The 54,440-nt window shown below is 63.9% G+C and carries 56 protein-coding genes, 1 tRNA gene and 1 CRISPR repeat array (1 of these 58 running past the window's edge); of the genes, 19 read left to right on the top strand and 38 right to left on the bottom strand.

The annotated features are described in order from the left end of the window. Positions 1-1,651 carry the 3' portion of an SUMF1/EgtB/PvdO family nonheme iron enzyme gene (locus tag ACEWQ0_RS02265; protein ID WP_476481675.1) on the top strand. 182 nt of this gene lie to the left of the window's left edge, so the window shows 1,651 of its 1,833 coding nt (coding positions 183-1,833); its start codon lies off the left edge, out of view; it ends in the stop codon at positions 1,649-1,651. Between the two features lie 74 nt (positions 1,652-1,725). Here the strand turns inward: ACEWQ0_RS02265 and ACEWQ0_RS02260 are convergent. The 4 genes from ACEWQ0_RS02260 to ACEWQ0_RS02245 form a co-directional block, all read right to left on the bottom strand. Continuing rightward, a tRNA-Leu gene (locus ACEWQ0_RS02260) sits at positions 1,726-1,812 on the bottom strand. A 38-nt stretch (positions 1,813-1,850) separates the two neighbouring features. Continuing rightward, positions 1,851-2,423: a cysteine dioxygenase family protein gene (locus ACEWQ0_RS02255; protein ID WP_476481676.1), complete on the bottom strand. Its 573-nt coding sequence runs from the start codon at positions 2,421-2,423 to the stop codon at positions 1,851-1,853. Beyond that, the gene (gene metX / locus ACEWQ0_RS02250; RefSeq protein ID WP_476481677.1) at positions 2,420-3,505 is read right to left on the bottom strand and encodes a homoserine O-acetyltransferase MetX; all 1,086 of its coding nucleotides are present in this window, start codon (positions 3,503-3,505) and stop codon (positions 2,420-2,422) included. The genes ACEWQ0_RS02255 and metX overlap by 4 nt, the downstream gene beginning before the upstream one ends. A 49-nt stretch (positions 3,506-3,554) precedes the next feature. After that, on the bottom strand, positions 3,555-3,857 hold the full coding sequence (locus ACEWQ0_RS02245) for a Trm112 family protein (protein ID WP_476481678.1): 303 nt from the start codon (positions 3,855-3,857) through the stop codon (positions 3,555-3,557). Positions 3,858-3,930: 73 nt separating this feature from the next. On the opposite strand from ACEWQ0_RS02245, the gene purE reads away from it, so the two are divergent. Both purE and ACEWQ0_RS02235 read left to right on the top strand, forming a co-directional pair. Beyond that, complete coding sequence (gene purE, locus ACEWQ0_RS02240) at positions 3,931-4,428, top strand: 5-(carboxyamino)imidazole ribonucleotide mutase (RefSeq protein WP_476481679.1); 498 nt, start codon at positions 3,931-3,933, stop codon at positions 4,426-4,428. Beyond that, positions 4,425-5,564, top strand: a complete 1,140-nt coding sequence (locus ACEWQ0_RS02235; protein WP_476484357.1) for a 5-(carboxyamino)imidazole ribonucleotide synthase — start codon at positions 4,425-4,427, stop codon at positions 5,562-5,564. Before purE ends, ACEWQ0_RS02235 begins: the two co-directional genes overlap by 4 nt. Positions 5,565-5,594: 30 nt before the next feature. On the opposite strand, the gene ACEWQ0_RS02230 is transcribed toward ACEWQ0_RS02235, so the two are convergent. The 4 genes from ACEWQ0_RS02230 to rnt form a co-directional block, all read right to left on the bottom strand. After that, a complete protein-coding gene (locus ACEWQ0_RS02230) occupies positions 5,595-6,668 on the bottom strand; it encodes an ABC transporter ATP-binding protein (RefSeq protein WP_476481806.1) in 1,074 nt (357 codons plus the stop codon). Beyond that, positions 6,665-7,840, bottom strand: a complete 1,176-nt coding sequence (locus tag ACEWQ0_RS02225; protein WP_476484356.1) for an acetylornithine/succinylornithine family transaminase — start codon at positions 7,838-7,840, stop codon at positions 6,665-6,667. Before ACEWQ0_RS02225 ends, ACEWQ0_RS02230 begins: the two co-directional genes overlap by 4 nt. Positions 7,841-7,938: 98 nt before the next feature. Further along, entirely contained in the window at positions 7,939-8,520 is a 582-nt protein-coding gene (locus ACEWQ0_RS02220; protein WP_476481682.1) for a superoxide dismutase, read from the bottom strand. 95 nt (positions 8,521-8,615) lie between these two features. Then, on the bottom strand, positions 8,616-9,236 hold the full coding sequence (gene rnt / locus ACEWQ0_RS02215) for a ribonuclease T (protein ID WP_476484355.1): 621 nt from the start codon (positions 9,234-9,236) through the stop codon (positions 8,616-8,618). Positions 9,237-9,269: 33 nt separating this feature from the next. On the opposite strand from rnt, the gene ACEWQ0_RS02210 reads away from it, so the two are divergent. Beyond that, on the top strand, positions 9,270-10,139 hold the full coding sequence (locus tag ACEWQ0_RS02210) for a TraB/GumN family protein (protein ID WP_476481684.1): 870 nt from the start codon (positions 9,270-9,272) through the stop codon (positions 10,137-10,139). Between the two features lie 29 nt (positions 10,140-10,168). Here the strand turns inward: ACEWQ0_RS02210 and nth are convergent, their stop codons facing one another. From nth to ACEWQ0_RS02170, 8 genes are all read right to left on the bottom strand, one after another. Continuing rightward, entirely contained in the window at positions 10,169-10,831 is a 663-nt protein-coding gene (gene nth, locus ACEWQ0_RS02205; RefSeq protein WP_476484354.1) for an endonuclease III, read from the bottom strand. Beyond that, positions 10,828-11,523, bottom strand: a complete 696-nt coding sequence (locus tag ACEWQ0_RS02200; protein ID WP_476481686.1) for an electron transport complex subunit E — start codon at positions 11,521-11,523, stop codon at positions 10,828-10,830. Before ACEWQ0_RS02200 ends, nth begins: the two co-directional genes overlap by 4 nt. A gap of 45 nt (positions 11,524-11,568) precedes the next feature. Continuing rightward, complete coding sequence (locus tag ACEWQ0_RS02195; RefSeq protein ID WP_476481687.1) at positions 11,569-12,186, bottom strand: RnfABCDGE type electron transport complex subunit G; 618 nt, start codon at positions 12,184-12,186, stop codon at positions 11,569-11,571. A gap of 65 nt (positions 12,187-12,251) precedes the next feature. After that, a complete protein-coding gene (locus ACEWQ0_RS02190; protein ID WP_476484353.1) occupies positions 12,252-13,385 on the bottom strand; it encodes an FG-GAP repeat domain-containing protein in 1,134 nt (377 codons plus the stop codon). Positions 13,386-13,519: 134 nt separating this feature from the next. Further along, entirely contained in the window at positions 13,520-13,834 is a 315-nt protein-coding gene (locus tag ACEWQ0_RS02185; protein WP_476481689.1) for a DMT family transporter, read from the bottom strand. Then, entirely contained in the window at positions 13,834-14,175 is a 342-nt protein-coding gene (locus ACEWQ0_RS02180; RefSeq protein ID WP_476481690.1) for a DMT family transporter, read from the bottom strand. Before ACEWQ0_RS02180 ends, ACEWQ0_RS02185 begins: the two co-directional genes overlap by 1 nt. 140 nt (positions 14,176-14,315) lie before the next feature. Continuing rightward, positions 14,316-15,371, bottom strand: coding sequence for a c-type cytochrome (locus ACEWQ0_RS02175; protein WP_476481691.1), 1,056 nt, complete (start codon positions 15,369-15,371; stop codon positions 14,316-14,318). Next, entirely contained in the window at positions 15,368-16,018 is a 651-nt protein-coding gene (locus ACEWQ0_RS02170; protein WP_476481692.1) for a c-type cytochrome, read from the bottom strand. The genes ACEWQ0_RS02175 and ACEWQ0_RS02170 overlap by 4 nt, the downstream gene beginning before the upstream one ends. A 238-nt stretch (positions 16,019-16,256) precedes the next feature. On the opposite strand from ACEWQ0_RS02170, the gene ACEWQ0_RS02165 reads away from it, so the two are divergent. The 3 genes from ACEWQ0_RS02165 to ACEWQ0_RS02155 all read left to right on the top strand — a co-directional run bounded on the left by ACEWQ0_RS02165 (position 16,257) and on the right by ACEWQ0_RS02155 (position 18,933). Beyond that, entirely contained in the window at positions 16,257-17,579 is a 1,323-nt protein-coding gene (locus ACEWQ0_RS02165; RefSeq protein ID WP_476484352.1) for an OmpP1/FadL family transporter, read from the top strand. 25 nt (positions 17,580-17,604) lie between these two features. Further along, a complete protein-coding gene (locus ACEWQ0_RS02160; RefSeq protein WP_476481694.1) occupies positions 17,605-18,084 on the top strand; it encodes a nucleoside deaminase in 480 nt (159 codons plus the stop codon). 210 nt (positions 18,085-18,294) lie between these two features. Continuing rightward, positions 18,295-18,933, top strand: coding sequence for a hypothetical protein (locus tag ACEWQ0_RS02155; protein WP_476484351.1), 639 nt, complete (start codon positions 18,295-18,297; stop codon positions 18,931-18,933). A gap of 720 nt (positions 18,934-19,653) precedes the next feature. Further along, positions 19,654-22,463: a CRISPR direct-repeat array (repeat unit 36 nt; unit sequence GCTTCAATGAGGCCCCGGCTGATTGCCGGGGATAAC). A 203-nt stretch (positions 22,464-22,666) separates the two neighbouring features. Here ACEWQ0_RS02155 and cas2 read toward each other — a convergent pair. The 8 genes from cas2 to cas3g form a co-directional block, all read right to left on the bottom strand. Beyond that, positions 22,667-22,960 (bottom strand): CRISPR-associated endonuclease Cas2, encoded by a 294-nt coding sequence (gene cas2, locus ACEWQ0_RS02150; RefSeq protein ID WP_476484350.1) that lies wholly within the window; start codon positions 22,958-22,960, stop codon positions 22,667-22,669. 4 nt (positions 22,961-22,964) lie between these two features. After that, complete coding sequence (gene cas4g/cas1g, locus ACEWQ0_RS02145) at positions 22,965-24,719, bottom strand: CRISPR-associated endonuclease Cas4g/Cas1g (protein ID WP_476484349.1); 1,755 nt, start codon at positions 24,717-24,719, stop codon at positions 22,965-22,967. 261 nt (positions 24,720-24,980) lie between these two features. Next, positions 24,981-26,516 carry a type I-G CRISPR-associated protein Csb2 gene (gene csb2 / locus ACEWQ0_RS02140; RefSeq protein ID WP_476484348.1) on the bottom strand — a complete coding sequence of 512 codons (1,536 nt, stop codon included), beginning with the start codon at positions 26,514-26,516 and terminating at the stop codon, positions 24,981-24,983. Further along, a complete protein-coding gene (gene cas7g, locus ACEWQ0_RS02135) occupies positions 26,513-27,469 on the bottom strand; it encodes a type I-G CRISPR-associated RAMP protein Csb1/Cas7g (protein ID WP_476484347.1) in 957 nt (318 codons plus the stop codon). Before cas7g ends, csb2 begins: the two co-directional genes overlap by 4 nt. Before the next feature lie 19 nt (positions 27,470-27,488). Then, positions 27,489-29,732 (bottom strand): type I-G CRISPR-associated protein Cas8g1/Csx17, encoded by a 2,244-nt coding sequence (gene cas8g1, locus ACEWQ0_RS02130; RefSeq protein ID WP_476484346.1) that lies wholly within the window; start codon positions 29,730-29,732, stop codon positions 27,489-27,491. After that, positions 29,729-29,983 carry a hypothetical protein gene (locus tag ACEWQ0_RS02125; protein WP_476484345.1) on the bottom strand — a complete coding sequence of 85 codons (255 nt, stop codon included), beginning with the start codon at positions 29,981-29,983 and terminating at the stop codon, positions 29,729-29,731. Before ACEWQ0_RS02125 ends, cas8g1 begins: the two co-directional genes overlap by 4 nt. Next, on the bottom strand, positions 29,980-30,246 hold the full coding sequence (locus ACEWQ0_RS02120) for a hypothetical protein (protein WP_476484344.1): 267 nt from the start codon (positions 30,244-30,246) through the stop codon (positions 29,980-29,982). The genes ACEWQ0_RS02125 and ACEWQ0_RS02120 overlap by 4 nt, the downstream gene beginning before the upstream one ends. Continuing rightward, positions 30,243-32,666 carry a type I-G CRISPR-associated helicase/endonuclease Cas3g gene (cas3g, locus tag ACEWQ0_RS02115; protein WP_476484343.1) on the bottom strand — a complete coding sequence of 808 codons (2,424 nt, stop codon included), beginning with the start codon at positions 32,664-32,666 and terminating at the stop codon, positions 30,243-30,245. The genes ACEWQ0_RS02120 and cas3g overlap by 4 nt, the downstream gene beginning before the upstream one ends. A gap of 72 nt (positions 32,667-32,738) precedes the next feature. On the opposite strand from cas3g, the gene ACEWQ0_RS02110 reads away from it, so the two are divergent. After that, positions 32,739-33,017, top strand: coding sequence for a BrnA antitoxin family protein (locus tag ACEWQ0_RS02110; RefSeq protein WP_476484342.1), 279 nt, complete (start codon positions 32,739-32,741; stop codon positions 33,015-33,017). A gap of 349 nt (positions 33,018-33,366) precedes the next feature. Here the strand turns inward: ACEWQ0_RS02110 and ACEWQ0_RS02105 are convergent, their stop codons facing one another. The 3 genes from ACEWQ0_RS02105 to rsxB are packed head-to-tail and all read right to left on the bottom strand — an operon-like array spanning position 33,367 to position 36,471. Next, complete coding sequence (locus tag ACEWQ0_RS02105; protein ID WP_476481696.1) at positions 33,367-34,392, bottom strand: RnfABCDGE type electron transport complex subunit D; 1,026 nt, start codon at positions 34,390-34,392, stop codon at positions 33,367-33,369. After that, a complete protein-coding gene (gene rsxC / locus ACEWQ0_RS02100) occupies positions 34,389-35,921 on the bottom strand; it encodes an electron transport complex subunit RsxC (RefSeq protein ID WP_476484341.1) in 1,533 nt (510 codons plus the stop codon). Before rsxC ends, ACEWQ0_RS02105 begins: the two co-directional genes overlap by 4 nt. Continuing rightward, positions 35,914-36,471 carry an electron transport complex subunit RsxB gene (rsxB, locus tag ACEWQ0_RS02095; protein WP_476481698.1) on the bottom strand — a complete coding sequence of 186 codons (558 nt, stop codon included), beginning with the start codon at positions 36,469-36,471 and terminating at the stop codon, positions 35,914-35,916. Before rsxB ends, rsxC begins: the two co-directional genes overlap by 8 nt. A 104-nt stretch (positions 36,472-36,575) precedes the next feature. Here rsxB and ACEWQ0_RS02090 point away from each other — a divergent pair, with 104 nt between their 5' ends. Then, the gene (locus ACEWQ0_RS02090; protein ID WP_476481699.1) at positions 36,576-36,947 is read left to right on the top strand and encodes a cupin domain-containing protein; all 372 of its coding nucleotides are present in this window, start codon (positions 36,576-36,578) and stop codon (positions 36,945-36,947) included. A gap of 3 nt (positions 36,948-36,950) precedes the next feature. On the opposite strand, the gene ACEWQ0_RS02085 is transcribed toward ACEWQ0_RS02090, so the two are convergent. The 5 genes from ACEWQ0_RS02085 to metG form a co-directional block, all read right to left on the bottom strand. Continuing rightward, the gene (locus ACEWQ0_RS02085; RefSeq protein ID WP_476484340.1) at positions 36,951-37,742 is read right to left on the bottom strand and encodes a DUF2189 domain-containing protein; all 792 of its coding nucleotides are present in this window, start codon (positions 37,740-37,742) and stop codon (positions 36,951-36,953) included. Beyond that, positions 37,739-38,308 (bottom strand): PH domain-containing protein, encoded by a 570-nt coding sequence (locus ACEWQ0_RS02080; RefSeq protein ID WP_476484339.1) that lies wholly within the window; start codon positions 38,306-38,308, stop codon positions 37,739-37,741. Before ACEWQ0_RS02080 ends, ACEWQ0_RS02085 begins: the two co-directional genes overlap by 4 nt. Before the next feature lie 25 nt (positions 38,309-38,333). Continuing rightward, positions 38,334-39,638, bottom strand: a complete 1,305-nt coding sequence (locus tag ACEWQ0_RS02075; protein WP_476484338.1) for a PQQ-dependent sugar dehydrogenase — start codon at positions 39,636-39,638, stop codon at positions 38,334-38,336. Between the two features lie 82 nt (positions 39,639-39,720). Beyond that, positions 39,721-40,299, bottom strand: coding sequence for an electron transport complex subunit RsxA (gene rsxA / locus ACEWQ0_RS02070; RefSeq protein WP_476481703.1), 579 nt, complete (start codon positions 40,297-40,299; stop codon positions 39,721-39,723). 122 nt (positions 40,300-40,421) lie between these two features. After that, a complete protein-coding gene (gene metG, locus ACEWQ0_RS02065; RefSeq protein WP_476481704.1) occupies positions 40,422-42,446 on the bottom strand; it encodes a methionine--tRNA ligase in 2,025 nt (674 codons plus the stop codon). 458 nt (positions 42,447-42,904) lie between these two features. On the opposite strand from metG, the gene apbC reads away from it, so the two are divergent. Further along, positions 42,905-43,978, top strand: a complete 1,074-nt coding sequence (gene apbC / locus ACEWQ0_RS02060; RefSeq protein ID WP_476484337.1) for an iron-sulfur cluster carrier protein ApbC — start codon at positions 42,905-42,907, stop codon at positions 43,976-43,978. Positions 43,979-44,169: 191 nt separating this feature from the next. Here the strand turns inward: apbC and dcd are convergent, their stop codons facing one another. After that, the gene (dcd, locus tag ACEWQ0_RS02055; protein WP_476481707.1) at positions 44,170-44,739 is read right to left on the bottom strand and encodes a dCTP deaminase; all 570 of its coding nucleotides are present in this window, start codon (positions 44,737-44,739) and stop codon (positions 44,170-44,172) included. Positions 44,740-44,797: 58 nt separating this feature from the next. Then, on the bottom strand, positions 44,798-45,895 hold the full coding sequence (locus ACEWQ0_RS02050; protein ID WP_476484336.1) for a S1C family serine protease: 1,098 nt from the start codon (positions 45,893-45,895) through the stop codon (positions 44,798-44,800). Between the two features lie 328 nt (positions 45,896-46,223). On the opposite strand from ACEWQ0_RS02050, the gene petA reads away from it, so the two are divergent. From petA to ACEWQ0_RS02025, 5 genes are read left to right on the top strand one after another with little or no spacing between them, the layout of a single operon-like run. After that, a complete protein-coding gene (gene petA / locus ACEWQ0_RS02045; protein ID WP_476481709.1) occupies positions 46,224-46,844 on the top strand; it encodes a ubiquinol-cytochrome c reductase iron-sulfur subunit in 621 nt (206 codons plus the stop codon). Between the two features lie 2 nt (positions 46,845-46,846). Continuing rightward, a complete protein-coding gene (locus ACEWQ0_RS02040; RefSeq protein WP_476481710.1) occupies positions 46,847-48,091 on the top strand; it encodes a cytochrome b in 1,245 nt (414 codons plus the stop codon). Then, complete coding sequence (locus ACEWQ0_RS02035; protein ID WP_476481711.1) at positions 48,091-48,828, top strand: cytochrome c1; 738 nt, start codon at positions 48,091-48,093, stop codon at positions 48,826-48,828. Before ACEWQ0_RS02040 ends, ACEWQ0_RS02035 begins: the two co-directional genes overlap by 1 nt. Positions 48,829-48,886: 58 nt before the next feature. Continuing rightward, positions 48,887-49,498: a glutathione S-transferase N-terminal domain-containing protein gene (locus tag ACEWQ0_RS02030; RefSeq protein WP_476481807.1), complete on the top strand. Its 612-nt coding sequence runs from the start codon at positions 48,887-48,889 to the stop codon at positions 49,496-49,498. A 3-nt stretch (positions 49,499-49,501) separates the two neighbouring features. Continuing rightward, positions 49,502-49,909 (top strand): ClpXP protease specificity-enhancing factor, encoded by a 408-nt coding sequence (locus tag ACEWQ0_RS02025; protein ID WP_476481712.1) that lies wholly within the window; start codon positions 49,502-49,504, stop codon positions 49,907-49,909. Between the two features lie 22 nt (positions 49,910-49,931). On the opposite strand, the gene ACEWQ0_RS02020 is transcribed toward ACEWQ0_RS02025, so the two are convergent. After that, positions 49,932-50,267 (bottom strand): DUF3301 domain-containing protein, encoded by a 336-nt coding sequence (locus ACEWQ0_RS02020; protein WP_476481713.1) that lies wholly within the window; start codon positions 50,265-50,267, stop codon positions 49,932-49,934. Continuing rightward, positions 50,264-50,797, bottom strand: coding sequence for a Smr/MutS family protein (locus ACEWQ0_RS02015; RefSeq protein WP_476484335.1), 534 nt, complete (start codon positions 50,795-50,797; stop codon positions 50,264-50,266). Before ACEWQ0_RS02015 ends, ACEWQ0_RS02020 begins: the two co-directional genes overlap by 4 nt. Before the next feature lie 60 nt (positions 50,798-50,857). On the opposite strand from ACEWQ0_RS02015, the gene surE reads away from it, so the two are divergent. From surE to ACEWQ0_RS01995, 4 genes are all read left to right on the top strand, one after another. Continuing rightward, entirely contained in the window at positions 50,858-51,640 is a 783-nt protein-coding gene (gene surE / locus ACEWQ0_RS02010) for a 5'/3'-nucleotidase SurE (protein ID WP_476481715.1), read from the top strand. Next, positions 51,640-52,299 (top strand): protein-L-isoaspartate(D-aspartate) O-methyltransferase, encoded by a 660-nt coding sequence (locus ACEWQ0_RS02005; protein WP_476481716.1) that lies wholly within the window; start codon positions 51,640-51,642, stop codon positions 52,297-52,299. Before surE ends, ACEWQ0_RS02005 begins: the two co-directional genes overlap by 1 nt. A gap of 8 nt (positions 52,300-52,307) precedes the next feature. Continuing rightward, positions 52,308-52,883, top strand: a complete 576-nt coding sequence (locus ACEWQ0_RS02000; RefSeq protein ID WP_476481717.1) for a YqaA family protein — start codon at positions 52,308-52,310, stop codon at positions 52,881-52,883. Between the two features lie 110 nt (positions 52,884-52,993). After that, the gene (locus tag ACEWQ0_RS01995; RefSeq protein WP_476481718.1) at positions 52,994-53,731 is read left to right on the top strand and encodes a peptidoglycan DD-metalloendopeptidase family protein; all 738 of its coding nucleotides are present in this window, start codon (positions 52,994-52,996) and stop codon (positions 53,729-53,731) included. Here the strand turns inward: ACEWQ0_RS01995 and ACEWQ0_RS01990 are convergent. Beyond that, positions 53,700-54,092 carry an Mth938-like domain-containing protein gene (locus ACEWQ0_RS01990; protein ID WP_476481719.1) on the bottom strand — a complete coding sequence of 131 codons (393 nt, stop codon included), beginning with the start codon at positions 54,090-54,092 and terminating at the stop codon, positions 53,700-53,702. The two genes, ACEWQ0_RS01995 and ACEWQ0_RS01990, sit on opposite strands and share 32 nt — an antisense overlap. 1 nt (position 54,093) lies before the next feature. Continuing rightward, a partial coding sequence (gene yhbY, locus ACEWQ0_RS01985) for a ribosome assembly RNA-binding protein YhbY (RefSeq protein ID WP_476484334.1) occupies positions 54,094-54,440 on the bottom strand: 347 nt, incomplete at its 5' end.

The following is a 54,440-nucleotide window of genomic DNA, read 5'->3' as shown; positions in this document are numbered from 1 at the left end:
TATCGACTTCGAGAATCTCGATATTCCGAACCGCGCCGCGGAAAACGTTCCGGATGTCAGCCTGCCCAACCCGCAACAGGACCAGCAGCTGCAGGAGTTGCTGCGTGCACAGGCCTTTGCTCCCAACGACCCGGAAGTGGAACGCGCGCTCACGGCGCTGCTCGATGAGGTCGAGCGCGACATCGAGCAGGCATTGGCCCAGGGCAATATGGCGCGTGCGCGGCAACTGGCCGGCGTCATGGCCGAGGTGCAGCCCGAACGGGGCATCATCAATGAGGTTCAGGCTGAGCTCCAGCGCCGCAGCAGCGTCAGCGCGCTGGTCGAACAGGCCGATGCGGCCCTGCAGGCCGGCCGACTGACCGAGCCGGCCGACGGTAACGCGGCTGACCTGTTCGCCCAGGTTCTGGAGCTCGATCCCGGCAACCAGGCCGCCGTGGCCGGCCTGGCCGACGTGCATCAGGCGGTGGTCGACGAAGCGCTTTATCTGGCCCGCGAGGAGCTTGATTTCGAAGGCGCCGGCGCACGCTTGACCGAAGCCGAGACAATCCACGAGGCACCGGAGGTGGTGGCCGAGGCTCGGCAAGCCATCAGCGACTTCCGGCAGGGCCATATAGAAGATCTTTATGTCCAGGCGCGGGAGCATATCGACGAAGGCCGCTACGACGAAGCTGACGATGCGATAACGGAACTCGTTTCTCTGGGCGAGGATCGTGCCAGCGTCGAAGCACTGCAAGCCTCGCTGGCTGACGCCCGCACCTACGGCAGTTTCGAGCCGGGCCAGGTGTTTTCAGATCGGATTGCAGCGCTGGCGCGACCCGGCCCGCAGATGGTCGTCATGCCGGCCGGCAGTTTCATGATGGGCTCGCCGGAAAGTGAAGATGAGCGTCTGAGCAACGAGGGGCCGCAACATCGGGTGACTTTCGAGCGCGGCTTCGCGATGGCACGCACCGAAGTCACCGTGGGCCAGTTCGCCGATTTCGTGCGCTCGACCGGTTATCGCACCGACGCCGAGATCGAAAGGTCGTCGCGCGTCTATGATCTGGACAGCGGGCGCATGGTCGATCGCAACGGCACCGACTGGCGGGCGGACTTTTCCGGCCGCAGGGCCGACGATGATCTGCCTGTTCTGCATGTCTCCTGGCGAGATGCCAACGCTTATGTCGATTGGCTTTCAGAGCAGACTGAACGCAACTATCGACTGCCCACCGAAGCGGAGTTCGAGTACGCCCTGCGCGGCGGCACGCTCACGCCCTACTGGTGGGGCAACGGCGCACCCGATGAAAACGAGGTCGAGAACGTGACCGGCGACCGTGACGTGTCGCCTTCAGGGGCCCGCTGGAACGTTGCTTTTCGTCGCTATACCGACGGCTACTGGGGGCCGGCCCCAGTGGGTAGCCTGGCCAGTAACCCATTCGGCCTCTACGACATGGGCGGCAACGTCATGGAGTGGGTCGAGGACTGCTGGCACGACAGCTACGTGCGCGCCCCGGAAGATGGCTCGGCATGGGTCAACCCCGGCTGCAACCGTCGTGTCATCCGCGGCGGCTCCTGGTCGAGCACGCCCGCCATGTCGCGTTCGGCATTTCGCATTTCCAGCACCAGCGACAGCACTGACATGCGCGTTGGCTTCCGGATCGCGCGCGATCTTTGAGCCGGCGACAAAGCGGTAGCAAAAAGGCCGTCGCGGCATTGACCGCGACGGCCTTTTTGCTTACAGGTGATATCTGGTGCCGAGGGAGGGAATCGAACCCTCACTGCCTTTCGGCAAACGGATTTTGAATCCGTCGCGTCTACCAGTTCCGCCACCCCGGCTCGGGGACGCATATTGTCTGCCTCGGACGCGTGTTTGTCTAGTCCGAATCCAGGCTCAGGCTGGTTGGCTGCGGTTGGTACCAGTCGTCCTCGACGGGCTTGAAGACACAGCATTCGTCCATCACGCCGGAATAGATGTGGATGGTGACCGCCGGCTGATCGGGGCTGGGGTTGGCGATGGTGTGGTGTTCGTGCGGTGGGATCAGGCTGCCGGCGCTTCCGACTCCGGTTCGCATGGTGGTGCGCGGTTCGAACCGGAACTGATTGCTGCCGCGTTCGACCAGCTCGTACTGGACCACCTCGATTTCGCCGTGCCAGACAGCCTCGACGCACCACATGCCGGCGTGATCATGCAGCGGCGTGCCCTGACCCGGGCCCCAGGTCATGGCCAGCACGGTGTAGCCCAGCGCCTTGTCCTGGTGCAGCAGCCGGCGGCGGTAGTGCTCGTTGCTGTATTCGTATACGCAGTCGGGCAGCTGGATGTCCTCGTCGGCCACCAGCTCACACAGGCACTGGCGCAGGTTTTCGGTGATGTCTTCGGCGCAGTCGGCTGATACCGCACGGTGAATCCGGTCGATCATCCGCGACTTGCCGGGAAAGTCTAGACTCATTGCAACCACTTCCTTATCGGTTCGCCAAACGTGGGCACGTCGGCCAGAAACGCATCGTGGCCCTGTATCGAGGGTAGCGCCTGGAAGGTCACATCGTTGCCGCTGGCTTCCAGGGCCGAGGCCAGGTCCTTTTGCTGAAACAACGGAAAGAGGATATCAGTCTTGACCCCGAGCACCAGGGCTTCACCGGCAAAGCAGCGGTCAAACATGCGCTTGAGCGTGTCGTCACTGTCGCAGAAATCGAAGGTGTCCATCGCGCGCGACAAGTACAGATAGCTGCAAGGATCGAACTGGCCGACGAACTTGCGCGCATGGGTCTCGAGATAGGATTCAACGGCAAAGCGCATGCCAAACAGCGTCGGCGGGAAATAGTCCTGGCTCTGACGGCCGAAACGCTGCCGCCACTCGGTTGCCGAGCGGTAGGAAATCATGCCCAGCTTGCGCGCCAGGCGCATGCCGACCTCGGGCCAGTCGTCTTCGGTATAAAGCCCGTCGCGAAAGTTGCGGTCGGTGACAATCGCTTCTCGCTGCAGCGAACGAATGGCAATGGCCATGGGCGTCGCCGAGCAGGCGGTTGAAATCAGGCCGAGCTTGCGCGCGCTCTGCGGAAACTGCTTGAGCCAGGCCAGCGCCGTGAGCCCGCCCATCGATGGGCCGATGATCGCGTGCAGGGTCTCGATGCCCAGATGCCGGACCACCAGGCGCGCAGCCCGCGCGATGTCTTCGATGGCAAGCTCCGGAAAGTCCAGCCGCCACGGCCTGCCGGTGTCCGGATTGATGCTGGCCGGTCCGGTCGATCCCATGCACGAGCCCAGGGAGTTGATGCAGAGCACGAAAAAGCGGTCGGTGTCGATGTAGCGACCGGGCCCGATCATGTCTTCCCACCATCCCGGCTCCGGATCCTGGGTCGAGGAGGTCGCGTGCGAGCCGGGCGAAAGGCCGGTGCAGATCAGTATGGCGTTGGATTTGTCGGCGTCGAGTTCGCCCCATGACTCCCAGGCCAGGCGCACGTGAGGCAGTCGCCCGCCGCGGTAGAGTTCAAAGGGCTGCTCAAGATCGAAATAGCGGGTGGCCGGACCCATGGATTTCCTCTATGGTCAAAAAAGCCATTCTACAGCGCCTGCCCGAGACTCAGATCGGGTCGGTGAACTGCGCGCTGCCGATGCCGCGGTCGGGCAGCAGAACGGGGATGCCGTCGACGACCAGATAGATGACTTTATCATCGCGGGTGATCAGGGCTTCGCGCGCCTTGTCCTCGACTGCGCTGTGGTCGACATATTGCACCTGACCGGCGGCAATCAGCGCGTTGAGTTTCTTCAGGCGGCTTTTCTCCAGCGGGCGCAGCGGCTGATGGCTGACCGGGCAGCAGAGGATGTCGAGAAGAGGATCGATGGTGGCCATGCCGATGATTGTATCCTTTCGGAGGGTGCGCATGGAAGCGCGTTTACTCGTCACGGCGGCCCTGATAAGATTCATTGTTTTCCTTATCCAACGCGGAGGGTTCGCGATGGCCGCATCGCCTCTGATCGGCATCATCATGGGTTCGAAAAGCGACTGGGAAACGATGTCGCATGCCGCCGGGCTGCTCGAACAGCTCGGTGTGCCCCACGAAGTGAAGGTGGTGTCGGCTCACCGAACGCCCGAAGCCATGTTCGAATACGCGCAAGCCGCCGAGGAGCGCGGTATCGAGGTGATCATCGCCGGGGCCGGTGGCGCCGCCCATCTGCCGGGCATGGTTGCGGCCCGAACCGTGCTGCCGGTTCTGGGCGTGCCGGTTCAGTCGCGCGCACTCAACGGGCTGGACTCGCTGCTTTCAATTGCACAGATGCCGGGCGGGGTGCCGGTGGGCACCCTGGCCATCGGCAAGGCGGGGGCCGTGAATGCCGGCCTGCTGGCGGCTTCCATGCTGGGCGCCGCGCATCCTGATATTCGCGAGCGCTATCGGAGCTGGCGGCAGGAGCAGACCGATGCCGTGCTGGCGGCGACCGACCCGCGCGCCTCATGAAGGTTGGTATTCTGGGTGGCGGCCAGCTGGCACGCATGATGGCTCAGGCGGGGCTGCCGCTGGGCGCGGAGTTCGTGTTTCTTGATCCCAAGGCGGATGCCTGTGCCGGCCAGCTGGGACGGCTGGTCACCGCTGACTGGAGCGATCCGGCGGGGCTGGATCAGCTGTCCGGCTGTGACCGGATCACCTGCGACTTTGAAAATGTTCCCGCGGCGGTACTCGAGGGTCTGGCCGAGTCCGGCCATCCGGTGCGGCCGGCAGCCAATGCCTTTGCCGCCGCCCAGGATCGGCTCAATGAAAAACAGCTGTTCGAGTCGCTTGGCATCGAGGTGGCGCCTTTTGCCGCCGTTTCCGGGCGCGCCGATCTGCTTGCCGCCCTGGATGACATCGGTTACCCGGCGCTGCTGAAGACCCGCCGCATGGGTTATGACGGCAAGGGGCAGTATCTGCTGCACGGGCCCGAGGATCTCGAGCCCGCCTGGGCGCAGCTGGGCGACCATGCGTTGATCCTCGAAGGCTGGGTCGATTTTGATTTCGAGTGCGCCATGACCGTGGTGCGCAACGCCGCAGGCGAGCTGCGCTGCTATCCGCTCTCGCGCACGCTGCACGCCGATGGCATGCTGCGGCTGGCCGCTGCGCCCGCCGCGGTGGATGCCGGCCTGCGCGAGCGTGCCGAGGCCTGTGGCCGGCTTCTCGCCGAGCATCTGGACTACGTCGGCTGTCTGACCCTGGAGCTGTTCGTCTCCGGCGATCGGATCATCGGCAACGAGTTTGCTCCGCGGGTGCACAACTCGGCCCACTGGACCATCGAGGGCGCGGTGTGCTCGCAATTTGAAAATCACCTGCGCGCGGTGTGTGATCTGCCGCTGGGCAGCACGGCTCTGCGCGCCCCGTCGCTGATGTTCAACTGGATTGGCGGCATGCCTTCGGCATCCGGGCTGCTGAAACTGCCGGATCTTCACTGGCACGACTACGGCAAGTCATTCCGGCCGGGGCGCAAGGTAGGTCACGCCACGCTGCTGGCCGAGACCTGGGCCGAGCTGGCACACCAGGCGCTCCAGGCGCGCCCGGAGCTGCCCCGGCCGCTGGGCGATCTGCTCGGCGGGCTGGTTGCGTCTCGGAAAGGCAGGGAATAGGGCGGTATTGGCCGCAAGCCGGCCCCGTTTTCAGCGCCCGTTGTGGTGCGAAGGGTTGATGAACGGTTCGGTCTGAGCGGTCGGGAAAAGAACCAGATGGTGGGCGTCCAGCGTCACGCCGATGGTCTGGTCGACTGCATAGTCGTCGTGGCTGGGAAACAGCGCTGCGATCTCCTCGCCGGTGTCCAGTTCCAGGCGATACAGGATCTGTGCTCCCTGAAACTGACGGCCGACCACGCGGGCTCTGGAGCCATCGGTGTCCGGGCGGATGTCATCGGGCCGGATCAGCAGCGCCAGCTCGTCGCCATCGGGGCGGTCGTCGGGCGCCGGTGAACGGCCCAGCCCGTGCACCAGGGTCTGGTCTTCCACCACGCGCGCTTTCAGATAACTGCCGCGGCCGGTAAAGGCGGCGACATAGTGATTGGTCGGCTCATGGTAGAGCTGGTAGGGCGAGTCCCACTGCAGCATGCGCCCGTCCTTGAGCAGCCCCACCCGGTCGGCGAGGGCGAAAGCCTCCTGCTGGTCGTGGGTGACCATCAGCGTTGCCGTGCCGCGCTGCTTGAGAATACTGCGAACTTCCTCGCCGACGTGCCGTCGCAGGCGGGCATCGAGATTGGAAAAAGGCTCGTCCATCAGCAGCACGTCGGGCTCGGTTGCCAGCGCACGCGCCAGGGCGACGCGCTGCTGCTGCCCGCCGGAGAGTTCGTGTGGATAACGATGCGACAAACCCTCCAGCCCCGTCAGCTCGAGGAGCTCGTCGATACGGTGGTCGCGTTCGCGCCGTGACAGCCGGCGCAGGCCGAAGCCGACGTTGCCGGTCACGTTCAGATGCGGGAACAGCGCGTGATCCTGAAACACCATGCCGACGCTGCGCTTTTCCGGTGCCAGACGAAAGTCCGGGGTCGAGGCCACCCGATCGTCGATGCGGATTTCGCCGGAGCGCAGGGGCTCGAAGCCGGCAACCGCGCGCAGGGCCGTGGTTTTTCCGCAGCCCGAGGCGCCCAGAAGACAGCCGATTTCGCCGACGTCAAGCCCGAAGCTCAGACCGCGTATGACGCAGGCTTCTTCGTAACCGAGCCAGATGTCGTCGACCTCGAGAATCACGGGCAATAACGCTTGCGGATTACGCCGATCACGACTTCGGCAATGCGGTCGACTTCTTCGTCGCTGACGATCAGCGGCGGCAGCAGACGAACGGTTCGGCCACGGGTGACGTTGATGATCACGCCATCGGCCAAGGCATCGTCCTTGAGCTCGCCGCAGTCGCGGTCGAGCTCGATTCCCACCATCAGGCCGCGCCCGCGCACGGCCTTTACCGGGGCCAGGCCCTCGAGCCCGGCCCGCAGCCGGTCGATGAGCCGCTGTCCGGCTTGGGCAGCGCGCTCGCCGATGCGATCTTCACGCATGATGTCGATCACCGTCAGTGCCGCGCGGCAGGCCAGCGGGTTGCCGCCAAAGGTGGTGCCGTGAGTGCCGGGCGTCATCATCGCGGCCACGTCCTCGCGCGCCAGGCAGGCAGCCACGGGCATGCCATTGCCTAGCGCCTTGGCGAGCGTGACCACGTCGGGCCTGAGGCCGGCATGGTGCTGAAAAGCGAGCCACTTGCCGGTGCGATTCATGCCCGTCTGGATCTCGTCGAGCATCAGCAGGGCGTCGTGCTGGTCGCACAGGCGGCGCAGGGTCGGCAGGTAATCGTCGGGCGGGACGTGCACGCCGCCTTCGCCCTGAATCGGCTCGACCAGCACGGCAACGATCTCCGGATGCTCGGCCAGAGCGGCCGCGGCCGTTTCGGCGTCGCCGAAGGGCACGCGTACAAAGCCGTCAACCAGGGGCCCATAGCCGGCCTGTATCGCCGGGTTGCCCGAGGCGCTGATGCCGGCAAGCGTGCGTCCGTGAAAGCTGTGATCGGCGACCAGAACAGCCGGGCGAGCGATGTTTTTTTCGTGGGCGTGGCGGCGCGCCAGCTTGAGTGCGCATTCGTTGGCCTCGGCTCCGGAGTTGGCAATGAATGCCCGCTCCAGGCCGCTGATCTCTGCCAGGGCCTGCGCCAGTTCTTCCTGCAGCGGTACTTCGACGATATTGGCGGTATGGATGAGCCGGTGAGCCTGATCGGCAATGGCTTTGGCCAGCCGGGGCTCGGCATGCCCCAGGCTGCACACGCCAATACCGGAAATGGCGTCGAGGTAGCGACGCCCCTGATCATCAGTCAGCCAGGCCCCTTCGCCACGGACCATGCGCACGGGCATGCGCGCATAGGTATTGAACAGGTGCGTCATTGACTCGTTGGCAAGTTTGGAAAGCGGTCATTCTACCGCTGATTGGCAACCGGCGGCGCCTGGCGCCGCCGGTGACGGGTTGAAGAGGTGAAAACGCTTCAGTCGCGCAGACGCGAGGCGACGTGATCCCAGTTGACGATTTCGAAGAAAGCGTCGACGTATTTCGGACGCGCGTTGCGATAGTCGATGTAGTAGGCGTGCTCCCACACATCACAGACCAGCAGCGGCGTGTCGTCGCCGGTCAACGGGCTTTCGGCATTCGATGTCGAGGTCACGGCGAGCTTGCCGTCGGGCTTTTGCACCAGCCAGCCCCAGCCGGAGCCGAACTGGCTGACCGAAGCCTTGGTGAACTCGTCGACGAAACGATTGAAATCGCCGAAGTCGCGCTCGATCAGCTCGCCGAGCCGGCCTTCGGGCTGCCCGCCGCCGTTGGGCGTCATGCAGTTGAAGTACATGGTGTGGTTCCAGACCTGGCCGGCCTGGTTGAACATCTTGCCGGAGGACTTGCGAATGATGTCCTCGAGTTCCATGTTGGCGAACTCGGTGCCCTCGATCATGTCGTTGAGGGTGTTGACGTAGGTCTGGTGATGCTTGCCGTGATGGTATTCCAGCGTCTCTCGCGAGATGTTGGGTGCCAGGGCATCCAGTGAATAGGGCAGATCGGGAAGCTCAAAAGCCATGGTTTGGTCCTCCATTATTATTGCGGGTGCATCTCCATAGATGGTAGCGAGACCCGCAGGGTTTCAAGGGCACGCGGTATTTTGCGCCGCGTGGATCAACCGCGGTCGTCCTCGAGTTCTTCGAGATGACGCCAGCGATTGACGATATTGCAAAACAGTGCGGCCGTGCGTTCGGTATCGTAGGCGGCCGAGTGGGCGCGGCTCTTGTCCCAGTCCAGCCCGGCGGCGTCAACCGCCCGGGCCAGAACCGTCTGCCCGTAGGCCAGGCCGCCCAGCGTGGCGGTGTCGAAGCAGCTGAAAGGGTGAAACGGGTTGCGCTTGTAGCTGGTGCGCTCGACTGCTGCATTAAGAAAGCCCAAATCGAAGTGCGCATTGTGGCCGACCAGCACAGCGCGTTTGCAGCCGGTGGCACGCAGGCTCTGGCGAATCGGCTGGAACAGGTGCCTGAGCGCGTCGCGCTCGTCCACCGCCGGGCGCAGCGGGTGGTGCGGACGGATGCCGTTGAACTCCAGCGCAGCTTCTTCGATATTGGCGCCCTCGAACGGCTTGATATGCTGCATCATCACCTCACCGGGGGACAGCCAGCCATCGGCGTCCATTTCGATGATGCAAGTGGCCAGCTCCAGCAGGGCATCGGTAGCGGCATTGAAACCACCGGTTTCAACATCGACGACCACGGGCTGGAAACCTCGAAATCGATTGACGATTGAAGACATGGAAAGCGTGATTGGGTAACAGAGACCAGCATAATGCACCCTCACCGGTTTGACCACCGCAACGCCGCCGTCGTGCTGCTGGTGCTGTGGTTGCTGCCGAGCCTGGCCACCGCCGAGGTGTTCTGGTCGGTAAGCGATGCGCAGGGCCGCCAGAACTGGTTGCTGGGCACCATGCACAGCGAAGACGCCCGCCTGCTCGAGTGGCCCGCGCCATTGGTAGAGGCTCTGACCCGAGCGGATCGCATGGCGCTGGAGCTGATTCCGGATGCCGGCATGCTCGAGCGCTTGCAGCAGGCCATGGTGGCGCCCGAAAAACGTCTCGATGAAGTGCTGGAGCCTGCGCTCTATCAGCGGGTTTGCACCTTGCTGACCGGCGAATACGGCCTCACCGAGGCGGCCGTCAGCCAGCTGAAACCCTGGGCCGTGGCGCTGACGTTGGCCACCCCGCCGGCCGAAACCGGGATGTACATGGATCTGATGCTGTCCTGGCGCGCCCAGGGCGCCGGTCTGGACGTGGTGGCGCTGGAAAGCGTTGACGCCCAGGTCGACTTTCTTTCCGGCCTGCCGCTGGAAGACCAGATCAGCCTGATCCGTGAAACGGTCAATGATCATGCGGCCCACCAGGCGGTGTTCGAGCAGCTGGTGTCGGCCTATCTCGACGGGGACCTGGAGCGTCTTGCCGCCGTGGCCGAAGCGCAGATGGCCGGCCATGACGAGCATATCGTTCGCTATTTTCAACAGCAGGGCCTGGCGGCACGCAATCGGCAAATGCTCGAGCGGGCCGACGCGTGGCTGGCCGAAGGCGGCTTGATCATTGCTGTCGGCGCGCTGCACCTGCACGGAGATGATGGCCTGATCGAACTGCTCAGGGCGCGTGGCTGGCAGGTCGACGGCATTTATTGACCCGGGCCGGGTTGGTACTGAGTGCGCCCTCAGGTGACTGTGGGCTGCGTCGCCTCGAAGTGCCGGCGCTTCTGCCGCCAGCGGCACAGATCGTAGACCGGGCATTGCCCGCACAGCGGTGCGCGCGCCCGGCAGGTATAGCGGCCGTGGAGAATCAGCCAGTGGTGCGCGTCCTTCAGGTAGGCTTCGGGCACGCGTTTGAGCAGGGCCTTTTCGACTGCCAGCGGCGTCTTGCCCGGCGCCAGGCCGGTGCGGTTGGATACCCGGAAGATGTGCGTGTCGACCGCCATGGCCGGCTGGCCGAAAGCGGTGTTGAGCACCACGTTGGCGGTCTTGCGGCCGACCCCGGCCAGGGCTTCCAGCTCGGCGCGCGTATCGGGTACGGCGCCGTCGTGCTTGTCGATCAGATCCCGGCAGGTCTTGATGATGTTTTTGGCCTTGGAATTGAACAGGCCGATGGTCTTGATGTAGTCCTTCAGGCCGTCTTCGCCCAGCGCCAGGATGGTTGCCGGCGTGTTGGCCACCGGAAACAGCCGGCGGGTGGCCTTGTTGACGCCAACGTCGGTGGCCTGGGCCGACAGGATCACGGCCACCAGCAGCTCGAACGTCGAGTCGTACTCCAGCTCCGTGGTGGGTTCGGGATCGAGTTCCTTCAGACGCCGGAAGAATTCCTCGCGATCGGCCTTGTTCATGATGCTGAGGGTTCGGCGGGTGAAGGGGCAGCGCCCGATTCTGCGCCAGTTCGCGCCGGACGCCGGATCAGCCATTGTCTGAGCGCAACCAGCAGGCCCAGGCCGATGAACGCGCCGGGCGGCAGCACGGCCAGCAGCAGGCCTTGATCGAAGGGCAGGATCTGCATCGTCCAGTCCGCTGCGGCGGTGCCGAACAGCATGTCCGCGCCGTCGAGCAGCGTGCCCTGGCCGATGATTTCGCGCCCGGCCCCGAGCACGATCAGCACCGCGGCAAAGCCCGTGCCCTGGGCCAGTGCATCGGCCAGGCTGGCACCGACCGGCTGTTTCGAGGCAAAGGCCTCGGCCCGCGCAAGGATTGTGCAGTTGGTCACGATCAGCGGCACGAAGATGCCCAGCGTGCGGCTGAGCTCGTGCAGCCAGGCCTGCATTGAAAGGTCAATGGCGGTCACCGTCGAGGCGATGATCAGCACGAAGGCGGGAATGCGGATTTCCGGGCGCCAGGTCTGGCGCAGAGCCGAGACCAGGCCGCTGCTGACAACCAGAACCAGCAGGGTGGCCACGCCCAGCCCGAAGCCGTTGACCGCGGTATTGGACACCGCCAGCAGCGGGCACAGGCCCAGCAGCTGCACCAGGCCGGGATTGTTGTCCCACAGGCCGTCGCGCCAGATGCGTTTCGTTTCGCTGGGCGTCATGTCGAGCCGCCTGAAGTCAGGAAATGTACGGAAGTCACGAGCAAGTCAATTATCGGTGGTTGCAAACAGGTTGTCCCGCTTGGTCTCGAAGGCCTGCAAGGCGCGTTCGAGCGCGGCGATGACGGCGGCCGATGTGATCGTGGCGCTGGAGACCGTGTCGAATGCTCCGCCTCTGCGGTCCGGGGCCCAGTTGCCAGCATCGGGGTGTTCCAGCGATGTGCCGCGGAACTGCTCGATCCAGTCGCTCTTGCCGCGTTCGATCCGGTCGCCCAGACCGGGGGTTTCGCGATGCTCGAGAATCCGGACCCCCAGCACCGTGCCCGCCAGATCGACCGCCACCAGCATGCGGATTTCGCCGCTGTAGCCCTCGGGCGTGGCCAGGTCGATCACCGCCGCGCGCGGCTGACCGTCCAGCCGGGCCCGATAGACGGTGGCCGCCTGGGGCAGGCCGTCGATCGTCATGCGCGCGGCGTCTTCGAGCAGCGCGTTGTCGTAGCTGCCCGGCTCGAGCATCGAGGCCACCGCGGCCAGGGCGTGCTCGCGGCGCTGCTCGCCAATGCGCTCGTCCGTCACCCGGTCAAGCACGGCAAGCAGCAGGGCCGCGGCCAGCCCGATCAGACCCAGGCCAACAGCCGGGCGCCAGATCGAGGCGCGCTCAGTCATTCAAGCGGCCACCTGAAGGTCGGCAGGTATTCCGGGACTGCCGGGCCGCACGTGCCCGGTGCCGTTCAGTCGCTCTCGAAACGGTCGTGAAAGAAGCGCCATGCATCGGTCAGGTTCTCATGCTGGTAGACGTAGTCGTTGCCCGCTGTGCCGAAGATCAGGTCCGGGTCGCTGTCGCCGTCAAAGTCTCCGAACGCGACTGAAAGGGCCCAGTTTGCCGGTCCCAGCTGCAGGCCTGAATTCGAGAACGAGGCATTGCCGTCGTTGATCCAGAGTTCGTTCGGCGCTTCGCTGAAAGTAGGGCCCTGCAGTGCCAGCGCCACATCCATGTCGCCATCCTGATCCACATCTGCCGTGATGGCTTGGCTGACCTCACCGCTCCAGGTATGTACTCTGGAAAAATCGCCGTTGCCGTCGTTGATATAGACACCTGCGTTGGTGAGCGCGTCCAGACTGCCGTCACCGTCGAGATCGACAAGCTCAACGCTGCGGCTGCCGATGACCGGCTCTTGCCTTGGCGAGCCAAAGTCAGGGGTCGAGCCGCCGTCGTTGAAGTAGGCCGCGCTAGACACTCCGCCCACGACGAGAATGTCGGCGTGGCCATCGCCGTCTAGGTCACCGATATCGACCGCTCCGTTCTGCCCGGTGAGGCTTGTGACCTCGCTTAGCTGACCGGCGCCGTCGTTGAGATAGACTTCTCCGGTTCCGAACACGACATCGATGTTGCCGTCGCCGTCCAGATCGCCGGCGGCAGCGTACGTGCCTGTCGGCAGGGTCTGCGACGACAGCGCATGCCCGCCGCTGCCGTCGCTGAGCCACAGCGTTGACGGTTTGTGGGCGCCGCGTACGGCCAGGATGTCGAGATAGCCATCGTTATCGAAGTCTTCGATCAATAGCTGATTGACGCGGTTTGCATTTTGGTCATCCCTGAATCCACTGTCGGAGTAGCTGCCGGAGCCGTTGTTGAGCCAGATGCGCATCGATGTGCCGAAAGAGCCGACAATCACGTCAAGGCTGCCGTCGTTGTTCATGTCGGCATAGAGAATTGCGCGCGCGTCGAAAAACGCGCCGGCGAGGGTCAGTTGTTCACCCGTTTCTTCGAAAGCGACCTGCGCCATTGCCGTGGTGGCCAAGCCAATGGCCGCCGCTGCAGCAGCAGCCCGCCTCGTCGCGGTGTTCTTCTTGTGGTGCCTTGACATTGATTTCTCCCGGAGCTTGGTCTGTGGCAATTTGCCGACCCTTAGAGTACGGGATGTATGCCCTCGCTGTGCCATGAGCGGCGCGCCATCATCGTGCCGCGGTGGGGCGGGTGCCCGGCAGACCCCAGAGCGCGTCAGCTGATCAGCTTCAGGCCCACGGCGCCGCTGATGATACAGGCCAGAAACAGCAGGCGCAGCCAGGTCATTGATTCCTTGAAGAAGGTCACGCCCATCAGCACCGCGCCGGTCGCGCCCAGGCCGGTCCAGATGGCGTAGGCGGTGGCCAGCGGAATGTCGCGCATCGCCAGGGCCAGGAACCAGAACCCGAATGAAAAGATCACCACCACGGCCAGCAGCCACTGCCATGATTTCTTTTGCAGATACATGTTGATGGCGGCCACGCCGAAGATCTCGCCGAAGCTGGCGATGAACAGATACAACCAGGCCATCAGGGCGTGCCCTCGCCGGCGCCGGCCGACTCTGCCGGCGTGGTGAGCTGAACACCGACCACGCCGACGATGATCAGCGCCAGAAACAGGCCATTGGCCGGCGTGAACGGTTCGCCCAGCAGAGTGAAATCGATGATTGCGATGGCCGCCGCCCCGGAGCCGGTGAACGTGGCATACACCGAGCCCGACGGCAGTACCGCGCAGGCCTTGATGATGAAGTAAAAGCTGAAGATCAGGGCCACGACGGTGCCCGCCCACATCCAGAAATTGGATGAATATTTCAGCCCAAGTACCCAGAAGATTTCGACAAATGCGGCCCAGAAGACGTACATCCAGCCCATGAGGTGTGCTGCTCCAGATTCAATGAGTGTGCAGAATCGAGGTGAGGCGCGCAGGCAGTCCGGCCGGGCAGGGCCGCGGCCGGACAATGCGCCGTGAAAGTATAAACGGTTACCGCTGCATTCGAGGGTGGACGCTCGGCTCAGTCTTCGCTGTCCTCGAAGCGGCCGACGCCGATGTTCCACGGCACCCGGTCTTCCTTTTCGCCGTAGTTTTCGTGCTCGCCGAGACGGTGGCCGTCGTGCTCGCGGATTTCACCGTAGCGGGTATGGCGATGGAAGGTGTCGCCGAAGCGCTCCAGCAGATCATCGACCGAACCGCGGTAGCGCGGGTCCTGCGGGCGTTCCTGGCTGTTGATGTACCAGGCAATGTCCCAGGCCTGCTGATTGCTCAGCGAGTTGGGCTGGCCCAGCGGCATGTCGTGCTTGATCATGCCCGCGGCCGTGTTGATGCGCACGATACCCGCGCCCCAGTTGTACGAGCCATCACCCCACAGCGCCGGGAAGACGTATTCGCCGTTCTCGTAATGGCCCGCACCATCCGTGCCGTGACAGACGGCACAGTGGGTCTGGTATTCCTGCTCGCCGCGCTCGTAGCTCAGGTTTTCGGGGCGCTCGGGCGAGGCGTAGCCGCGGCCGTAAATGGGCTTGTCCGGAAACATCGGTACGCCCCGGGCCAGCCACTGGTGATAGGCGCTGAGCGCGAGCATGTCGTCGCTGCCGTATTCGGGCGGAATGCCGTTCATCGAATAGGCAAAGCAGCCGGCAATGCGTTCTTCCAGGCTGTTGACGTGCTGGTTCTTGCCGCGAAAGTCCGGCAGGGTGACCGCCGCCGGCCACACCGGCGCGCTGAAGGGCAGGCGGCCCTCATCGAGGTGACAGCTCGAGCAGTTCATGTCGTTGAATACGTTTTTTCCGCGCAGCTGCTGGGTGTCGATGAACAGCTCGCGCCCGCGGCGGATCACCTGCTTGAGCTGCGGATGCAGATCGGCCTGTTCGAGGTCTTCGAGGGTCGGCGGCACGTGTACCAGCTGGTCTTCCGTGGGCGGTGGAAAGCCCAGTTCGACGAGTTGTTCGTGCTGCGCCCGCGCGGGCAGGCTGATGCCGGCAATCAGCGCGACAAGGCCGGTTGCGGTGATTGCCATCAAGGCGGCCAGCGTCGTTGCCGGTCGGCACGGATTGATCATTGCAGGCTTCATGGTTGTGTCTCCACGGTCCGGTGCGCCAGCCAGGCGGCCACGGCACGGATGTCTTCGTCGCTCATGCGTCGGGCAATCGCGCCCATCAGGTCTTGCGGGTCATTGCTGCGCTTGCCCTCCTGCCAGGCGCGCAGCTGTGATTCGATCACGCCGGCGTGCTGGCTGGCGATGCCGGGAAAGATGCTGCCGCCGCCTTCGTTGCGCGGTCCGTGGCAGCTCTGGCAGGCGACGATGTAGTCATCCCAGTCGCCGCGCCGCGCCAGCTTTTCACCGCGGGCAAGCAGTTCTTCGTCGGCCTGTTCACCGCCGCCGGCTGCGGTTACCGGCATCTGGCTGTAGTAGGCGGCCACATCGGCAATCTGCTGGTCGTCGAGCATGTTGGCAAAGGGCGCCATGCTGGGGCTTTCGCGACGGCCTTGCTTGAAGTCATGCAGCTGCTGCGCCAGATACGCGGCATTCTGCCCGGCCAGGCGCGGCCACGATTCGCCGCCGGGAATGTTCATGCCGCTGCCGTCGGTCTGGTGACAGGCCACGCAGGCGGCAGCCGCCTGTTCGCCGCGGGTGGCATCGCCTTCCAGGCCTTTGGGGCCGGCAAGGGTGAGCCCCGGCACAAGGCCGAGCAGGAGAAGGGTCGAGGTGCGGATCATCGGCATAATCGCTGGCTGGGGTGACGGGTCATGGGCCCATATTAGCGCGGCTGGATGTGCTGCAATCATGTACTTGTTGTACCTGATTGGCGGCGCACGGATCGGGCTCGGTCCGGAACGGTGCGGCGGGTTCTCAGGTCAAAGCGGTCGACGTTTGCCACAGCGCGATGAGCACTTGTGGGGGGCGAAGCATGTGGCTTGCGCCAGAGTCCATGTATTCAACCCGCAGGAGCTGATCATGAATGACAAACGCTACGCGAGCCTGATTGCGGCCACGGCCCTGTGCGCTGCCGGCGCCCACGGATCCGGCTTTGAAATTCGCGAAAACAGTGCCGCGGCACTGGGTCGGGCCTTTTCCGGCTCGGCTGCCACTCCCGGCGAGGCCGCCCTGATCTACAACAACCCGGCCGGCATGACGCTGCTCGACGACCCCCTGGTGCAGGTGGACCTGTCAGCCCTCGACCTTTCATTCGAGTTCGACGGCAGCGGCCGGGATGCCATTGGCAATCCGCTGGCCGGCGGTAACGGCGGCGACGCCGGTGACCTCGAACCGGTTCCGGCCGCCTATTTCGCCACTCCGCTGAGCGAAAACTGGACGGCCGGGATGTCGCTGACGGCGCCCTTTGGCCTGAGCACCGAGTACAACGACGGCTGGGTCGGCCGCTACCACGCCCTGCGATCGGATCTGGAAACCGTCAACCTCGGCCTGTCGCTGGCCTACGATCTGACCGACCGGTTTTCGCTGGGCGGCAGCGCGATTCTTCAGTACGCCGACGCCACCCTTTCGCGCGCGGTCGATTTTGGCGCCATCCTCGCCCAGTCGCCCGCCGTGCCCCAGGGCGCGTTCGTGCCGCAGTCGGCCGACGGCAAGGCCACCCTCAGCGGCGATGATTATGCCCCCGGCTGGTCGCTGGGCGCGCTCTGGCGCGTTGGCGACCACACCCATATCGGGCTGAGCTACCGCTCGAAAATCGAACACGAGCTCAGCGGCAATGCCCGCTTTCAGGTGCCAGCCGAAGCCGCGGCCGTATTCGATCAGCTCCCCGGCAAGCTGTTTACCGACACCGGCGGCCGCGCCGATCTGGACACCCCGGCGGTGGCCACGCTCAGCCTGCACACCGAGCTGACCGATCGCCTCGACCTGACCGCCGATGTGGCTCGCACCTACTGGCATTCGTTCGACGAGCTGAAAATCCGCTTCGACAACCCCGCCCAGGAAGCGCTGGTCGAACCACAGAACTGGAGCGATACCTGGTTTGCTTCGCTGGGCGGCGAATACCGCCTTGGCTACCACTGGAAGCTGCGTGCCGGCGTGGCCTACGACGAAACGCCAACCAGCGATGCCTACCGCTCGCCGCGCGTACCCGACTCCGATCGCCGCTGGCTGACCATCGGCGCGAGCTGGCAGCCGGTGTCGAACTGGACGCTCGATGCCGGCTATGCCCGCCTCTTCAGCGACGACGCCGATATCAACAAGGTAGCCGACACCGGCAGCACGCTCGGTGGTACCGTCGATGCCGAGACCCATCTGTTTTCCGCCGCGGCCACCTACCGGTTCTGAGCGGCGCTTGCACGGGAGACGACAAGTGAGCCACTCTGCAGACGAAAAGCATCTTCGCCGCTGCGTGGAACTGGCGACCGAAGCACTCGAGGCCGGCGATCAACCCTTCGGCTCGGTGCTGGTCGCCGCCGACGGCGAAGTGCTTTTCGAAGACCGCAACCGCACCGTCTCGGGCGACATGACGCGCCACCCGGAATTCGAGATCGCCCGCTGGGCCGCCAAGCATCTGGATGCCGAACAGCGCGCCGCAGCCACCGTCTATACCTCCGGCGAGCACTGTCCGATGTGCGCCGCCGCCCATGGTCTGGCGGGGCTGGGCCGCATTGTCTACATCAGCTCGTCTGAACAGCTCGCCCAGTGGCGCGCCGAGCTCGGCGCGCCCCGGCCCCGGGTTCGCCCGCTGCCGATCGGCGAGATCGTTCCCGACCTGACCGTGGAAGGCCCCATCCCCGAACTGGCCGACGAGATCCACGCCCTGCATCGTCGCGCACACGACAGGAGCTGATGCCGAGCGAGGCAATGGCGAGAGCCTGTCCCCTCGCTCAGTCCCGTCACTTCTGGCCTGGCCGGGCCGGCTTTCTGCGCAGTAATGGCAGGTTTCACGCAGCAGTCTCGTAATGGCAGGCTGAACCCATCGATATCAGGAGGCCACGACGTGGCTGTTCGGCATGGATCTTGTCGTTATGCTGCGCTGCTTGCTCCCAGCGTTCTTTCATTGAATTTCCTGGCGCTGCTGGCAGCGACACTGCTGGCCCTGACGGCCTGCGGCGGTGACACCGGCGACGCCGATGTTGCAGGGCAACAGGCCAGCGACGAGTCAGAAGCGCCACAGCGCCCGGTTGTCCCGGAAATGACCGCGGAAGACGGCTGGGTCGAGCTCCACGACATGGAGATTCCCGCCGCTGGCACCGCCGTGATGACCATCGACGGCACTCGCTATGACGTTGCCATCCAGTGCAGCGGACCGGGCGTTGTCAACGACGGCCACGACACGCTGTTTTCGATCGCGATCAGAGGCGATTTCGAAGCCGGAGATGGCCGCTCGGGCTACTTCAATCTTCGCCGTGCGGTCAACCGCGAGCGCGAGAGTTTTTACGCCTACTCGGGCCAGGACGCGGCCACCCTGCAGGTGGTCGTCGATGCCAGCAAGGAAGGCCAGCGGCACAGCTCCATGCAGGGCGGCCCCAACGATGATGACCCCGAGGGCAAATCACTGCCGCTGCTGCACGCCCAGCCTGACGGCACCTTCACCGTCGACTCCACCGTGGAAAAGGCGCACCCGTATTATCACGATGAAGCCCTGGGCGGCAGCTTCACCCTGGCCGGCCAATGCCCCGAACCCTGGGGAGCCTGAAGGCAGGAAAGCCCCCGACACCGCTGCGCCCCACCGCTGCCCGGTTGACCACCTGCCAGGCAAACCCTCCTGCCAACCGACCACCTTCAGCGTGGTCGTCCCGGACAGCCGCCGGCTGATCCGGGATCCCCATTGGGTGGCACCGCGCTGAAATCCGGGCGTTCGGGCTGCATCCGGAAGGTCCCCGCTTTCGCGGGGATGGGCTGTCGCCCACTTCAATGAGGCCCCGGCTGATTGCCGGGGATAACCGACCACTGCCAAGTGGTCGTCCCGGACAGCCTTAGGCTGATCCGGGATCCCCATTGGGTGGCACCGCGCTGAAATCCGGGCGTGCGGGCTGCATCCGGAAGGTCCCCGCTTTCGCGGGGATGGGCTGTCGCCCACTTCAATGAGGCCCCGGCTGATTGCCGGGGATAACCGGCCACTGCCAAGTGGTCGTCCCGGACAGCCTTGGGCTGATCCGGGATCCCCATTGGGTGGCACCGCGCTGAAATCCGGGCGTTCGGGCTGCATCCAGAAGGTCCCCGCTTTCGCGGGGATGGGCTTCGCCCACTTCAATGAGGCCCCGGCTGATTGCCGGGGATAACCGACCACTGCCAAGTGGTCGTCCCGGACAGCCTTGGGCTGATCCGGGATCTCCATTGGGTGGCACCGCGCTGAAATCCGGGCGTGCGGGCTGCATCCGGAAGGTCCCCGCTTTCGCGGGGATGGGCTTCGCCCACTTCAATGAGGCCCCGGCTGATTGCCGGGGATAACGCACCGTATAACGGCCACCCTTCATACGATCATTGGCTTCAATGAGGCCCCGGCTGATTGCCGGGGATAACGGTTATGGAAAAGAATTAAAAATGGAGGCGTCAGTTTAGCTTCAATGAGGCCCCGGCTGATTGCCGGGGATAACGCCAACAGAGGCAAAGAAATGATGGTATTCGATTGGGAGCTTCAATGAGGCCCCGGCTGATTGCCGGGGATAACGTCTTTCCGACGTACCGCACCTGTCCGGCTTCGTCGCGCTTCAATGAGGCCCCGGCTGATTGCCGGGGATAACTGCGCGTCTACCAGAACCGCCACGGCGGGCCGACTGAGCTTCAATGAGGCCCCGGCTGATTGCCGGGGATAACGACGGTCAGCCGCATCGCCAGAAGCCCGACTGGGAGCTTCAATGAGGCCCCGGCTGATTGCCGGGGATAACCCGCGCGAACCGATGAAAATCTTTCCCGGACTCCCTCCGCTTCAATGAGGCCCCGGCTGATTGCCGGGGATAACCTTTGTATTAGGAGCAACCAATGAAACAGGAACACGAAGCTTCAATGAGGCCCCGGCTGATTGCCGGGGATAACTGACCAGCCAAGGCCCATCGGCAGGGGCTAGGGCTGGCTTCAATGAGGCCCCGGCTGATTGCCGGGGATAACGGGGATGACATGGGATGCAAAGTCATCGAAGATTGCGGAGCTTCAATGAGGCCCCGGCTGATTGCCGGGGATAACCCGGCTGTTCTTCCGTACGCCCGCCGCGCCCATCGCGGCTTCAATGAGGCCCCGGCTGATTGCCGGGGATAACCTCGCAGCGGCCCAACAATGCACTGATTCCATTCCGCGCTTCAATGAGGCCCCGGCTGATTGCCGGGGATAACCTCGCAGCGGCCCAACAATGCACTGATTCCATTCCGCGCTTCAATGAGGCCCCGGCTGATTGCCGGGGATAACACCGAAGAAAGTTAATGATAAGATGGCCTATGAATTGCTTCAATGAGGCCCCGGCTGATTGCCGGGGATAACGCGGAATACTTGCGGGCAGCCGATCTGGCGGACGAAGCTTCAATGAGGCCCCGGCTGATTGCCGGGGATAACGGCCGGAGCGCATGGCCCAGGTATCCGTCGGCCTGATCGCTTCAATGAGGCCCCGGCTGATTGCCGGGGATAACCCGGTAAAGTGCAGTGTGGTCCGGTCAGACGGGGCGGTGCTTCAATGAGGCCCCGGCTGATTGCCGGGGATAACGACCTGGACGGCGGTGCGCTGAAAATCCGCTGCTACAAGCTTCAATGAGGCCCCGGCTGATTGCCGGGGATAACTGGTCGATGAAGGGGATGACGGCATTGGCAAGATCGTCGCTTCAATGAGGCCCCGGCTGATTGCCGGGGATAACATCGGGCTCACAAGCCCACTCCTTAACCTCATCTGCGTGCTTCAATGAGGCCCCGGCTGATTGCCGGGGATAACCATAGAGCAACCCCAACACCTACGACCGCCGCCAGAATGCTTCAATGAGGCCCCGGCTGATTGCCGGGGATAACGAGATGGGCATCACTGACGGCCCTGACCGCATCGTGCTTCAATGAGGCCCCGGCTGATTGCCGGGGATAACTGTGTACGCCCTCGAATACGCGTCCGTCAATCGCCTCGCTTCAATGAGGCCCCGGCTGATTGCCGGGGATAACATGTCGAACTTTGTCCCAATCGGTCATGGCTGTCCCTGCTTCAATGAGGCCCCGGCTGATTGCCGGGGATAACACATGACTATGGACACAACCGCCGTCACCAATCAGATGCTTCAATGAGGCCCCGGCTGATTGCCGGGGATAACGACTTCGGTGCCTTCATGCCTGACAGTAATCCCGCCCGGCTTCAATGAGGCCCCGGCTGATTGCCGGGGATAACGCCGATCAGGTTCAGTCTGAGCTTGTGGCCAGGATTGGCTTCAATGAGGCCCCGGCTGATTGCCGGGGATAACGATGGCTGGAGCACGTCAACGCCAAGGGCCAGCCCGGCTTCAATGAGGCCCCGGCTGATTGCCGGGGATAACCGCCAGCGACCTGGGTATGACGAGGATTCCGGTATGAGCTTCAATGAGGCCCCGGCTGATTGCCGGGGATAACAAGTGACGGAGACAGCCGAATGACTTTCGCCGCTAATGCTTCAATGAGGCCCCGGCTGATTGCCGGGGATAACCAAGGTAGTGCCGAAGGACGCGCCCGACGCCAAGCGTGGCTTCAATGAGGCCCCGGCTGATTGCCGGGGATAACGCAATGGCTAGGCGACAGATTCCCGGAGGCAATGCGGCTTCAATGAGGCCCCGGCTGATTGCCGGGGATAACATCGACGAAATGAGCGATGATGAGCGGGAATTTATGCTTCAATGAGGCCCCGGCTGATTGCCGGGGATAACCAACGGGTGGCCGTCTCCGCGCTCTGCAAGCCTGTTCGCTTCAATGAGGCCCCGGCTGATTGCCGGGGATAACGTTGCTGTTGTATACCTCATCGCGGTACAGCGTCAGCAGCTTCAATGAGGCCCCGGCTGATTGCCGGGGATAACCAGCTTTGAATGTGGCAGCCTCTCGCCCTTTGCGGCGCTTCAATGAGGCCCCGGCTGATTGCCGGGGATAACGTGACGGTGCCCGGATGACCTGTGTTGATCGCATGCAAGCTTCAATGAGGCCCCGGCTGATTGCCGGGGATAACGATGTGCTGGCCGCGATGAAAGGTGCTGACGTGTAGCTTCAATGAGGCCCCGGCTGATTGCCGGGGATAACAGCCCCTTCTGGAGCCCTTGTGCGGCGCTGCTTTCAGGGTTCATTTTCGAGCGCTGGCCGCACGGATGCAAGTTTTACCTTGATGGCGCAGCGGGCGTCGTGTGTTGCGCCATCCAAATCCATGTTTTCAAAGAGCTTTTCGGCTTTTCGAGCGGTGGCCGGGTTTTCCCCGTCACTGACGTGCTCGAAACGCCGCGGCAGCTTCAGACGATGATCGGTTCTTTTTTCACTGCCTTGAAACTTTGACCCAGGCTGATGACTTTCGGTTCGACCTTTTCGGCCCGACCCATGTCCATGATGACGACGTGGTCGTGGTCATGGTGAATGATTTCGTCGAGCATCTGCACCATTTCAGCATGATGCACGCGAGTGAGTCGACACTGGAAGACCGATAGCTGCAGCCATTCGCCGTAGCCCTTCATGATCTTGAACACCCGGCGCCAGCGTTTCTGGTCGGAGATGTCGTAGATGACGATGTAGAGGTGCTCGGTTTCCATGGCATCAGCGGGTCAGGAAGTTCGGATACTCTTGCAGCTCGCCCATCAAAAAACGCGCCAGCAGACGGGCCTGAACTTCGAGCAGGCGGCGGTAGGTGATGCGGTAGCCGAACAGCGGGTGCGTAATCTTCTGGCCGAGCCGACGTTCGAACACGCCGATGAAGCGCTTGCGCCCGGAGGCTGACAGGTTGACACTGCCGGCGGCCGAGACGAAGTCGCTGGGGCGCACTTCGCCGTTGTTGATGGCCAGCAGAACGGTCGAGTCCGCCAGCAGCGGGCGGAAGGGTTCCATCATGTCCAGCGCCAGGGCCGGGCGCCCGTAGCGCGGCTGGTGATAGAAGCCGCGATAGGCGTCGAAACCCACGGCAGTGAGCGCGGCGGTCCACTGGCGCGTGAGCATGGCATAACTGAACGACAGCAGGGCGTTGACTTCGTCGGTGGGCGGGCGCCGGTTGCGGCCGCTGAAGTCGAAGCGGAACTGTGGCTCTTCTTCCTGGCGAATCATTGCGGAGAAATGCCGAAAGTATTCGGAGGCCGCCGCACCTTCGTATCCGAGCAGGGTGTTGAGGTCCTCGGCCCGCCTGGCCTTTTCGGCAAACTGTTTCATGCGCTTGAGTGTGGCGGCAGGCTTGTCGTCACGACGCCAGTTGCGCCGCATCAGCGTGCGGCCGTTGAGAATCTTGGCGCGCACCCAGCCGCGCGCGAGCAGATGGCAGACCTGATCGTCGAAGCTGCCGCGATATTGTGCGGTGCGCAGTTCCACGTTCTTGTGGCCGGTGCCGATGGTATGACCGAAAAACCAGCCGCCGTATGAATACCAGCTGATCGGAATCTGGCGGCGCATCAGCTCCTGAAGGGTGGGCGTGGTGACGTAGACATTGCCCATGAGCACCAGTTGCGACACGTCGATCAGGCGGGCGGTGGCTGCCTTTGCGTCATCGACGGTGACCACAAGCGTTTCGCCCTTTTTGGCCACCTTGGCGCGGTGGGCCTGTACATAAAGGGGAAGCGCATGATCGGCGCCCGCTGCCAGCGGCCGGGGCGTGGTGTCGGCACCGCGCAGCAGGTTGATTTCATCGGGTAGGCAGATGGAAACCAGCGAGCAGCGCGGGCACTTGGGGCTGTCTTGCAGCGGCGGCGGAATGTGGCCGTTGGCCGCTACCAGCCGCAACCCGTTGATCGCTGAAAGGGTCTGCTGGCGCAGTTCCTCGTCGAAGACGACGCGCACGCGCTCGCGCGATTCGGCAAAGTAGATGACGCCTTCGTCGCAGGCATAGCCTTGTTCTTCGAGAATCAGGCCCTGGGCGCAAACCTGGATACGCTCGGGTTGGTAGGCGCCCTTGCTGACATGCGGCCGCTTGCCGCGCTTGTATTCGACCGGCGTGACTTGGTTGCCCTTGCCTTCGATCAAGTCGATCTTTGCGATGATGCCCAGCTTGTTGGACGACAGCGTGACCGAGCGGGCGTGCAGCGGCGTTTCACCCTCGCCGGCTTCGTTGTCGGCTTGGTCACCCTCGCCGGTTGGCCGGGGCAGCTTGCCGCCGGGTTTGTCGACGCGGCGATGCTGGCGGCGACCGTCAACGGTGTGATACGAATCTGCCCATTCACCCTGCACCCACTCCAGGTAGGCCAGCCTGGGGCAGTACTCGAACTCGTTGACCATGCGCACCGGCAGCAGGGGCAGGTCGCCGGAAAGCTCCGGAAAAGGCAGCGGCAGCTCGCTTTGCACGCCGGTGATCGCGCGTTGGCCCTCACTCATTGCCCAGCCCCTTGCCCGCAGCAGTTTGCGAGGGCCGTGAAGGCGCAGTACGTTGCGAGCACGCATTGTGCAACGTCTCGTGGCTGACCAAAACCGGCAGCCACACCGTTCTGGCATTGCCGCTGACCGTGGCCACGGAGCAGGAAATGGCCGATCTGGAGCAGAAACTGAGAGGGGTTCTGGGTATGTTTCAGGCGAACCGGTCGCCGCAGGCAGCATGCTCGCCCCCCGTGAGTCTGACAGGACGCGCGAGTCAACCTTTCAGTCTTCATCTCTAGCCGAAAACATCCCCAGCCCGTAGTGACACGCAAATCCCAGTGCCAGCGGCCCGCTGATGGCTTCCGGAAAGGTAAGTCGCCAGAAGCTGCCGTGGGTGTCGGGCTGGGTCAGGCCGCGCTTGCGACGAAAGCGGTGGAAATGCACCGGGCGTCTGTGTCTGCCGCGGATCAGAACATGGGGCAGGGCGGTGATTTCGGGTTCCGGCAGGCCGCGCATGCGGCACTCTCTGCGCAACTGATCTTCGGTGCTGAAGCGCTTTTTCGCATGCCAGGGATGCAGGTAGGGGGTTGTGCTTTCCCAGATCCGGCCGCAGCCAATATGCGGGCTGCCGGCAACCTGGCCGGATGAGCCGTATTGTTCCAGCATGGTTTGCCACTCCCCGCGGCCCCGGTCCCACAGCCTGGTCAGACGATCGAGAACATGCAGGGCGGTGCCCGAAAGGCCGGCGTTGGCGTGAATCACGATGTGATCAATATGACCGTCGCCGTCGGCATCCTCTGGCAGGTAAAAGGCGTGGGCATGACGGTTGTTGTCCGGCAGGTCATGGCCTGAAAGCATCTGCGGGATATTGTCATCGCCGACCACTCTTTTTGCCTGGGACATCACCGCACTGCGGACAAGCTCACCAAGGCGCACGGCGTCCTCGATTCTCGGCAGGGGCTTGCCGGACAGTCGCAGGCGGGCTGTCGTGATCCGGCGTGCGGAATGGTCACGTTGCGGCCGCTGCCGCCGGGGCTGTGTCGCAAAGCATCGATACGGGCGCTGATAGGTCACGAACCGTCCGGCGGGCGGGCAGCTCCAGCCTGCGCTCTGGATCTCATTGGTGTCCAGACGCATGCCGTCGACCAGATTTTCCGGCAGGGTGTGGAGAATCTGTTTTTGTTTTATCTTGAGCTTTTTGTCATCGAGGCTGTGGGCCTGAATGATTTCACGCCGCAGGTTCTCGTATTCGTCGAGGGTTGCCGGCGCCATGAGGCGGGTGGGCTCCAGCGCTTCGCCGGTTTCCGGGTCCATGCCGAGTTCGGATGGGCGGCAGTTGATCGTGCCGCTGAAGCCCGGCAACAGGCGCGCCTCGACCCAGCTTTCGGCCCGGCCGAGATAGCCCGTTTTTTCCAGCAGCTCGCTCAGCAGCTCCCGGTGCTTGTCACCCAGTGTCACTTCGGGCCATACGGCAACCAGCGGGGCGTCGGGCCGCAGCCGGAGGAAGGCATCGAAAATCAATACCGACTTGTCGGCCCGGCCCGAGCGAACCGGCATGTAGTGGCGGCTGTGCGACCGGACGGCAGCGGGCAGGTGATAGACCGGCAAGGACTCACCCAGGGCTTTGACGAGCTCGGACAACAGTTTCTCCGGGAACTGCTGCGGGTCCGTTTTTCTGTGCCAGGTGGCGATCAGCGCTCGCAGTATGCGCCATGGCGATGGCGGCCATTCGACATCGGCTTCGTTGACGTGGCGGCCCCACGGGTTCGCGTGGTAGAGGCCGGCCGGAAAGCGGAACTCCATTGCGACCATGGTCATGCGCTGTAGGTGACTTCGGTGACTCGCGGCTCATTGAAGCACCCATCGTTTGCGACAGCCTCGATCAGGGCGGGCATCTGGCGCTCCAGCGCTTCCAGCGTCGGGACTTCGAAGGCTTGAGGACGGGTGACGCGCAGCTCGACGCATTCGAGATCACAGGCGGTACGCAGACGCAGCCCGGTTTCGAGCAGCCGCCGGATCTTGAACAGCGCCAGGCCGATCAGCAGTTTCTCGACATTTTCCCCGAGCCCGAACGCGCGAATCTGCGCCAGGTCGAGATTGAAGTAGGCGGAAATGTGTGGCGAGACATATTCGTCTCTGGCAAACGGAACGTTGCCATAGCCCTTCGATGTGTCGCCCTGGGGGTTGACGGAGTCGAGCTTGACACCACCGCTGGCGGCAACCTTGACGTCTTTTGCCTCGATGAACGAAGACAGCGCCCTGGGCAGGCGCAGACGACCGCCGGCCAGATCCTTCTTGGCCAGGAATACGCCGTGCAGAGCGGCGTTTGCGTCCACGCGCAGCAGCGTTGCCGCGAGCTTGCGCAAGTCTACACGGCCTTCTTCCATGTCGGCCAGTTCGGCTTTAAGCATGTCGAAGACCGTCTTGTCCTTGCCTTCCAGAATGTAGGGGGAATTGAGCCGATGGGATTCGAGGACCGAATTGCTCAGCGAGTTGCCGCTGTCGTCCTTGATCTTGACCAGCGGCAGCCCCTTGAGTGGTTCGACCCAATCATCGTTTACTTCATCCCAGCAAACCGCTTCCAGGCGATTGGCCATGCTCTGGGCTGACTCGACGAGCAGCATTCGGCCTTGCCCGTCTGGTGCGGGATACTCAGCGGCGCCCAGATCGGGAAAGCCGGTGGGTTGAAAACGGGTGCCCTGAAGCGGCTCGAGCCTTGCTTCCAGCAGCAGCCGTGGGGTGTTTTTCAGTTGGTCGATATCAAGTGTCATGGCGTCCTTCCTTAAGGTTTCATGAAGTGGTTGCGGTCTCTTCCAGCGTCGAATGTCTGGGGAGAATGCGTTTGAGCTCTGAGCCGGCGACGGGAATCAGCAGTGCCGAGAGCAGGCGCAGGCCATCGATTTCGGGCGCGACGATGCGCGGGCCGTCGAAACTGATGCCGGCCGTGCGCAAGCGCCTTTCGGCGATCCGGACAGCGCCGGCGAGATCATCGGTGGTGATCCGGCGCAGCAGCTCGCCGGGCAGCGGCAGGGCGGTTTCGGTCGGTAGTACTCCGGCATCTGTCAGCTGGGCATCGGTGCAAAAAAAGGGCTTGAGTAGGCGATAGATCGCGGGCAGTGGGAGTTCAATATCGTCGCGGACCATTCCGCCGCGGGGGAGCCGGATCAGCGCCAGCCCCGGAATCAGCGCGGCGATGCGCGCGGTATCCAGGTCGCCGGCCAGCCATCGCGCCACGGCCGCCAGATTGCAGGTGCGCGAAAAACGCAGCGGTTTGTCATCGAGCTCGAGCTGGCCGGCGGCCAGCAGGCGCCGCCGGAGAGTGGCCGCCAGATTGGCTTCCAGGCGCCCGGCTCCCCAGACGTGCAGGTGGCTGCCGCTTTCCAGCCACGCCGGGTGCCGGGTTCCGTCTTCGGGGGCCAGATGGATGCGCATGGGCAATGGATAGCGCATGCGGCCGTTGATTGACTTGCGCGCGTGCAGTCCCGCCAGGGCGGCCGCAATGGCGAGCTCGTCGCTGCCGTCGTCGATGAACCAGTCGGACGAAAGCCAGGGCACGGGCGGGCAATTGCCGTCGGTGGCATCGCGGGCGGTGCGGCTGCGGGCCAGGTAGAGCTGAATTTCTCCAAGAACCGCCAACACGCGCTGTGTGCTCTGGCTGCGGTCGTCGCGCGACAAGGTCAGCTCGAAGATGGCGTCTTCGAGTCGCTGCAGGAGTGAGCGCAGGCCAGCGCTGGCTTTGCTGCTTCGGCCAAGGCTGCGAAAGTGGGCGAGCCAGCGGTTATGGCTTTCCAGATTCGAAATGAGGTCGGCCGCCGGATTACGGCGAACCTCGATGCGGTTCAGCGGGGTGGCCAAGTAGGCCTTGCCCGACCGCATCGCGAAGGTGTAGCGCTGGAACCCTTCGAGCCCCCGGTCGACGCCCAGCTTCGAAATGGCGCGTACAAAATCCAGCCCGTCGCGGGCAGGCTGACGTGCCAGCGTGGCGCGACCCTCTGAAAGCAGTGCCTCAAGCTCGCGCAGTTTGCAAGGCGCGGACCAGAGGGGCAGCCAGATTTCGGCGCGCGAGTTGGTTTCATCGACCAGCGCTGCCGCACCGGAACCGGCGCCCGTGGAGCGTACGGTGAACGGAAAGCTCAAGCTGCCAGGCTGCGCACTTTCCAGGCGGCGCGTGGCCGTGGCCGCAAACATCAATGCACCCTCGATCATGAGGATGAAATCCCAGGGATTGATCAGGGCGCCGCCTTCGAACCCGGCCGCCGAGTTGGGGCCGCCTGCATTGCCTGGCGCGAACTGACCGATGGCAGCTGAAGTCAGCTGCGGTATTGCATGCCCAAACAATGCGCCGTCGAGCCAGGAGTCTGCAAGCGCCGTTGGTTCTCCGCTGTCAGGGTCGATGATGTCGACGAGTCGCTGCATAAAGTTGTTGGTGAAGTCCAGTCGCCCATCATTGCCGCCGGTTCCAAGCAGCGGAGGGTATTTGGGGTTTTCGCCACTGAGCAGTATTGCGGCATCGAGCCAGGCCAGTGCGGGATCGGGCAGTTCGTTTCGCAACGCGTTGATCAGGGCCGTCTTGTCATCCTTGTCGGGGCGTTTATCGAGCCTCATGGCAGTCAGGAGTTTTCTGATGACGCCGATGCTGTTGCGTATCCTGTCCAGGCGCACGGTCGCGCCATCTTCAATGGGCTTTATTCCGGCCTGATTGTCTTTTGGATAGAAACCGCTGCCGCCATTCCAAGGCGCAAGCACCGGGGTGGGCCTGTAGCTTCGAAGCAGAAAGTGGCGCAGCTCGGATGCGCTCAGCTGTGAGATGAGGATGAAGCGGTCTTTGCGCCACGAGCCGGTTGCTTCTGCATCGACCTGTTCAGCAACAAGTCTCAGTATCCCCAGGGCTTTGAGATAGGCAGACAGCGGCAGCGGGTTGCAGCCCTCAAGGGTGACTTCGTTGCGGTCAGACAGGGCGTCATGCGGAGTCGGGTTCTGGGTGAAGCGGTTGCCTTCGCGGGTGGCGGCTTCCCAGCTTCGTTCATTGTTCATGGCTTGTCTCCCGATCCCTGTTCGTGAAGTATCCAGCGCTGGTCGATCAGCTCGCCGCGGTCGCGATCGCGGCGAGCCTGCTCCTTCATGGCAATCAAGGTCTCGATTCGGACGAGCGGTGCCTCGACACCATTGCCGATGGCATGAATCCCGGTTGATCCGTGCTTTGTCGTGAAGTTGAACGGTTTGTCGGCAAATGCATCCGCGCCGGTTTGGGGCCGGGTCTCGCTGAAAATCGAAGAGATCGTCATGGTCTTGTCCTCGAGCCAGTGCGTTGCGTGCCGACATCGTCGAAGCCGCTGGCCGGCACCGGCAGGCACGGCTTGCAGCCGAGCCCGGCCAGGGTGTGCATGGCAGTGCGAGCGTTGCCTTCATCCAGCGCGCTGACCAGATCCGGATTCCGGGTTGCGCGCGGATAGCCATGGCTGTTGACGGCAATGCCGCCGACGATCAGGTGCTCAGTGCCGGCCTGATTGAGTGCTTGGCGGATGGCCTGGATGCTTGTTGGCTTCATGACGGGCTGTCCTCGGGCGGAGCTTGCCGACTTGCGCGCCAGTCAGCAATGCGAACCAATGCCTCGAGCCAGGCGAGTTCGAATGGACCGTGGCGTTCGAGCAAGCCCCGGGCGCGTTCGGTCCAGGAAGGCCCGTCCGGCCCGTGGCCCAGCCGCATCAGATCCAGCTTCAGTTCTGTTTCGGGTACGCTGACGCCGTTCAAGATCACTGCTGGAAGCCGGTCGCCATGCCAGACGCCGCGGGCAAAAAGCCGATCCGGCTCGGGCGGCTCCGGTTCGCCTGGCAAGGCGCGCAGACGCATGCGAATGCGGCCGTGGTGAGCGCAGATCAGAAAGGCGATCAGATCCTGGCGATCGTCCGCACCGCCGTGCTGTAGCCAGGCCAGCATTGAAGCGAGCTCATGACGGAACCCCTTGCGCAATACACGGCTCCCGTCTTGGTCGACGACGTGGTAGTCGGGTCTTGCCCTGCCGCCGGACTTGGCCAGAATAGGACTTTCTTCAGGCCGGTAGTCAGGTTGAATACCGCGCTGGAAAGCCTCGTGTGCCTTGCCCACGTCGTGCCACAGGTCGGCGAGCGTGCCTGCCTCGCGCTGCCAGTCGGCAAGGCCGAGGCTTTCGGCGAGTAACTTGAATTCGGCTTCGGCATCACGGCAGTGCTGGCCAAGCTCGATCGGCTGGCCGGTGAAGGTGAGAATATCAGCGTCGTTGGTTTCGGGCGGGGGTATCGTTTGGTCGTCGGCCCGGTCGACCGGATCGACCTTGCGCCTGGAGGCCGGCTCGAAGCCCAGCTCGTGATCGTAGCCGCCGTCGGCGGCGCGCAGAAGCAGAATCTGCCCGGGCCGCGGGCGGGTGGTGGTCTGCCAGCGCTCGCCCAGCGGATCCCAGATCCAGGCCTGCCGGCCCTTCCGGTTCAGAAACTGTTTGCTGAACTGGGCAAGCCCGACCGGACACAGCTCGTCTCGGTCATACGCTGTGTCTTCGTCCGGCCGATCGTCGAACTCTCGCCAGAAGACCTGCAGCTGTGGGCTGCCCGGGTCGCGAATATAGGGGGAGATGTCGACATCGAAGCCGGACAGATCAGGGTCGGTGTCGAACAGTTGCAGTAGATCCTTGTGGCGAAGGACAGCGTGCAGTGGCGCGGCTTGCTTGAAAGCGGGCAGGTCGGCGGGGGCTGCCGAGTCAAGTCTTTCAACGCGTTTGCGGGCCGCTTGCAGTGCCTCGACGGTGTAGGGAAGTGCCTCGCCGGCCTCGCCGTCGATATCGATCCAGTGGATTTCGGCCTGATCGTGCTCGCCACCGCGGTTGCAGCGACCAAAGCGCTGCACCAGCGACGACCACGGCGCCAGTTCCGTGAACATGACAGCGCTGGAGATGTCCACACCGGCTTCCACAGCCTGGGTGGCAATGATGATCCGGCCGCTTTCGGCGAGCTCGGTTTCGTGCAGCCGGCGTTCGATGGCCGTGCGTTCCCGGGGGCGGAAGCGAGCGTGCAGCAGCAACGCATCGGCTTCGGGCATCGATTTGCGCAGCGCCTTGTACAGTGCTTGAGCGCGCTCGACCTGGTTGACGATCACCAGGGTCTGCTGGCCTGGCCGATGCGCTGCGACCACCTCGGCCGCCACCGCCTTGATATAGGCCGAAGCCTTGCTCTTTGCCGTCTCGGCGGTCAGCCTGGCCGTTGCGGGCAGCAGTGACTTGCCGGCGTCCAGACGTTTGGTGATTTCTGGCCGGGACCTGTCGTCATGGTTCAGACCGACGCTGCCGAGGCCGCCAATCTGATCGCGAAAGTCGACCGTTGCCAGCCAGTCGGTATCCAGGGTGGCCGAAACCCACAGGCTTCGCGCCGGCGCCGCCACGCCGTGACGGCGGCGAAATGCCTCGAGCTGCGACGTGGTGGGCAGTGCCGGGCCCATCAGCTGCACCTCGTCGTAAACCCACAGCGCATCGTTGTGCAGCAACGCATAGTGAATCGGCCACTGATAGCGGCTCATGCCGTAGCCGCGCATCAGTGCGCGCGAGAGCAGCATGTCCTGCGTGCCAATCAGGATGGCTTCTTCTTCAGGGTGAGAAGCCCATTCAGCACGCCGGAGCGTCGGTTCGCCGCCCATCAGGGCATGGACGGAGACCTTGCCCTCGCCCGGCTGACCAAGAATTTCGAGCCTGTCGAGCCAGTTGCGCGCATTCTCGAGCGTCTGCTCGACCAGCACACGCATGGGCAGGCACCAGACCAGGCGTCGGGGCAGCTCCGTTTCTTTCAGTTGGTGGCGTCGGTACAGCCACGCCAGCGTGACGGCGGCTGTCTTGCCAAGTCCCGTGGGGATGTTGACCACATCCGGCCAATCGTCACTGACCAGTCGGGCCTGGTAGGGGTAGGGAGGGTGCCCGGTTGCTTTCTTGAAGTAGGCGCTGTAGGTCATGTTCTTGCGGATCCGGTGATATGAAAATTCATTACATGACTGGAACCATCTCGATTCGCAAAGCAACTCGCAATGAGCAGAAAACGTACTTCGAGTGGTTCGCAAACTGACTGGGACAGGGTTGATGCCATCAAGGATGAAGACATCGATCTTTCGGGCAGCCCCGAGATCACGGCCGGGATGTTTGCCCGGGCAGTGGCCCGGCGTGACCTGAAGCCGGTTGAGCCAGAAAAGCAGGTCACGTTGTGGCTGGATGCCGACGTGCTGGCCTGGTTAAAGGCGCAGGGGGCGGGATACCACACGCGCATCAACGAGCTGTTGCGCGAGTATACGAAGGTGCACCGGCGATAGTCGTTGCCCGAACGACCGGGCCGGGTTTTTGTCGATCGCCTTGCGTTCATGGCGCACAGTCTGCCCGCCCACTTTCTCAAAACCTGAGAATGGCAGTCCGCCAATCCTGGCGGCGTGCCGTCGTGATGGGTATCAAGCCTCCAGCGGCGGCTCATGGTTGCCCTCTTTGATCGTGTCTGTACGCCCATCTTGCGGGCGTTGATCGGCAGGCTCGCGTCAGGCGCGGGCTTGCCCCGGTGCTGGTTTGGACGGGGTGTTGTTGTTCTTGAGTGCCCCCTTGCCCTCCAAAGTTACTTGAACGCTTGCGCGATTTCAAATGCGCAGGGCGCAGGTTGGCGCTGGAGTTGTCTCAGTGTCCGTAGGTTCTTGGCCGGGTCAGTCGGTCGATGAGCGGGGCGGCCATGTTCATCAGCAGTATGGCGAAGGCGGCGCCATCGGGGTAGCCGCCCCAGCGGCGGATGACGAGGGTGAGGATGGCCACGCCGGCGCCGAAGACCAGCTGGCCTCGCAGCGTGGCGCAGCCCGAGACCGGATCGGTGGCGATGAAGAAGGCAGTCAGTACCAGGGCGCCGGAGAAGATGTGCTGCAGGGGCGAGGGATTGGTGTCGGGTCCAAGCAGCCACAGCGGCGTGGAGACGATGATGGTGGTCGCGATCACGGCGACGGGCACCCGCCAGGAGATGCCCCCGCGCCACAGCAGGTAGATTCCGCCGATGGCGTAGAAGTTGGCGATCCATTCCCAGCCGCGGCCGCCGAAGTCGCCGAAGATCGGTGCGCCGCGGATTTCGCTCAGGGGCAGATTTGCGCTCACGCCGGTGCGCAGTCGGTCAAGCGGCGTGGCGCCGGATACCGTGTCCCAGTTCAGCGTTTCAGGCAGCTGGCCGGTAAGGATGGCCTGCGCCGTCTCGGCCAGGCCTGGCAGGCCCGGCGAGAGCGGGCGCGGCAGGAGCCACTGGCTGAGCTCGAGCGGAAAAGCGATGATGACGGCGGCAAAGCCGACCATCGCCGGGTTGAACAGGTTGTAGCCCAGCCCACCGTAGAGGTGCTTGGCAATGACGATGGCAAACAGCATGCCGATTGCCGCGATCCACCACGGCGCCAGCGGCGGCATGCACAGGGCGAACAGCACGCCGGTGACCACGGCGCTGTAGTCGGACAGGAACAGGCCGACCGGGCGATCGCGCAGGCGGAGCATGGCCGCCTCGAAGCCGACCGCAAAGGCGACCGCCAGTACGATCTGGAAGAGGATGCCGTAGCCGAAGAACCACACGTGGGCGGCCACCGCCGGCACCAGGGCATAGAGCACCTGGCGCATGACGCCGCCCACCGTTGTGGCGGGCGGCTGGTGTGGCGCGCCGGCGAGCTCGAATTTCATGGTTTTTTCTTCTGCCTGGCCCGCTCGATGGCGGCCTGAATTTCGCTCTGGGCTTCGGTCTCCGAGCGCTTGAGTTTCTTCTCGCGCTCCTTTCGCCGGGCCTGGCGCGCTTCCCGCTCGCGGGCCAAGCGTTGTTCGCGCGCCTCATGGCGCCGCTTTGCCAGGGCCGCGCGGCGCTGGTCGAGGTTGCGCTGCGCCAGCTCGTCCTTGCCGTGTTTGTAGAAGTCGACCAGCGGGATGTGGCTGGGGCACACGGCCGCGCAGCAGCCGCATTCGATGCAGTCGGCCAGGTCGTATTCGGCGGCAGCCTCGTATTTTCCCGCCTCGACGAGCTTGAACAGGGTCTGCGGGAGCAGCTTCGCCGGGCAGGCGCGCACGCAGGCTGTGCAGTTGATGCACGGCAGGGTCGGCTGGCGCGGCGCGGTTTCCTCGCGAGTCAGGGCCAGCAGGCAGTTGCTGCCTCGGGTGACGGCAATGTCGTCACCGGCCAGGGCCGTGCCCGACATCGGCCCGCCCAGAATCAGGCGGGTGACGTGCCCGCGGTAGCCGCCGGCGGCCTGGACAAGGTGGCTGAATGGCGTGCCGATCAGCGCCAGCAGGTTACGCGGGTGGACGATGCCCGGGCCGGTGACGGTGACGATGCGCTCGATCAGCGGCTGGCCTTCGACAACCGCGTCGCGCGCTGCGGCGGCGGTGCCGACGTTGTGCACGACCACGCCGAGATCCTGCGGCAGGCCGTCGTGGGGCACTTCGCGGCCGGTCAGGGCCTGGATGATCTGGCGCTCGCCGCCTTCGGGGTAGACCGTGAACACCTTGCGGATGCGAACGTCTTGTTCGGCACCCAGTGCCCGGCGGGCGTCGCGCAGTTTTTCCTCCACCCGGCCCATGCGGTCTTCGATGGCGATGACCACGTGCCCGGCGCTGGCGGCGCGGGCCAGAATCAGCCCGCCCTCGATCACGTCGCGGGCGCGCTCGCGCATCAGCATCTCGTCGCAGGCGATCCAGGGTTCGCACTCGGCGCCGTTGAGAATGATGGTGTGCAGGTCCGACCAGCCGCCGCGCAGTTTGGCGGCGGTGGGAAACATGGCGCCGCCCAGGCCGGCAAGGCCTGCGCGATGGAGATGGTCGACGATCTCGTCGGCCGCGCGCTCGCGCCAGTTCTCGAGAGGACGCGGGGGTGCCCGGCGCTCTTCGCCGTCGGGGCGCAGCACGATGGCCGGCCGGGTGCCGCCCGGCGGCAGGGCGGCGGGGTGGTTGATCACGCCCTCGATGGTGCCCGAGGTCGGCGCGTGTTCGGGCACGATGAAGTCATCGCCCGATGCGCTCAGCGCCTGGCCCTTGAGCACGCGCTCGCCGGCTTCGACCAACAGCCGGCCGGCCTCGCCCTGGTGCTGGCGCATGGGAATGAACAGGCGCTCGGGAAGCGGCGGGCGCTCGACCGGGTCGCGGCAGGCGATCTGCTTGTGATGCTCGAGCTTCAGGCCGCCGGGAAAGCCGTGGATGCGCTCGCCGGGCAGGGCTTCATCCATGCGCCGTCTCCCGGACCCTGAGCGCGATGGGCTCGGGCCTTGGCCAGCGCCAGGTTTGCGCCAGCGCCACCATGTCGATACAGTCGACCGGGCAGGGTGCCACGCACAGTTCGCAGCCGGTGCATTCGGCCTCGATCACGGTATGCATCTGGCGCTGGGCGCCCAGGATGGCGTCGACCGGGCAGGCCTGGATGCATAATGTGCAGCCGATGCAGCGATCCTCGTCGATGACGGCCACCATTGCCGGCTTGTGCTCGCCGCGCGACTCATCCAGGGGCTTTGCTTCGATATCAAGCAGTTCCGCGAGCTTTCTGACGCCTTCTTCACCGCCGGGCGGGCACTGGTTGATGTCGGCTTCGCCATTGGCAACGGCCTGCGCGTAAGGCCGGCAGCCCGGATAGCCGCACTGCGCGCACTGGGTCTGCGGCAGGGTCTCGTTGATGCGCTCGACCAGGCTGTCCTCGTCGGGCGCCAGGCGGCGGCCGAGCCACAGCAGCACGGCGCCGATGAGGAGCACCATGGCGGTCAATGTCAGGATCGCGCTGATCATGGCCCCATGATAATGCGCAGCGCGGCTATTGATCTGGCGAAAATATCCCCCAGTTTAATTGAAGGGGTGAGTTTTCAAACTTTCGGCGATACAAGGAGCAGGCAATGAAGGAAACGGACAAGACCACGCTGCCCATCGAGCAGATGGCCAGGGAAAACGACGAGTTCCGCAAGGTGATCTGGACTGGCGAGCACAGCCAGCTTGTGCTCATGGCGGTTCCCGAAGGCGGCGAGATCGGCGGCGAGGTGCACGAAGGCCACGATCAGCTGCTGTGGTTTGTCGACGGCGAAGGCCAGGCGAAGATCGGTGAACGTGAGCAGCCGGTCACGGCCGGCGATGTCGCCATCGTGCCCTCGGGCGCCTGGCACAATTTCACCAATACCGGATCGGGCATGCTCAGGCTCTACACCACCTATTCCCCGCCCGAGCACGAGCCGGGTACCGAGCACGAAACGAAGGCCGACGCCGAGGGCTGATACTCAGCCTTTGTCACCGTTCAATGCCGGCCACTGGCCGGCATCGATGGTGTCGCGATAGGCGTGCCAGGTCGCATGGCCCAGCAGCGGCATGAGCACGATGAAGGCCAGCCAGGCGGTCAGGGCGCCGATCAGCACGCAGGCGATGATCACCGCGGCCCAGACGGCCATGGCCGGCTTGTTGCGCAGCACTGCGTTGACCGAGGTGACGATGGCCGTGACCGTGTCGGTCCGGCGGTCGATCATCATCGGCAGCGAGAACGCGCTGGCGGCAAAGATGAGGGCGCAGAAGAGCGCGCCCACGGCGCTGCCAACGCCCAGAAAGGGCAGCAGTTCAGCCAGTTCCGGGTCGCTGTCGGGCGGAAAGAAGACGTGCACCATGCTCGCGGCCCGCGCCCAGACGAGAAAGACCACGATCATGATCACGGCAAACACCAGTTCGTTGCCCAGGGTGCGACCGGCGTCGGCCAGGCAGCCGCGCAGGCTCACGCTCCGGCCCTGTTCGAGCCGGCGACTGATGGCGTAGACGATCAGCGCAAGCCAGGGGCCGACAAAGACGAAGCCGCTGGCCACGCCCAGATAGATGCCGAGGTTGCCGAAGCGCCAGGCTGCGGCGGTGATCGCCAGGCTGGCGAGCAGAGTCAACAAGCCGAAGCTCAGGCTTTGACGCGGCGCTGCCCGCAGATCGGCCCAGCCGCGCCGAAGCCAGCTCAGCGGGCGGCTGGCAGGGAGCCTTGTGCACGGCGCAACGAAGGGCAGCTGTGCCGACGGCGCCTGCCTCTCAGGCCGGTTCACTCGCTGCCCTTGTCGCGCCCGGCCAGATGCGACTCGATGCGAACCAGGCTGTCGCGGATCTCGCCGAGCAGCGCGCGCGAATCATCCGCCTGACCTTCAAGGCCGCCCGGCCGAGCTGCATCGGGCGCGTCGTCCTGCCAGTCGCTGACGCGATCGCGCTGATCGAGCACCGCATCGCGAAAGGCGTCGACCTCGTCAATGCCGGTGATGTTCACCAGCGCACCCTGCGAGGACTGGCCGGCGGTTTCCACGCGCATGCCCTTGATGTCGAACAGACGCATCAGCGGCCCCTGTTTGAGCGCCAGGTCGGTGATTTTCTCCAGCGGCACCGATTTTTCCTCGACGTTCCAGATACCACGGCGCACCTTCAGATGGCGCCGGGTCAGGACCACTTCCAGGCGCGCGTAATAGCGCTTCATCAGCCACCAGGCCAGCGGCAGGACGATCGGCAAGAGGGCAATGCCCACTACAGTCAGGACGCAGGTGATCGCCACACCCCACAGGTGGTAGCGGATGACCTGCGGTCGGATGGCTGCCTGTCGAAGCGTTTCGGTTCGGTTTTTCATGGTGGGCTCCGCGCCGGGATGGTCTTCAGGGCTGTCCGGGCACGATGCGCAGCACCTGGCCGTTGCCGGCGTCGGTGACCAGGTAGATGAAGCCATCCGGCCCGGTCTTGACGTCGCGCACGCGCTGGCCGACGGGCAGCCACTCCTCGCCCGTGACGCGGCTGTCCTGGCCATTGCTGTCGATCACCAGGCGCGAGACGCGCTGCTCGCGCAGGCCGCCGACGAACAGGTCGCCCTGCCAGGCCTCGAAAGCATCGCTGTCATAAAAGTCCATGCCTGATGGAGCAATGACCGGGTCCCAGAAATAGACCGGCTGCTGCATGCCTTCGGCCTGTGTGCGGCCCTCGTAGACCTTGCCGCCGCGGTATTCGATGCCGTAGGAGATGACCGGCCAGCCGTAGTTCTTGCCGGCCTCGGTGAAGTTGAGTTCATCGCCGCCTCTGGGGCCGTGCTCGACGGTCCAGAAGTTGCCGTCGGCATCGACCGCCGCGGCCTGGATGTTGCGGTGGCCGAAGGAGAAGATTTCCGCTCTCTTGTCCTCGTCATCGACAAAGGGATTGTCGGCCGGAACCGAGCCGTCGAAGTGCAGCCGCACCACGCTGCCGATGTGGTTGCCCGGATCCTGGGCGTTGCGGCGCACGGGGTGGCCCTGGCGATCGCCCATGGTCAGCCACAGGGTGTTGTCGCCTTCGAACACGATGCGCGAGCCGAAGTGACCGGTCGATTCCACCGCCGGCTGCTGGCTGAAGATGACCTCGACGTCTTCGAGCGCCGAGCGATCCTCGCTCAGCCGGGCGCGCGCCAGGGCGGTGTTGTTCGTGCCGTCGTCGTGCGGCTCGGCAAAGCTGAGGAAAATCACGCGGCTGGACTCGAAGTCGGGCGCGATGGCCACGTCCAGCAGGCCGCCCTGGTTGCGGTTGTCGACCTCGGGCACACCCGCGATCGGATCGGACAGGCTGCCATCGGGGCTCACCAGGCGCAGCCGCCCGGGACGTTCGCTGACCAGCATGGCACCGTCGGGCAGAAACTCGATTGCCCAGGGGTGCTCGAGACCTTCGGCCACCGTCTCCAGGGTCCATTCTTCGGTTGTCTCGGGAATCGGCGCGCGGGTCTGGCCGGCGAAGGCCGGTTCGAGCTGAGGCGCCTCGCGCGCTCGCGTCTCGGCCGTGGTGGTTTCTTTCTTCGGGTCGGTCGAAGCCGCTGCCGCCGCCGCGGCAGCGCGAGTGTCATTGGCGTCATCCGCCGCCTCGGCCCGTGCCGGTTCGCCCCCGTCGCCGGCGCCACAGGCGGCAAGGATGAAGATACTGAAAACAAGGGTCATGCTTTTCATCGCGGCTCTCAGGGCAGGAACTGAAGGTTCATCCTACCAGCACCCGGTTTCCGGTCTTGCGGGGCCGCCCAGGACGTCAGGCTCAGAGTTTGGCAAATCCGGCGAATCCCATGAAGGCCAGGGCCATCAGGCCGGCGGTGATCAGACCGATGGGCGCGCCGCGGAAGCTTTCCGGCACGTCGGCCATGGCGATACGCTCGCGCGCGGCGGCGAGCATGACCAGCACCAGGCCGAAACCCAGCGCGGCGCCGAAGCCGTAGAAGGCGGATTCGACCAGGCTGTGCTGCTCGCGCACGTTGAGCAGGGCAACGCCGAGCACGGCGCAGTTGGAGGTAATCAGCGGCAGGTAGACGCCGAGCACGCGGTGGAGAATCGGCGCACTGTGGCGCATGTACAGTTCGGTGAGCTGAACCAGCGCGGCGATGATGAGAATGAAGGCGACGATGCGCAGGTAATCCAGCCCCAGCGGGATGAGCAGCCATTCGGTGACCATGAAGCTGGCCACCGAGGCCAGCGTGAGCACGAAGGCGGTGGCCACCGACATGCCGAAGGCCGATGAGACGCTGTTGGACACGCCCATGAACGGGCACAGGCCCAGAAACTGTACCAGCACGAAGTTGTTGACCAGCGCGGCCGAAATGACGATCAGCGCCAAGTCCATCGTTCAGAAAACCCTTGAAACCACGGAAGTCACCGAAGACACGGATTCAATGAAAGAAGAACTGTTTCAAGAGAAACGCCATTCCGTGATTTCCGTGTCTTCCGTGGTTCCAGATCTTTCGGCTACTTGATCCGCATGCCGGGCTCGGCGTCGCTGTCTGGCGCAAGTAGGAAGGGGCGGCCGTCTTCGTCGCTGGCGGCCAGCACCATGCCTTCGGAGGTGCCGAAGCGCATCTTGCGCGGCTCCAGGTTGGCCACCACTGCGGTCAGGCGGCCGTTGAGTTCGTCCGGGTCGTAATGGCCGCGGATGCCGGCCAGAACTTCGCGCTTGCCCATCTCACCCAGATCGAGCTGCAGCCTGAGCAGCTTGTCAGCGCCCTCGACCTCTTCGGCCTTGACGATGCGCGCCACGCGCAGGTCCACCTTGAGAAAATCGTCGAACTTGATCATGTCGTGGTCTTCTTTTTCCGGAGTCGTGTCGGGTTTGCTGTCCGCTTCTTCCAGCGATGCCTTGCTTGCCTCGATGAGGGCATCGGTCTGCTTTTCGTCCACGCGCTGGAGCAGCGGCTTGAACTTGTTGATCTCGTGGTCGAGCAGCGGCTCGCCGATCCGGCTGAAGTCGTCCAGCGGAGCATCGAGAAATACGGCCGCTTTCTCCGCGGTCAGCGGAATTACCGGAGAGAGCCAGGTCATGAGCAGGCGGAACAGGTTGATCGCCTGCGTGCAGATGGCGACGACCTCGTCTTCCCGGCCCTCCTGTTTGGCCAGCTTCCAGGGCTCGTGTTCGTTGATGTAGACGTTGGCCTCGTCGGCCAGGGCCATGATTCGGCGGATGGCGCGATGATAGCTGCGGTTTTCGAACAGCTCGGCGATTGCCAGGTGTTCGCCCACGAAGCGCTGGTGCAGCTCCGGGTCGGGCAGCTCGGCTGCCAGCCTGCCGCCGCCGAGCTTGTGAATGAAGCCCGCCGAGCGGCTGGCGATGTTGACCAGCTTGCCGACCAGATCGGAGTTGACCCGGTAGCGGAAGTCCTCGAAGTTGAGGTCGATGTCGGCCAGGCCCGAGCCCAGCTTGGCGGCAAAGTAGTAGCGCAGATAATCCGGATGCAGGTGATCCAGCCAGGTGCGCGCCATGATGAAAGTGCCGCGCGATTTCGACATCTTGGTGCCGTTGACGGTCAGAAAGCCGTGGGCGTAGACGCCGGTGGGGCGTTTGAAGCCCGCGCCTTCGAGCATGGCCGGCCAGAACAGACAGTGAAAGTAGATGATGTCCTTGCCGATGAAGTGGTGCATTTCGGCGTCGGAGTGCGGGCGCAGCCAGTCCTCGAAGTCCCAGCCGTGTTGCTCGCACAGCTCCATGAAGCTGGCCAGATAGCCGACCGGGGCGTCCATCCAGACGTAGAAGAATTTGTCTTCGGTATCGGGAATGCGAAAGCCGAAATAGGGCTTGTCGCGGGTCACGTCCCAGTCGCGCAGGCCCTCGGCGAACCACTCTTCGAGCTTGTTGGCCACCTCGTCCTGCAGGGCACCGGAGCGCATCCACTCCTTCAGGCTGTCGCTGAACTGCGACAGCGTGACGAAATAGTGCTCGGTCTTTCTCATCACCGGCGTGCTGCCCGAGACCACCGAACGCGGCTCGATCAGCTCGGTCGGGTCGTAGGTGGCGCTGCAGGCCTCACAGGAGTCGCCGTACTGCTCTTCGGCGCCGCAGCTCGGACAGGTACCCCGGATGAAACGATCGGGCAGAAACATCTCGCGCTCGGTGTCGTAGTACTGCTCGATGGTTTCGGTGCGCACCGCGCCACGCTCCTTGAGCGCCGACCAGATGCGCTCGACCAGGGCGCGGTTGGTTTCGGTGTGGGTCGAGGAGAAATTGTCGAACGACAGCGCGAAATCCTCGAAATCCTCCAGATGCTCGGCGTGCATCCGCTCGATCAGCTCTTCGGGTGAGATGTTTTCCTTTTCTGCGCGCAGCATGATCGGTGTGCCGTGCGCATCGTCGGCCCAGGCGAAGACCACCTGATGGCCCATGGCGCGTTGAAATCGCGCCCAGATATCGGTCTGGATGTATTCGAGCATGTGCCCCATGTGGATGGAGCCGTTGGCATAGGGCAGGGCGGCGGTAACCAGGATGCGGCGCGGGCTGGGCATGGTTTTCGGGGTTCGGCTGGGTTGGAGTGGCTTGGAACGTGGGCGAAATTATCGCATGCGCCGAGATGGTTTGCTGGTTGGCTGGTTCGGCGCGGCTGGGTTTGCGGGGCGGCTGCGCCGCGAAACGAATGGTGGTGATTGACCCTTGGTGTGCCATTTGACAACCGCAGGATGCGTGGAGTGCAAGCGCAACGCATTGCTTTCAGACCCAATCTTTCGTGCATTTCGCGTTTTCCGTGGTTCCATCACTCTTGACCTTCTTTGCGCCTTCGCGTCTTTGCGTTTCAAGGATTTTGATTTTTACCAGCCCCACCCATCGCCCGCGGCGCAGCCGCCCCCCAGGCCTCGCGGCTGCCGAACCAGCCAACCAGCTCACCAGCTAACAAGCAAACTACCCAGCCAACCAATCAATCAAACCGGTACAATATCGGTCCAGATTCAAACGGGCACCTTTCCGCATGAAAAACGACGAAGGCAAGTCACTGGTTTCCGCCATCGAGGATCCCAATACCGGGCGGCCGCTGGGCGATACCGTGCGCGCGGTAGCCATCCGCAAGCGCCGGGCCGCGGTCGATATCCGCCTGGCCTATCCGGCTGCCGGCTGGCGCCAGGAGCTGGCGGGAATCATCTCCGAGCGGCTGCGCGCCAGCGGTGAGATCGACGAGGTGACGGTCGACGTCGACTGGCAGATTCCGCAGCACGCCGTTCAGGGCGGGCTCGAGCCGGTCGAGGGCGTGCGCAACATCATTGCCGTGGCCTCGGGCAAGGGCGGCGTCGGCAAGTCCACCGTCAGCGCCAATCTGGCCCTGGCGCTGGCGGCCGAAGGGGCGAGCGTGGGCGTGCTCGATGCCGATATCTACGGCCCCAGCCAGCCGCGCATGCTGGGGCTGGAAGGCGGCCCGCAGACCACCGACAACCGCCGCATTCTGCCGCTGCGCGCGCACGGGCTGCAGGTGATGAGCATCGGCGTGCTGGTCGACACCGACCAGGCCATGATCTGGCGCGGGCCGATGGCCACCCAGGCACTGCAGCAGATGCTTTCCGACACCATCTGGGAAGGGCTCGACTATCTGGTGATCGACCTGCCGCCGGGCACCGGCGATATCCAGCTCACCCTGGCGCAGCGCATTCCGGTGGCCGGGGCGGTGACCGTGACCACGCCGCAGGAGGTTGCGGTCGACGACGTGCGCCGTGCCGTGACGATGTTCGGCAAGGTCAAGGTGCCGGTGCTGGGCGTGATCGAGAACATGAGCACGCACGTGTGCACCAACTGCGGCCACGAGGATGCCATCTTCGGCGCCGGCGGTGGCGAGCGCGTGGCCCGCGAGGCCGGGGTGCCCGCGCTCGGGCAGCTACCGCTGGAGTCGACCATCGGGCGCAGCACCGATGAGGGCACGCCGATCGTTGCCGCCGAGCCCGATCATCCCGCCGCCCGCCGCTTCCGCGAGATCGCCCGCCGCGTTGCCGGCCGGCTGTCGACCCAGTCGCGCGAGGCGAAGGTGCGGATGCCCAAGATCAAGATTACGGATTGAAAGAAAGTGTGAAGTGTGAAGTGTGAAGTGTGAAGTGTGAAGTGTGAAGAAAAGTTGCGAATTGGTGGGGTCAGGGTGTTGAACGTGGGCTGGAGCCGACAATTCGCACCGCCACGCTGAATTTGCCCCCAAAATCCTTCACACTTCACACTTCACACTTCACACTGAACATTTCACACTGCGAAGCCTGTTCAAGTCCTCGGCAGCGTGACGCCGCGCTGGCCCATGTATTTGCCGGCGCGGTCGGCATACGAGACTTCGCAGACTTCGTCCGATTCGAGGAACAGGAACTGGGCCACGCCTTCGTTGGCGTACACCTTGGCCGGCAGGGGCGTGGTGTTGGAAAACTCCAGGGTGACGTGACCTTCCCATTCCGGCTCCAGCGGGGTGACGTTGACGATGATGCCGCAGCGCGCGTAGGTGGATTTACCCAGGCAGATGGTGAGCACGTTGCGCGGAATGCGGAAATACTCGACCGTGCGCGCCAGGGCAAACGAGTTGGGCGGGATGATGCAGACATCGCCGGTGAAGTCGACAAAGCTCTTGTCGTCGAAGGCCTTGGGGTCGACGATGGCGGTGTTGATGTTGGTGAAGATCTTGAATTCATTGGCGCAGCGCCCGTCGTAGCCGTAGCTCGAGGTCCCGTAAGAGACCAGCCTGCGGCCCTCGGCGTTGTGCCGGATCTGACCCGGCTCGAAGGGCTCGATCATGCCGTGTTCTTCGGCCATGCGGCGAATCCAGCGATCGGACTTGATGCTCATCTTCTGCTCGGCTCCGGGGTTTAACAGCGCGCGGGCGCTGGATTATCGCATGCCACGCCTAACCCTGCGGCGGTGGCTGCTGGATCAGCTCGACGCTGGTGGTGAAAAGCTGGTTGCCGCGGATGACTTCCAGCTCCATTTCCAAACCCGGCTCCGAGCCGGAGATACGCTGCATCAGATCGCGGGCGCTGTTGACGCGCTCGCCGTCGGCAAGCACCAGAACGTCGCCGCGCTGCAGGCCGGCTTGCCAGGCGGGGCTGTCGCGGTGGACCTGGCTGATGCGGGCGCCCGGCTGAAGGGCCTCGGCGTTGGACAGGCGCAGGCTGACATCGGCCAGCTCGACGCCCATCCAGCCGCGTTTGACCCGGCCGTATTCGATGATCTGCTCGGTGACCCGCCGCACCACGGAAGCCGGAATGGCGAAGGAAATGCCTTGAGCGCCGGTTTCCTGGCCCATGGAGGCACTGTTGATGCCGACCACCTCGCCGGCCGGATTGATCAGTGCGCCGCCGGAGTTGCCGGCATTGATGGCGGCATCGGTCTGGATGAAGTCTTCGTAGGAGGCGAGACTGAGATGGCTTCGGCCAGTCGCGCTGACAATCCCCATGGTGACGGTATGGCTCAGGCCGAAGGCGTTGCCGATGGCGAGCACCACATCTCCGGTGCGCAGCCGGTCGTCGCCGTCCAGGGCGGCGGCGGGCAGATCATCCAGCTTGACGCGCAGCAGCGCCAGATCGGTCGCCGGGTCGGAGCCGACGACGCTGGCTTCGGCCACTCTGCCGTCCCACAGCGCGACCAGGATATCGTCGACGCCGGAGATGACGTGGCGGGTGGTGAGTACCAGGCCGTCGCTGGAGATGATCACGCCCGAGCCAAGGCCGCGCCGCGGGCGGGTAATCATGCGGTCGCGGTAGAGCTGGTTGAACAGCGGGTCGGAAAACTCTCGCCCCAGAGGCTCGGTGACCAGGGTGCGCGTGTAGACGCTGACCACCGACGGGGCCGTGCGGTTGACGGCGTCGGCGTAGCTGGTGACCGGCTCGGCGGCCGGCTGCTGCTGCCAGGCCGGCAGCAGCTGCGGCCACAGCCAGACCAGCACGAAGGCAGCGGCCAGCCCGATAACGACGAACTGAACGGCGAAATGGATGATGCGCGTCATGGACTCGGCCGGAAGAAGTCTGTCAGGCTGTTGGGTTGGGTTGTTGTAAGCTGCCTGCTGGCGCAAAAATGGCGCCCACGCCAGCGATGAACGGGTTTACCCTCTTGATATGTGGGAGGATAACAGCCTGGAATTGAGTATTTGCTTAATTTTTCGCTAAAATAGGCGGCTGATTGTCTTCTATGTCGCCAGAAACTGGCAGCCTTGGCCGCGGAGCGTCTGTGCCGCTGCCTTTGGAGTCGACCGTCGCCGGGCAGCACCAGGATCTCCAGGGGTGGGCCGGTAATGGCAAACGATCTTCACTGATCTTGTTTATCGGGAGTGTTTCATGTCGGAAACTGATCTTGCGTCCCTGCAGCCGCCGGAAAATCCTGGCCGGCGTCGCTTGCTGACCTGGACGACAGGCGTGGTGGGCGCCGTTGGCGCCGGGTTTGCCCTGTGGCCATTCGCCGCCTCCTGGAAGCCCAGCACCAAGGCGCGTCTTGTCGGTGCGCCGGTCGAAGTCAATATCGGCAACCTGGAGCCGGGGCAGATGATGCGCGTGGTCTGGCGTGGCCAGACCATCGGTATCCTGCGGCGCAACCAGCGCATGCTCGACGACCTGCCCAAGCTCAATGAAAAACTGGCAGATCCGGAGTCCGAGGTGGCCACACAGCAGCCGTCCTACGCGCAGAACACGGCGCGTGCGATCAAGCCGGAGTATTGGGTGGCCAACATTCACTGCACCCATCTGGGCTGCATTCCGCAGCTTTTGCCGGAGGCCGGCTCGGAGCCTTTCGATGCCGACTGGCTGGGCGGTTTCTTCTGCCCCTGCCACCGCTCGAAGTTCGACCTGTCCGGACGCGTCTACCGCGGCGTGCCGGCGCAGCTCAATCTCGTCATTCCGCCCTATCACTATGTTGACGACCAGACCGTCATGATCGGCGTCGGTCCCGAAGGAGCAGTTTGATCATGACCAAGCCCGCGAGCAATCTCAGCAAGAACGTCAAGGCCGCTGGCGACTGGGTCGATCAGCGACTGCCGGTCAGCAAGACCTGGCGCGAACACCTGACCGAGTATTACGCGCCCAAGAACTTCAACTTCTGGTATTTCTTCGGCTCACTGGCTCTGCTGGTGCTGGTCAACCAGCTGCTGACCGGAATCTGGCTGACGATGTTCTACACCCCGCAGGCCGAGCTGGCCTTCGGTTCGGTGGAATACATCATGCGCGACGTCGAGTGGGGGTGGCTGATTCGCTACATGCACTCCACCGGCGCTTCGTTCTTCTTCATCGTCGTCTATCTGCACATGTTCCGCGCGCTGCTGTACGGCTCGTATCGCAAGCCGCGCGAACTGATCTGGATTCTGGGCGTGTTCATCCTGCTGGTGCTGATGGCCGAAGCCTTCATGGGCTATGTCCTGCCCTGGGGCCAGATGTCCTACTGGGGTGCGCAGGTGATCATTTCCCTGTTCGGTGCCGTGCCCTACATCGGTGATGGCCTGGTCGAGTGGATCCGTGGTGACTACATGATTTCCAACGCCACGCTCAATCGCTTCTTCGCGCTGCACGTCGTGGCAATGCCGCTGGCGCTGCTGGCTCTGGTCGTGCTGCACCTGGTGGCGCTGCACGAGGTCGGCTCGAACAACCCCGACGGCGTGGAAATCAAGAAGCACAAGGACGCCAAGGGGCGCCCACTCGACGGGATTCCGTTCCACCCCTATTACACCGTCAAGGATCTGTTCGGCGTCGGGGTGTTTCTGACTCTTTTCGCCTTCATTCTGTTCTATGCCCCGGAGATGGGCGGCATGTTCCTCGAGGCCGACAACTTCGTGCCGGCCGACCCACTGGTCACGCCGGAGCATATCGTGCCGGTCTGGTACTTCACGCCCTTCTACGCCATGCTCAGGGCGGTGCCTGACAAGTTCTTTGGCGTCATGGTCATGGGTGCGGCCATTTTCGTGCTGTTTTTCCTGCCCTGGCTCGACCACTCGAAGGTGAAGTCGATTCGCTACAAGGGCCTGCCCAGCAAGATCATGCTGGCCTTGTTCGTGGTCGGCTTCATCCGGCTGGGCATGCTGGCCCTGGGCGACGGTTCGCCGATACAAACGTTCGAGTCGCGAGTCTGGACGGTGTACTACTTCGCCTTCTTCGCGTTGATGCCGTTTGTTACCAGACTTGAAAAAACCAAACCGGAACCGGAGCGGGTGACCAAGTGATGAGACTCAAATACATTCTTGCAGCCACCGTGATGCTGGCCTCCGGCCTTGCTCTTGCCGCCGGCGGTGAAGGCGGTCTGGAAAGCGCCAACGTCAACGTGCACGACAAGGCCTCGCTGCAGCGCGGTGCGGCAATGTACGTCAACTACTGTCAGGGTTGCCATTCCCTGAAGTATCTGCGCTACAACCGTCTGACCAAGGATCTCGGACTGAGCGAAGAGCAGATCAGCGAGTTCTTGCTGTACGGCGATCAGGAAGTGGCCGACCCGATGGACAGCGTCATGACCGCCGACATGGGCGAAGAGTGGTTCGGCATTGCGCCGCCCGATCTGAGCCTGACCGCGCGCTCGCGCGGTGCGGACTGGATTTACAGTTATCTGAAGTCTTTCTATCTCACCGAGGACGGCTGGAACAACACCGTGTTGCCCAATGCCTCCATGCCGCACGTGATGTGGGAGCTTCAGGGTATTCAGCGGCCGATAACCGAGTCGTGGACCGACGATGAGGGGATCGAGCACGTCAAGGTGACCGAACTGGAGCTGGACGAGCAAGGCAAGCTCTCGCCGCAGGAATACAGCGAGCATGTCCAGGATCTGGTGGCTTTCATGCGTTACGCCTCGGAACCTTCGATGCTGCAGCGTGAAAAGATCGGCATCTGGGTGCTGCTTGTTCTGGTCGCATTCACCTTCCTGGCCTGGCTGCTTTATCAGGAGTTCTGGAAGGATGTGAAAAAGTGATCGCGTGTGGGCGGGGGCGATCCGACAGTGCACTATTTGATGGAGTAACCGGCTTATGATGGCCCTGTATTCTTCCGAGAACTGCGTCGATTGTCATCGAGTGCGGTTTGTCCTTGCCGAAAAGGGGATCAACGTGGAGATCATCCACGTCGAGCAGGATCGTGCCGCTTCGGCCGATCTTGCCGAGCTCAACCCTTATGGCGAAACCCCCACCCTGGTCGACAAGGATCTCAAGCTTTACGGCACCTGGGTGGTCACCGAGTATCTCGACGAGCGCTACCCGCATCCGCCGCTGATGCCGATTGATCCGCTGTCGCGTGCCTACCTGCGCCAGGCGATGTATCGCATCAGTCGTGACTGGATCGAGGCGGCAAAGATCATCGAAACCTCCACCGGCAAGAAGAGGGTGGCCACGGCCAAGAAGCTGCTGCGCGAAGAGATCGTCGCTTCCGACGATCTCTTCGGCCTCAACACCTATCTGCTCAGCGAAGAGCTGTCGCTGGTCGACTGTGCGCTCACGCCGCTGCTCTGGCGGCTGCCGGCCTATGATGTGGAAATCGACCCCCGCAAGGCGCCGCACATCAATCAGTACATGGAGCACATGTTTGCCCGCGATTCGTTCAAGCGCAGCCTGACCGAAGCCGAACGCGTTCTGCGGGAGGGTGAATAACGCATGCTTTCGAGTCGACCTTATCTTGTTCGGGCTGTCAACGAATGGATCATCGACAGCGGCCTGACGCCGCATTTGATGGTCAACGCCGACGCGCCCGGGCTGGATGTGCCCGAATCCAGCATCCAGGACGGGCGGGTGGTGCTCAATGTCTCGCCGAGCGCGGTTCGCGACCTGTTGATCGACGCCGAGATGGTCACCTTTGTGGCCCGCTTTGGCGGCGTTTCACGGGCGGTGACCGTGCCGATGGGCGCAGTCGAAGCCGTGTACGCGCGCGAAAACGGTCGCGGCATGATGTTTCCGGTCGACGAGGACGACGACACCGGCGCTTCGGAGCAGGGCGCGGCCGAGGCCGAAGAGGGTCAACCAAAAGATCGCAAGTCCCGGCCCAACCTGAAGGTGGTCAAGTAGCCTTCCGCCCCGGTGTCGGGGTTCAATCCGGCTCGATCAGCCGTCCGCCGTCTTCCAGTTCGCCCCAGACGCGGATCATTTGCCGGCCCTGCAGGGTCAGCTCGCCCTTGCGCCGGCCCGTGCCCTCCGGGCTGAAGTCAAAGCGATAGCGGCGCTGCCAGCGCAGGCCCTGGTTCGTTCTGATCGGCCGCATCGAGCTCAGCGCCACGGTCTGGTCGAGCAGCTGCCAGCCCTGGCGCTGGCAGAATCCGCGCGCGATTGCCTTGGCGCGATCGCGGGCGTTGACCGCCGAGATCCAGAACAGCACGGCTGCCGCCAGCGCCAGCAGCGCTCCGAAGCTGCCTTCCAGTCCGCTCACCGCCGGGCCCTGAGCAGCACATACACCGCCCCGGTGCCGCCATCATGCGGTGGCGCCGATGCAAACGCGGCCACCCGGTTGTGGCGGCTGAGCAGCCGGGCGGTCAGGTACTTCAGTTGCGGGCCGGCCGGGCCGGAGCGCAGCCCCTTGCCGTGAATGATGCGCACGCAGCTCATGTGCTCACGCTCGGCCTCCAGCAGAAACCAGCGTATCGATGCGCCGGCGGCTTCCAGGTTCATCTGGTGGAGATCGAGTTCGTCTTCCACTCGCCAGTGGCCGCGTTTCAGGCGCGTGAGCACCCGCTTTTGCAGCCCGGGCCGCAGATAGCTGAGTTCCTCGCCCGTTTCGATGCTTGAAAAATCGATTGGCCCGTGCGCCAGGTCGTCCATGACGCGGGCTTCGTCGCGTTCGCGCTGGCTGGGCTGGGGCTTGGGCGGCGCCGGGCGCGAGTGGTCACGATCGCTGCGAACCCGGCGGATATCGCCGACCGCGGCGCGGAACAGGTCGGTATCGTCGTCGGATTCAGTCATCGTGCCTTTCCCGTTGCGGTGTTGGTTTATAGTTACGGCTTTCACCTTCCGATTCAAGCAATGCATATTCTGATTTCCAATGATGACGGGCTCGACTCGCCCGGTATCCGGCTGTTGGCCGAAAGGCTGATCGAGCATTCCGACCAGGTCACCGTGGTGGCTCCGGATCGCGACCGCTCGGGCGCCAGCAATTCGCTGACGCTCGACCGCCCGATTCGTGTCGAAGAGCGACGCGAGCGGGTATTCAAGGTGTATGGCACGCCCACTGATTGTGTTCATATCGCCATTACCGGCCTGCTGGGCGATGAGCCCGACATGGTGGTTTCCGGCATCAACGCCGGCGCCAATCTGGGCGACGACGTGCTCTATTCGGGCACCGTGGCGGCTGCCATGGAGGGCCGCTTTCTGGGGCTGCCGGCCATGGCGGTTTCGCTGGTCTTTTCCGCGGAGGGCCCGCATCATTACGAATCGGCTGCCGAGGCAGCCTGCCGGTTGATGGCTCAGCTCAAGGCAAAGCCCTTGCCGGCCGACACCATTCTAAGCGTGAACGTACCGGATCTGCCCTGGGAAGAGATCCGGGGCTTTGAAACCACGCGGCTGGGTCATCGGCACCGTTCCGATGATGTCATTCCGATTCAGGATCCGCGCGGCAGGCGTTTCTTCTGGATTGGCCCGGCGGGCTCCGAAGAAGACAACGGGCCAGGCACCGACTTTCACGCGGTCAGCAACCGCTTTGTGTCGGTGACGCCGCTGCATGTCGACCTCACGCGCTACCAGGCGCTCGATGAGGTCAGCCACTGGATCGATGTACTCAACCACGGGTCTGAACGAAAGGGGCAATAATGAACAGCAGTGCGCACCGCGGCATTGGCATGACGTCCGAAGGTACACGGCAGCGCTTGATTCGGCGGCTGCGCGAGAAGGGCATCGATGACGAGCGCGTGCTGGCGGCCATGCTCGAGACACCGCGTCACCTGTTCGTCGACGAAGCGCTGTCGTCGCGCGCGTATGAAGATACCGCGCTGCCGATCGGGCGCGGTCAGACCATCTCGCAGCCCCATGTGGTGGCGATGATGACCCAGGCCGCGCTGGGCGCCGAGCTGCCTCAGAAGGTGCTCGAAATCGGCACCGGCTCGGGCTATCAAGCGGCCATTTTCGCGCGGCTGGCGGCAAAGGTGTTTACCACCGAGCGTATCGGCGAGCTGCAGCGGATTGCCCGCCAGCGCTTTCATCGCATGGGGCTGCACAACATTTACACGCGCCATGTCGATGGTCTGGAAGGCTGGCCCTCCCAAGCGCCCTTCGACGCCATCGTGGTCACTGCCGGCGGTCATATTCCCGATGCGCTGTATGACCAGCTTGCGCTCGGCGGCGTGCTTGTGGCGCCGGAAGAGGCCGGCCCGCATCAGCAGCTGGTGCGGGTAACGCGAACCGAGAAAGGCCTCGAGCGCGAAGAGCTGGGAGCGGTCACCTTCGTGCCCCTGCTCGAAGGGCTGGACTGAGAGCGCGCATGTTCCGGCGGCTTTATGATCGTGTTCTGCTGTGGTCGCGCCATCGGCACGCCCGGCGCTATCTGGCCGGGCTGAGCTTCGCCGAAGCTACATTCTTTCCCGTGCCGCCCGATGTCATGCTGGCGCCGATGGTGCTGGCCAGGCGTTCTGACGCCTGGCGGCTGGCGCTGCTGACGACCGCCGCCTCGGTGCTGGGAGGTTTGTTTGGCTACCTGATCGGCTGGCTGGCCATCGAGACGGTACTGCCCCTGGTCGAGCGGGTCGGTTATCTCGACGGCTATCTCGCCGCGGTTGACGCGTTCGGCGCCTATGGCGTGTGGTTTGTCATGCTGGCCGGCTTTACGCCCATTCCATTCAAGGTCATCACCATAGCCGGTGGTGCGCTGGGTGCCCCGCTGCCGGGATTTGTTTTCGGCTCGGTGGTTGGGCGTGGCGCGCGTTTCTTCCTCGTGGCCGGCATCATCTGGGCCGGCGGCGAGCAGGCCGCCGATCGGCTCAGAAGCTGGGTTGATCTGCTGGGATGGCTGGTGATTGCGGTCGTGGCCGTCGGCGGGGTGGCCTGGTGGCTCTGGTAGGTCGATCCGGACTCCTTCTTGCTCTGTCAGCGGTGCTGCTGGCTGCCTGCGCGCCCTGGCAGCCAGCACCGCAGAAAACGACTGCAACGCGGTCACCGGCTCAGGAACGAGTGATCAAGACACCGCCGGCCTGGTATCGCGTGCAGCGCGGTGAAACCCTGTATTCCATTGCCTTTCGCTATGGGCTGGACTGGCGCCACCTGGCGCGCTGGAACACGATTGACGCGCCCTACGTCATCCGGCCCGGCCAGGAGCTGCGCATGCGTGCACCAACCCCGCCGCCGCCTTCAACGAGGGGCAGTGGCGGCAAGACAGCTTCGGCTTCGCGTTCGGCCGGTCGTGAGAACAAACCCGGGGCCCCGGAGCCGAAACCAGAACCAGAACCAAAACCAGAACCCAAGCCGGCGCCGAAACCCGAGCCGGAGCCAGCGCAGCCGGAAGCGGCGTCTTCAGCCTCGAACAATACGCGTACCGTGGGTGGCGTGACCTGGCAGTGGCCCACCAGCGGCCGCCTTGCCCGCTCGTTCGATCCGGCGGATACGCGCAAGGGCATCGGCGTGGCCGGCTCGGCAGGCCAGGACGTGGTCGCCGCCGCGCAGGGTCGAGTGGTCTACAGCGGCACCGCCCTGATCGGCTATGGCGAGCTGATCATCATCAAGCACTCCGATCAGCTGTTGTCGGCCTATGGCCACAATCGTCAACGCCTGGTTGCCGAGGGCGACCGGGTTCAGCGCGGTCAGAAAATAGCGGAAATGGGCGAAAACGATCGCCGCGAGGAGATGCTGCACTTCGAGATCCGGAAAAACGGCGAACCGGTCAATCCGAGGGATTATCTTCCGAAGCGATGATCAGGCCCGCCAGGGCCCGGCGGTCCTCGCTCATCAGCACGTTGAAGGTTCGCGCGGCCGCATCCAGCGTCATGCACTCGATGCCGATGCCGTGGCGAATGAAGGCGCGCTGAACCGCGTGCGGAAGGAATTTCTGGCGTTCGCCGACGCCGATGATGACCAGCTCCGGAGCGAGCTCGATCAGTGCCTGGCTGCGTTCTTCGTCCAGGTCGCTCAGCGAGGTGGCCGACCAGTCGGGTTCCAGATAATGTGCCCCCACCAGCAGGCTGGCGTCATACCACTGCTCGTTGATGCGAACACGATGGGCTTCGACGCCGCGAATCTGATTGTGATGTTCAGCAGTATGTTCGGTCAGTTCCACGTTATTTCGGCAATTCGATGGCGGGCTTTTCGGGGTGGCGACGATACAGGCACACGACCTGGCCGATCTGCTGCACAGTTTCCGCCCGTGTGGTCGCGGTCAGCTGTTCGACCCACTCGCGCCGCTGCTCGCGCCCGCCGCGCAGTTTGACCTTGATGAGTTCGTGATGCGTCAGTGCCTGCTCGACTTCGGCCATCACATTTTCGCTCAGCCCCTTGTCGGCCACCATGACCACCGGATGCAGATCGTGGGCAAGCCCGCGCAGGTGTTTTTTCTGTGAATTGGACAGCGGCATGGCGACGGAGTGTTCGAACAGAGGCCAATGATAACGTGAAAAGGCAGGCGGGA

This window comes from Wenzhouxiangella sp. YN9 (genome assembly GCF_056324165.1).
The sequence above is the reverse complement of the archived record's forward strand: the minus strand, read 5'-3'. Positions and strand labels throughout refer to the sequence as shown.

Bases quoted from the DNA above. Each gene is read 5' to 3' on its own strand.
- ACEWQ0_RS02255 (WP_476481676.1), bottom strand. From the start codon at position 2,423: ATGAGTCTAGACTTTCCCGGCAAGTCGCGGATGATCGACCGGATTCAC.
- metX (WP_476481677.1), bottom strand. From the start codon at position 3,505: ATGGGTCCGGCCACCCGCTATTTCGATCTTGAGCAGCCCTTTGAACTC.
- ACEWQ0_RS02245 (WP_476481678.1), bottom strand. From the start codon at position 3,857: ATGCGCACCCTCCGAAAGGATACAATCATCGGCATGGCCACCATCGAT.
- purE (WP_476481679.1), top strand. From the start codon at position 3,931: ATGGCCGCATCGCCTCTGATCGGCATCATCATGGGTTCGAAAAGCGAC.
- ACEWQ0_RS02235 (WP_476484357.1), top strand. From the start codon at position 4,425: ATGAAGGTTGGTATTCTGGGTGGCGGCCAGCTGGCACGCATGATGGCT.
- ACEWQ0_RS02225 (WP_476484356.1), bottom strand. From the start codon at position 7,840: ATGACGCACCTGTTCAATACCTATGCGCGCATGCCCGTGCGCATGGTC.
- ACEWQ0_RS02220 (WP_476481682.1), bottom strand. From the start codon at position 8,520: ATGGCTTTTGAGCTTCCCGATCTGCCCTATTCACTGGATGCCCTGGCA.
- rnt (WP_476484355.1), bottom strand. From the start codon at position 9,236: ATGTCTTCAATCGTCAATCGATTTCGAGGTTTCCAGCCCGTGGTCGTC.
- ACEWQ0_RS02210 (WP_476481684.1), top strand. From the start codon at position 9,270: ATGCACCCTCACCGGTTTGACCACCGCAACGCCGCCGTCGTGCTGCTG.
- nth (WP_476484354.1), bottom strand. From the start codon at position 10,831: ATGAACAAGGCCGATCGCGAGGAATTCTTCCGGCGTCTGAAGGAACTC.
- ACEWQ0_RS02200 (WP_476481686.1), bottom strand. From the start codon at position 11,523: ATGACGCCCAGCGAAACGAAACGCATCTGGCGCGACGGCCTGTGGGAC.
- ACEWQ0_RS02195 (WP_476481687.1), bottom strand. From the start codon at position 12,186: ATGACTGAGCGCGCCTCGATCTGGCGCCCGGCTGTTGGCCTGGGTCTG.
- ACEWQ0_RS02190 (WP_476484353.1), bottom strand. From the start codon at position 13,385: ATGTCAAGGCACCACAAGAAGAACACCGCGACGAGGCGGGCTGCTGCT.
- ACEWQ0_RS02185 (WP_476481689.1), bottom strand. From the start codon at position 13,834: ATGGCCTGGTTGTATCTGTTCATCGCCAGCTTCGGCGAGATCTTCGGC.
- ACEWQ0_RS02180 (WP_476481690.1), bottom strand. From the start codon at position 14,175: ATGGGCTGGATGTACGTCTTCTGGGCCGCATTTGTCGAAATCTTCTGG.
- ACEWQ0_RS02175 (WP_476481691.1), bottom strand. From the start codon at position 15,371: ATGAAGCCTGCAATGATCAATCCGTGCCGACCGGCAACGACGCTGGCC.
- ACEWQ0_RS02170 (WP_476481692.1), bottom strand. From the start codon at position 16,018: ATGATCCGCACCTCGACCCTTCTCCTGCTCGGCCTTGTGCCGGGGCTC.
- ACEWQ0_RS02165 (WP_476484352.1), top strand. From the start codon at position 16,257: ATGAATGACAAACGCTACGCGAGCCTGATTGCGGCCACGGCCCTGTGC.
- cas2 (WP_476484350.1), bottom strand. From the start codon at position 22,960: ATGGAAACCGAGCACCTCTACATCGTCATCTACGACATCTCCGACCAG.
- cas4g/cas1g (WP_476484349.1), bottom strand. From the start codon at position 24,719: ATGAGTGAGGGCCAACGCGCGATCACCGGCGTGCAAAGCGAGCTGCCG.
- csb2 (WP_476484348.1), bottom strand. From the start codon at position 26,516: ATGACCATGGTCGCAATGGAGTTCCGCTTTCCGGCCGGCCTCTACCAC.
- cas7g (WP_476484347.1), bottom strand. From the start codon at position 27,469: ATGACACTTGATATCGACCAACTGAAAAACACCCCACGGCTGCTGCTG.
- cas8g1 (WP_476484346.1), bottom strand. From the start codon at position 29,732: ATGAACAATGAACGAAGCTGGGAAGCCGCCACCCGCGAAGGCAACCGC.
- ACEWQ0_RS02125 (WP_476484345.1), bottom strand. From the start codon at position 29,983: ATGACGATCTCTTCGATTTTCAGCGAGACCCGGCCCCAAACCGGCGCG.
- ACEWQ0_RS02120 (WP_476484344.1), bottom strand. From the start codon at position 30,246: ATGAAGCCAACAAGCATCCAGGCCATCCGCCAAGCACTCAATCAGGCC.
- cas3g (WP_476484343.1), bottom strand. From the start codon at position 32,666: ATGACCTACAGCGCCTACTTCAAGAAAGCAACCGGGCACCCTCCCTAC.
- ACEWQ0_RS02110 (WP_476484342.1), top strand. From the start codon at position 32,739: ATGAGCAGAAAACGTACTTCGAGTGGTTCGCAAACTGACTGGGACAGG.
- ACEWQ0_RS02105 (WP_476481696.1), bottom strand. From the start codon at position 34,392: ATGAAATTCGAGCTCGCCGGCGCGCCACACCAGCCGCCCGCCACAACG.
- rsxC (WP_476484341.1), bottom strand. From the start codon at position 35,921: ATGGATGAAGCCCTGCCCGGCGAGCGCATCCACGGCTTTCCCGGCGGC.
- rsxB (WP_476481698.1), bottom strand. From the start codon at position 36,471: ATGATCAGCGCGATCCTGACATTGACCGCCATGGTGCTCCTCATCGGC.
- ACEWQ0_RS02090 (WP_476481699.1), top strand. From the start codon at position 36,576: ATGAAGGAAACGGACAAGACCACGCTGCCCATCGAGCAGATGGCCAGG.
- ACEWQ0_RS02080 (WP_476484339.1), bottom strand. From the start codon at position 38,308: ATGAAAAACCGAACCGAAACGCTTCGACAGGCAGCCATCCGACCGCAG.
- ACEWQ0_RS02075 (WP_476484338.1), bottom strand. From the start codon at position 39,638: ATGAAAAGCATGACCCTTGTTTTCAGTATCTTCATCCTTGCCGCCTGT.
- rsxA (WP_476481703.1), bottom strand. From the start codon at position 40,299: ATGGACTTGGCGCTGATCGTCATTTCGGCCGCGCTGGTCAACAACTTC.
- metG (WP_476481704.1), bottom strand. From the start codon at position 42,446: ATGCCCAGCCCGCGCCGCATCCTGGTTACCGCCGCCCTGCCCTATGCC.
- apbC (WP_476484337.1), top strand. From the start codon at position 42,905: ATGAAAAACGACGAAGGCAAGTCACTGGTTTCCGCCATCGAGGATCCC.
- dcd (WP_476481707.1), bottom strand. From the start codon at position 44,739: ATGAGCATCAAGTCCGATCGCTGGATTCGCCGCATGGCCGAAGAACAC.
- ACEWQ0_RS02050 (WP_476484336.1), bottom strand. From the start codon at position 45,895: ATGACGCGCATCATCCATTTCGCCGTTCAGTTCGTCGTTATCGGGCTG.
- petA (WP_476481709.1), top strand. From the start codon at position 46,224: ATGTCGGAAACTGATCTTGCGTCCCTGCAGCCGCCGGAAAATCCTGGC.
- ACEWQ0_RS02040 (WP_476481710.1), top strand. From the start codon at position 46,847: ATGACCAAGCCCGCGAGCAATCTCAGCAAGAACGTCAAGGCCGCTGGC.
- ACEWQ0_RS02035 (WP_476481711.1), top strand. From the start codon at position 48,091: ATGAGACTCAAATACATTCTTGCAGCCACCGTGATGCTGGCCTCCGGC.
- ACEWQ0_RS02030 (WP_476481807.1), top strand. From the start codon at position 48,887: ATGGCCCTGTATTCTTCCGAGAACTGCGTCGATTGTCATCGAGTGCGG.
- ACEWQ0_RS02025 (WP_476481712.1), top strand. From the start codon at position 49,502: ATGCTTTCGAGTCGACCTTATCTTGTTCGGGCTGTCAACGAATGGATC.
- ACEWQ0_RS02015 (WP_476484335.1), bottom strand. From the start codon at position 50,797: ATGACTGAATCCGACGACGATACCGACCTGTTCCGCGCCGCGGTCGGC.
- surE (WP_476481715.1), top strand. From the start codon at position 50,858: ATGCATATTCTGATTTCCAATGATGACGGGCTCGACTCGCCCGGTATC.
- ACEWQ0_RS02005 (WP_476481716.1), top strand. From the start codon at position 51,640: ATGAACAGCAGTGCGCACCGCGGCATTGGCATGACGTCCGAAGGTACA.
- ACEWQ0_RS02000 (WP_476481717.1), top strand. From the start codon at position 52,308: ATGTTCCGGCGGCTTTATGATCGTGTTCTGCTGTGGTCGCGCCATCGG.